Source organism: Duganella sp. SG902 (assembly GCF_013376005.1).
GTDB lineage: Bacteria > Pseudomonadota > Gammaproteobacteria > Burkholderiales > Burkholderiaceae_D > Rugamonas.
In genome coordinates, this window is record NZ_JABMJK010000001.1 from 345,148 (window position 1) to 401,789 (window position 56,642).

Here is a 56,642-nt window from a genome sequence, read left to right on the forward strand (position 1 = left end):
CGCATCAACTGCTTGCTTTGCACTTGCGTGGCGACGTCGTCGTAATTTTCGCGCTCCATGTCGAGCAGGGTCTTGCCGGCCACGCGCGGCCACGAATCGGAGGCGCGCTCGGGACGCGGGCCGCGCTCGGGGTCGACCACGTACAGCACCTCCGATTGTACGGCGCGGCGCGTTTCCACGCAGCGGGTCAGGTCGGCGGCGACGCCCGTCTCCTTAAGTAAGGCCCGTTCGAACTTTCTCAAGACGATGGGCGCCGGCTCGTTGTGCGCCAGCTGGTTGAGCGTGGAGACGTAGTGGTCGAACAGGGCCGGATGCGCGTCGTCGCGCGCCAGCAGCTTGACCAGCAGTTCGTTCAGATAGAAGCCGCACAGCAGCGCGGTCTTCTCCAGCGGCAGCATGCCGCCCACCCATTCGGCGTCGGTCAGGGTGCGCAGCTCGGATTTGCCGACCCAACTGCTGGACAGGGGCTGGAAGGTCTGCAGCACGCCGCGCAGTTGCGAGTGCGGCCGCTTGGCGCCCTTGGCGATCAAGGCCACGCGGCCGAAGTCGCGCGTGAACAGGTCGATAATCAGGCTGGTTTCTTTGTACGGATAGCTGTGCAGGACGAAGGCCGGCTGGCCGGCGACCTTGGTGCCGATGGTGCGCTCGCGGCTGGGCGCGCGCGGGCGCTTCGGCGCTGCGGGTGCGCCAGCGTCCACCGGCGCCGCTGCGGGCGGCGTGTCCAGGGTGGCGTCTGGCGTGGTGGACATGCTGGTGATGACTGTCCGCTTACTCGTAGCCGTAAGCGCGCAGGCCCGCTTCGTTATCGGCCCAGCCGGATTTGACCTTGACCCAGATCTCCAGGTAGACCGGACCGCCGAACAGTTTTTCCATGTCGAGGCGCGCTTGCGTCGACACTTCCTTCAGGCGCACGCCCTTGTTGCCGATGATCATGGACTTATGCGTGTCGCGCTCGACCAGGATGGCGGCAAACACGCGGCGCAGATCGCCCTCCTGCTCGAACTTCTCGATTAGCACCGTGCTGGTGTACGGCAGCTCGTCGCCGACGAAGCGGAACAGCTTCTCGCGCACGATTTCCGAGGCCATGAATTTTTCGCTGCGGTCGGTGATGTCGTCCGGGCCGAAGATGGCTTCATTCTCGGGCAGGAAGCGCTTCAGTTCCTTCTCCAGGCCGTCGAGCTGGAAGCGCAGCTTGGCCGACACCGGCACGATCGCGGCGAAGTTGAACTTGGACGCCACCTGCTGGGCGAACGGCATCAGCGTGGCCTTGTCCTTGGCGCGGTCCGACTTGTTGATCACCAGGATCACCGGCACCTCGGTCGGCAGCAGGTCCAGCACCTGCTGGTCGGCCGGGCCGAAGGTGCCGGCCTCGATCACGAACAGGATCAGGTCCGACGAGATCAGCGTGTTGGTGACGGTCTTGTTGAGCGTCTTGTTCAGCGCGTTGGCGTGACGGGTTTGGAAGCCCGGCGTGTCGACGTAGATGAACTGGGCGTCGTCATAGGTCTGGATGCCGGTGATGCGGTGGCGCGTGGTCTGCGCCTTGCGCGAGGTGATGCTGACCTTGGCGCCAATCAGCGTGTTCATCAGCGTGGACTTGCCGACGTTGGGGCGGCCCACAATAGCGATGTAGCCGCAACGGTAGTTGCCGGCGGAGGTCTGTTCGGTGGTCATGGTGTTCTCTTGTTATTTGTTGGCTGCTTTGGCCGACGGCGCAGGCTGGTCCTGCACGGTGGCAATGCCGGCCAGCTTGAGCTGGGCCGCGCGCGGCTTGGACTTGCGGGCGGCGGCCGGGGCTTTCTTCAGCGCCTCCTCCGCCACTTCCAGCGCCAGCTTGGCGGCGGCCTGCTCGCCGGCGCGGCGGCTGCCGCCGCGACCGAACACCTGGATGCCGAGCTTGGGCACCAGGCATTCGATTTCAAATTCCTGGCTGTGCGCGGCGCCGTGAGTGGCGATCACGTTGTACTGCGGCAGCGAGATTTTTTTCGATTGCAGGAATTCCTGCAGCAGGGTCTTGGCGTCCTTGCCCAGCGTCTGCGGATCGACCGAATCCAGGATCGGGATGTAGAACGAGCGGATCACGTCGCGCGCCGCGTTGAAGCCGCTGTCGAGGTAGATGGCGCCCAGCAGCGCCTCCAGCGTGTCGGCCAGGATGGACGGCCGGCGGAAGCCGCCCGATTTCAGCTCGCCCTCGCCCAGCCGCAGGAACTGCGACAGCTCCAGCTTTTGCGCGATCTCGAACAGCGACTGCTGCTTGACCAGGTTGGCGCGCAGGCGCGACAGGTCGCCCTCGTCGATCTCCAGGTAGCGGTCGTACAGGATGGAGGCCACCACGCAGTTGAGAATCGAATCGCCAAGGAACTCCAGCCGTTCGTTATGCACACTGCTATGGCTACGGTGCGTCAGGGCCTGCTGCAAAAGACCAGCATCCTGGAACGTGTAACCTAAACGAGTTTGCAATAACTGGAGATTCATTATGTTTCTTTATTCTTTCGCGGGTTTGGCGCCGCCCTTGGCGGTGGTGCCTTCATATTCAAGCAGCAGGCTGGCCGGTCCGACCAGCGGGATTTTCTTTTCGTAGGCGAAGCTGATTTCCGTTTCGTTGTTGACCTTTTCGATGATCAGGTCGCGGCCATTGATGGAGCTGATGTAGCTGGCCGTGGCGCTGGCGTCGAACGACTTCTGGATGTCCGCCACCGAGCCGCCGGCCGCCTTGGCCGTGACGATGGCGTTCTGGATCGCGCGGTACTCGGTGTAGGTGGGGACGATTTTCAATCCCAGCACCAACAGCATGCCCAACAGCGCCAGCACGAACACCAGCCCCACCAGCGAAATCCCATCCTGCCGTGTTTGCATCTTAGTCCCTTTCGAGGCGGCTTACCGGATGCTGCCAATGCGGCGCAGGTTACCCAGGTTCATCCAAACGAAAAATGCTTTTCCAACAATGTTCTTATCCGGAACAAAGCCCCAGTAGCGGCTGTCCAGGCTGTTATCGCGGTTGTCGCCCATCATGAAGTAGTTGCCTGCTGGAACCACGCAAGTGAAGCCTTCATAGCGGTACTGGCAATTCTCGCTGTGCGGGAACGGGAACACGCTCTCGCGGGTGTAGGTCGGCTTGCCCTCGTCGTTCAGGATACGGTGGCTGACGCCGCTCAGGTTTTCCTCGAATTGCTTGTTGTAAACCATGCGCTCGTCGCCCAGGTAATCCTCCAGCGGGGCGTACTTCACTTCCACGCCGTTGACGGTTAAGCGCTTGTTTTCATACGTGATTTTATCACCCGGCACGCCGATCACGCGTTTGATGTAATCCTGGCTCATGTCCATCGGATATTTGAACACCATCACGTCGCCGCGCTGCGGGTCGTTGATCTGGACGATCTTCTTGTTGATCACCGGCAGACGGATGCCGTAGGTGAACTTGTTCACCAGGATCAGGTCGCCCACGAGCAGGGTCGGCACCATCGACGACGACGGGATCTTGAACGGCTCGTACAGGAAGGAGCGCAGGAAGAACACCAGCGCGATCACCGGGAAGAAGCTGCCCGAATATTCGATCCAGGTCGGCTGACGCAGGATGCCGGCCTCGAGCTCGGCGCGCTTGCCTTGGTTGTCCAGCTTGATACCATCGGCGGTGGCCTTGGCGGTGCGCGCGTCGTACTCGGCCAGCGCGCGGTCGGCGGCGGCGCGGCGCTGTTTGGCCAGGTAGAACACGTCGAGGCACCAGATCACGCCGGTGATCACCATCAGCACGAACAGGATTAATGCAAAGTTACCCAGGATGACTTGCAGGCTCATTTCTCGTCCACTTGTAAGATGGCCAGGAACGCTTCTTGTGGAATCTCGACCGAGCCCACTTGCTTCATGCGTTTTTTACCGGCTTTTTGTTTTTCCAGCAGTTTCTTCTTACGGCTGACGTCACCGCCGTAGCACTTGGCCAGCACGTTCTTGCGCAGCGCCTTGACGTTTTCCCGCGAGATCACGTTGACGCCGATCGCGGCCTGGATGGCCACGTCGAACATCTGGCGCGGGATCAGCTCGCGCATCTTGGCCGCCACCTGGCGGCCGCGGTAGGCCGAGTTGGAGCGGTGCACGATGATGGCCAGCGCGTCGACCTTGTCGCCGTTGATCAGCATGTCGACCTTGACCACGTCCGAGGCGCGGTATTCCTTGAACTCGTAGTCCATCGAGGCGTAGCCGCGCGAGGTCGACTTCAGCTTGTCGAAGAAGTCCAGCACGATCTCGCCCATCGGCATTTCGTAGATCAGCTTGACCTGACGGCCGTGGTAGCTCATGTCCATTTGCACGCCGCGCTTGGCGATGCACAGGGTGATCACCGAGCCAACGTACTCCTGCGGCATGTACAGGTTGACGGTGACGATAGGCTCGCGGATCTCGTTGATCTTGGTGGTTTCCGGCATGCGCGACGGGTTGTCCACCTTGATGACGGAACCGTCGCGCATCTCGACCTCGTACACCACGGTCGGCGCGGTGGTGATCAGGTCCTGGTCGAATTCGCGCTCCAGGCGCTCCTGCACGATTTCCATGTGCAGCAGGCCCAGGAAGCCGCAGCGGAAGCCGAAGCCCAGCGCCTGCGACACTTCCGGCTCGTACATCAGGGCGGCGTCGTTCAATTTCAGTTTTTCCAGCGCGTCGCGCAGCGAGTCGTACTGGTTGGCCTCGACCGGGAACAGGCCGGCGAACACCTGCGGCTGCACCTCCTTGAAGCCCGGCAGCGGCGCCGGCGCCGGGGCCGACGCCAGCGTGATGGTGTCGCCCACGCGCGCGGCTTTCAATTCCTTGATGCCGGCGATGACGAAGCCCACCTGGCCGGCGGTCAGCTGCGGCAGAGAGACCGAGCGCGGCGAGAAGATACCGATGTCCTCCACCAGCTGCACCGAGTCGGTGGCCATCAGCTTGATCTTGTCCTTGGGTTTCAGGGTGCCGTTGACCACGCGCACCAGCATCACCACGCCCACGTAGGCGTCGTACCAGGAGTCGATGATCAGCGCCTGCAGCGGCGCGCTCGAGTCGCCCTTCGGCGGCGGCACCTTGGCGATGATGGACTCCAGCACGTCCTCCACGCCCAGGCCGGTCTTGGCCGAGCACTGGACGGCGTCGCCGGCCTCGATGCCGATCACGTCCTCGATTTCCTTGATGGCGCTCGGCGGGTCGGCGTTCGGCAGGTCGATCTTGTTCAGCACCGGCACCACTTCGACGCCGAGGTCGAGCGCGGTGTAGCAGTTGGCCACGGTCTGTGCTTCCACGCCTTGCGACGCGTCGACCACCAGCAGCGCGCCTTCGCAGGCCGACAGCGAGCGCGACACTTCATACGAGAAGTCGACGTGGCCGGGGGTGTCGATCAGGTTCAGGTTGTAGACCACGCCGTCGCGGGCCTTGTATTGCAGGGCGGCGGTTTGCGCTTTGATCGTAATGCCGCGTTCGCGCTCCAGGTCCATCGAATCGAGCACTTGCGCTTCCATCTCGCGGTCCGACAGGCCGCCGCACAGCTGGATGATGCGGTCTGCCAGCGTCGATTTGCCGTGGTCGATGTGGGCGATGATGGAGAAGTTACGTATGTTATTCATTAACAAAAATTCAAAAACGGGTTTGACGCGAGGGCGCACAATACAAAAAAGCGCTCCGAACGGGGCGAAGCCCTGGCGAGCGCCTTGGTGGAAATATGCTTTGCCCCGGCATTTTACCGGATTTCAGAGTGGAAAGCCCGATTTATAGCAGCTGAAGTACTCTGGCTTCGTCCAGAAAGTAGTGGCACAGCTCCGGCTGCGACAGATCGGCGAACAGGACCGGCACCAATTCATCGTATTTGGCCAGCAGTTCGGGGTCGCCGGCCTGGTCGATGTCGATGACGTTGACGGTGAACGGCCGCTCCGGCGTTCGCAGCCGCAGCAGCGCGTCCAGCATGTCGTGGCATAAATGGCAATAGTCGCGCGAGTAGAGTGTAAATTGCATAGCCGTCGCTCCGGCGCAGGCCGGAGCCTATAGAACGCTTGCTCAGCATGGGCCCCGGCTTTCGCCGGGGCGACATCCTTATTTCGCGCTCGGGCGCAGCGAGACGAAGCGGGTGTTGCCGTCACGCAGCACCAGAATCACCGATGGCTTCTTCGGATCCAGCTTGGCCACGACCGCGTTGAACTGCTTGGCATCCTTGATATCGGTGTTATTGATCTGCAACAACACATCGCCCTCGGTCAGCCCGGCGCGCTCGGCCACGCCATCGGCGTCGGCCACCACCACGCCGCCGTTGACCTTGAGCTCGGCCTTCTGCGCCGCCGTCAGGTCCTCGACCTTCAGGCCCAGCGCGTTGGCCTTGGCCGGCTCGGCTGGCTCGGCCTTGCCGCCCTTGCCTTTGGCGCCCTTGGCCGGCTTGTCGCCATCCAGCTCCGCCACCGTCACCGGCAGGTTCAGCTCGGCGCCCTTGCGCCACACGGTGACCGTGGCCTTGCTCTCCAGCGCGGTCTCGCCCACCAGGCGCGGCAGGTCGCTCGAACGGTTCACAGGCTTGCCGTTGAACTTGAGGATGATGTCGCCGGCCTTGATGCCGGCCTTGTCGGCGGGACCACCCGGCTCGACCAGCGACACCTCGGCGCCTTGCGCCGACTTCAGGCCCAGCGACTCCGCCACTTCCTTGCTGACTTCGCCAATCTGCACGCCGATGCGGCCGCGCGTGACCTTGCCGTTTTTCTTCAGCTGGTCCGAGACCCGGATCGCCTCGTTGATCGGCACCGCGAACGAGATGCCGTTGGAGCCGCCCGACAACGTGGCGATCTGCGAGTTGATGCCGATCACCTCGCCGCGCATATTGATCAGCGGGCCGCCCGAGTTGCCGGGGTTGACCGCCACGTCGGACTGGATCAGCGGCAGGTATTCGCCGGTGTCGCGCGCCTTGGCCGAGATGATGCCGGCCGTGACCGTGTTTTCCAGATTGAACGGCGAGCCGATCGCGATCACCCATTCACCTGCGCGGATCTTGTCCGAATCGCCCATCAGCAGGAAGGGCAGCTTGTCGCCCTCGATTTTCAGCAGCGCCACGTCGGTGCGGGTGTCGGCGCCCAGCACCTTGGCCTTGAATTCGCGCTTGTCGGTCAGGGTGACGAACACCTCGTCGGCGCCATCCACCACGTGGGCGTTGGTCAGCACATAGCCGTCGGCCGACAGGATGAAGCCGGAACCGACGCCGCGGTTCACCGGCTCGTCGGACGGCGCCGGGCGGCGCTGGCCCCGGCCCTGCGGGCCCGGCATCTGGCCGCCGAAGAAGCGGCGCAGCAATTCCTGCATGTCATCATCGCCCGGCAGGCCGTTGGCGCGGTTGATTTGTTTGGGACGCTCGGTGGTGCGGATATTCACCACCGCCGGGCCAACGCGGTCGACCAGGTCGGCGAAGTCCGGCAGGCCGATCACGGCGCCGGTGACCGCAGTGGCGGCCGTGGCCGGCGACATGCCCAGAGACATCCATATGCTTGCGCCGAGGACCAGCGCGGACAGAGTTTTACTACCAGCAGAGAAGTTATTTTTCATGGAGTATCGATCTCTATAAAGTTCGGGATGCAAGCGCTCCCCCGTCAACGCGGCAGTGCGCGACGTGAGGCTAGCACATGGTAAGCGAAAAGTCGCCATACCGGATGCGCGTCTTGATGATAAGGGTATGCGCTTAAGGAATTATGATGGCGGTTGGCGCTTCTTCAAGAGGGGCCGGCGCCAGCGGATGGGCCGGTTCCGCCGCCAGCGCGGCCGCCAGCCGGGCGCCGAAGCCCGGCCCCGGCTCGGCGCCGGGCGTGCTGCGCAGCACGTCGCCGGTCAGGTGGTAGGCGCGCCAGGCGGCCTGGCCCTCCGGCGTGGCCAGCGCGGCAAAGGCTAGCTCGCGCTCGCTGTCCGACAATTCACCATCGGCCAGCGCCGAGATGTGTTCGTGCAGTCTTTGTGGGGTATCCATCGCGTGTCCCGCCATGTCAAAACAAGTCCGCTCGCTTGCCGGACGCCAACAACCGTTGCCATCATTCCCGCCTTACCAGCGCTTGTCAACCGGCAGGTCGAGCAAGGGCCGCAATTTTTCAGCGATGACTTCGCGGGCGCGGAATATCCGGCTGCGCACCGTGCCGATGGGACAGGCCATGATGTCGGAGATTTCCTCATAGCTCAAGCCCTCGATCTCGCGCAGGGCAATGGCCGTGCGCAGGTCGACCGGCAAGGCGTCCATGGCCGCGTTCACGGTCTGGGCGATCTGCTTGCTCGCCAGCATGGACTCCGGCGTATTGATGTCGCGCAAATGCTCGCCATCGTTAAACGCTTCGGCTTGTTCGGTATCGGCGTCGGTGGACGTGGGCGTGCGCCGCCCCTGCGTCGCCAGGAAATTCTTGGCGGTGTTGATGCCGATGCGGTACAGCCAGGTGTAGAAGGCCGAGTCGCCACGAAAATGCCGCAACGCCCGGTAAGCCTTGATAAAGGTTTCCTGCACCACGTCCTCCGCCTCGGCCGGGTCGTGCACGATGCGCGACAGCAGGCGCATGAGCCGGCGCTGATACTTCGCCACCAGCAAATCAAACGCCTGCTTGTCGCCGGCACGGACCCGTTCGACCAGCAATTGGTCGCACTCGCGTTCTGTCGTCACTCCTGCATTCCTCGGTGGCCTGCAGCGCAGCCGATTCGTCTAGCCATATGCTATAGAGTTAGCTCGCTGCAAGAAGTTCACACTGCCGGCGTGTTTATTTGCGTGCGCGCGGCCGCGCGGCATGCCAGCGCCAGGCCGCGCCACGCGGGGCGCGCCACGCTGTCCGGCAAGACCGCCAGCACCTGCACGCGGCCGGCCTCGTCGGCCAGGCGCAGCAACAGCAGGCGCGGCCACAAGGTCGAACCGCCCAGCAGCCGCAGCGCCGTGCCGTTGTGCTGGTATACCGCCAGCCGCATCTGGCCGACACCGGATATATCAAGCTGGCGCGCGATAGCCGGCGGACGTCCGCACAGCCAGGCCAGCGCGCCCGCCAGCAAGCACAGCAGCGGCGCCGCGACGCCGGGACAGACGGCGGCGGACGCCATCACGCAGCAACACAGGCCGGCATGCGCAATGCGCAAGCCGAGCGAGGGGCGAACGATGACGGACACCGCGATCGACATGGCGACAGCACCACAAACACATGAATAAAAACGGGGGATACAACGTGGAAGCGCCGGCACGAGGCCGGGCAATTCAGGCGCCAGCGAGCGCCGGCGCCGAATTCTCGCTCACCCTGTTTGGACAGGGCGAGCAGAGAATTGGTTCAAACTTTTTTTAGATGCGGCCGAACACCAGGCTGCCGTTGGTGCCGCCGAAGCCGAACGAGTTTTTCACCGCGTACTCGATCTTCATCTCGCGGGCGACGTTGGCGCAGAAGTCCAGGTCGCAAGCCGGGTCCTGGTTGAACAGGTTGATGGTCGGCGGCGACACCTGATGGTGGACCGCCAGCACCGTGAACACCGACTCCAGGCCGCCCGCGCCACCCAGCAGGTGGCCGGTCATCGACTTGGTCGAGTTGACCACCAGCTTTTTGGCGTGGTCGCCGAAAGTGCGCTTGATGCCCTGCACTTCCGCCACGTCGCCTTGCGGCGTCGAGGTGCCGTGCGCGTTCACATACTGCACCTGGTCCGGATTGACGCCGGCGTTGGCCAGCGCGGCCTGCGCCGACTTGCTGCCGCCGCTGCCATCTTCCAGAGGCGAGGTCATGTGGTAGGCGTCGGCGCTCATGCCGAAGCCGACCACCTCGGCGTAGATCTTGGCGCCGCGCGCCTTGGCGTGTTCGTACTCTTCGAGCACCATCACGCCGGCGCCCTCGCCCAGCACGAAGCCGTCACGGTCCTGGTCCCATGGGCGGGACGCGGTGGCCGGATCGTCGTTGCGGGACGACAGCGCCTTGGCCGAGGCGAAACCGCCCAGGCCCAGCGGCGACACGGTCGATTCCGCGCCACCGGCGATCATCACGTCGGCATCGCCGTACTCGATCAGACGAGCGGCGGCGCCGATGCAGTGCAGGCCGGTCGTGCAAGCGGTGACGATCGACAGGTTAGGACCACGCATGCCGTACTTGATCGACAGGTTGCCCGAGATCATATTGATGATCGAGGCAGGCACGAAGAACGGCGAGATACGGCGCGGACCGCGCTTGTCGTAATCCTCCTTCTGTTCTTCGATCATCGGCAGGCCGCCGATACCGGAACCGACCAGCACGCCGATACGATCGGCGTTCTCTTCGGTGACGACCAGGCCGGAGTCGTTCACAGCTTGAATCCCCGCGGCCATGCCGTAATGGATGAAGGTATCCATGTGGCGGGCTTCCTTGGCCGAGATGTAGTCTTCGATGTTGAAGCCTTTGACTTCGCCGGCGAAGCGGGTGCTGAAAGCTGTTGCGTCAAACTTGGTGATGGTGGCGATACCGGATTTGCCCTCGACGGCGGCGGCCCAGGTGTCGGCAATGTTATTGCCGATCGGGGACACGGCGCCCAGGCCGGTAACGACAACACGACGGTTTTTAGAACCTCTCAAGCGATTCTCCTAAAGTCGATCGGGCAGATATTACGCCTTGACGTGCGCGGTAGCGTAGTCGATCGCTTGCTGCACGGTGGTGATTTTTTCTGCTTGTTCGTCAGGGATTTCCATTTCGAACTCGTCTTCCAGTGCCATCACCAGCTCAACGGTGTCCAGCGAGTCAGCGCCCAGATCATCGACGAACGACGATTCGGTTTTGATGTCTGCTTCGGCGACGCCCAGTTGCTCAGCGACGATTTTCTTAACGCGTTGTTCGATATCCGACATGTTATGGCTCCATTTGTTTGTTACGGAAAGCGCGCATTTTATCAGGTTTGCGCGCTGAAAAACTAATTTCAGTGTTTGCTGCTAAATACCCTGAAATACCTATTAAAAGATTTGAATGCGCTTTATTTTAAGCCCATTCTCCTCAGTTCATATACATACCGCCATTCACGTGGAGGGTGGTGCCGGTAATATAAGCGGCTTGCGGCGACGCCAGGAAGGCGACCGCCGCGGCGATGTCCTCTGGCTTGCCGAGGCGCGCCAGCGGAATCTGGGTCAGCAAGGCGGCGTGCTGTTCCTCGCCCAGCGCCTTGGTCATGTCAGTGTCGATGAAGCCCGGCGCCACGCTGTTGACGGTGATGTTGCGGCTGCCGATCTCGCGCGCCAGCGCGCGCGTCATGCCTTCCACGCCGGCCTTGGCGGCGGCGTAGTTGATCTGGCCCGGATTGCCGGCCGAGGCCACCACCGAGGTGATGTTGATGATGCGGCCGGTCTTGGCCTTCATCATGCCGCGCAGCACGGCGCGCGACAGGCGGCCGACCGAGGTCAGGTTGGTGGCGATGACGTTATCCCACTCCTCATCCTTCATGCGCATGGCCAGCTGGTCCTGGGTGATGCCGGCGTTGTTGACCAGGATGCCGACCGCGCCATAGGTTTTGCTGATGTCGTCGATGATGGCGGCGCAGGCTTCGGCGTTGGTGACGTTCAGCACCATGCCCTTGCCGGCTTCCGCGCCGATCTCGGCCAGGTAGGCGGAAATCGCTTCCGCGCCGGCCTCGGTGGTGGCGGTGCCGATCACTTTCGCGCCCTGGCGCGCCAGTTCCTGGGCAATGGCCTTGCCGATGCCGCGCGATGCGCCCGTTACCAGGGCGACTTGATTTGCTAAAGTCATGTAATTCCTTCTACAGTAAATTCGAAGTGTGCCTGAAATCGCAAACGCTTATTTGAGCTCGCTCAATACGCGTTCCAGCGTAGCCTGATCGTAGATCGCGTCGCCCACCAGATTGCCATCGATGCGCTTGGTCAGTCCCATCAGCACCTTGCCCGGACCGCACTCCACCAGCTTGGTCACGCCGCCGGCGGCCATCTTCTGCAGGGTTTCCACCCAGCGCACCGGCGCGGCGGCCTGGCGCACCAGCGCGTCCTTGATGGCGGCCGGGTCGTTCAGCACGGCCACGTCGACGTTGTTGATCAGCTCGATCTGCGGCGCCGAGAAGCTGATGTCGGCCAGGTAGTCGCGCAGGCGGTCCGAGGCCGGCTTCAGCAGCGACGAGTGGAATGGCGCCGACACCGGCAGGCGCATGGCGCGCTTGGCGCCCTTGCCCTTGGCGATCTCGCAGGCGCGCTCGACGGCGGCGGTTTCGCCAGCGATCACCACCTGGGCTGGCGCGTTGAAGTTGACGGCTTCAACAACGCCACCGGCTGCGCCGGCTTCGGCGCAGGCGGCGCGGACGTCGTCATCCGACAGACCCAGCACCACGGCCATGGTGCCCTGCCCGACCGGCACGGCTTCCTGCATGGCTTGCGCGCGGAAGCGCACCAGCGGCACGGCGTCCTTGAAGGCGATCACGCCGGCGGCGACCAGCGCCGAGTATTCACCCAGGCTGTGGCCGGCCACCACCGACGGCACGGCGCCGCCGGCCGCGATCCACGCGCGGTAGGCGGCCACGCCAGCGGTCAGCATGACCGGCTGGGTGTTGGTGGTCAGGTCCAGGTCTTCTTTCGGACCTTCGGCCATCAGCTTGCCGATGTCGAAGCCCAGCGCGTCGGACGCTTCAGCGATGGTCTGGGCCACCACCGGGTTGCCGGCGAAGCCGTCCATCATCGCAATCGCTTGCGAACCTTGGCCTGGGAATACAAAAGCAAATTTCGTCATGACTTCATCCATCTCGTTTTAGTTATTGGCTGCAAAACTAGCATGCAAACATGACAGCCTTGCTACCGTAGAGCCCGTTAGAACTCTAATTCTAATTTACTTAAAAGCGTGCGAGCACGGCGCCCCAGGTGAAGCCGCCACCAACGCCTTCCATCATGACGTTCTGGCCCGGCTTGATGCGGCCATCGCGCACGGCGGCGTCCAGCGCCAGCGGGATCGACGCGGCCGAGGTGTTGCCGTGCTGGTCGACGGTGACGACCATCTTTTCCATCGGCAGGCCCAGCTTCTTGGCGGTGCCGCTCATGATGCGCAGATTGGCCTGGTGCGGGATCAGCCAGTCGATTTCCGACTGCTGCATGCCGGCTTTTTCCAGCGTTTCGTTGGCCACCTTCTCCAGCACGGAGACGGCCATCTTGAACACCGCAGGGCCATCCATGTACAGGTAGGCCTCGCCAGCGGTGGCGCCGGCGAAGGTGTTGGGCATGCACAGGATGTCGGAGTGGCGGCCGTCGGCGTGCAGCGCGCTGGCCAGGATGCCCGGCTCTTTCGACGCGCTCAGCACCACGGCGCCGGCGCCGTCGCCGAACAGCACGCAGGTGGTGCGGTCGTTGAAATCGAGGATGCGGGAGAACACCTCGGCGCCGATCACCAGCACGTTCTTGTGCAGGCCGGCGCGGATGAAGGCGTCGGCGGTCGACAGCGCGTAGACGAAGCCGCTACACACGGCCTGCACGTCGACGGCGGCGCCGTTGTTGGTGATGCCCAGTTTCTGCTGCACGATGCAGGCGGTGCTGGGGAAGCTGCCGAAGAAGTCCGGGGTCGAGCTGGCCACGATGATCAGGTCGATATCGTTGGGCTGCATGCCGGCCATTTCCAGCGCCTTGGTGGCGGCATGCACCGCCAGGTCCGACGACTTCTGTTCAGGCGCGGCGAAATGGCGCGCGGCGATGCCGCTGCGGGTCGTGATCCATTCGTCCGAGGTCTCGATGCCTTTGGCGGCGAGCTGATCAGCCAGTTCCTGGTTGGTCACGCGCTTTTCCGGCAGGTAGCTGCCGGTGCCGATAATTTTGCTATACAAGGTCATGCCGTTCTACCGTCCACTAAATAGTTGAGCTTGGTACTTCCGGGGTCTCGGTGTTGCGCGGCATCAGCTCGGCGATCAGGGTCGAAATATGCGGCAACACGTCATTTTTTGCAGCATCATACGCCCGCTTGAGCGCCCACTCAAAGGAATATGCATCGGCGCCGCCATGGCTCTTGAACACCAGGCCGCGCAAACCCAGCAGGCTGGCGCCGTTGTAACGCGATGGCGACAGGCGTTTCTTGATGTTGTTCAGGGCGCCGCGGCCGAGCAGCGCGCTCAGCATGGTCAGCAGATTGCGGGTGAATTCGGACTTGACGGTGTCGGCGAAGAAGCGCGCCACGCCCTCCACCGCCTTCAGGGTGACGTTGCCGGTGAAGCCGTCGCACACCACGATGTCGGCCGTGCCTTTGAAGATGTCATTGCCTTCCACGTTGCCGTAGAAGTTGAGCGCGCCGCGCTCGTGGTCGGCCTGCAGCAGCTTGCTGGTGGCCTTGACCACGTCGTTGCCCTTGATATCCTCGGTGCCCACGTTGAGCAGGCCGATGGTCGGGCGCGGGATGTTTTCCATGGCCGACACCAGCACCGAGCCCATGATGGCGAACTGGTGCAGGTGGTGCGGTTCGCAGTCGACGTTGGCGCCCAGGTCCAGCATGTAGGTCGGGCCGCCTTTTTGATTCGGCATGATCGAGCAGATCGCCGGGCGATCGACGCCACTCATGGTTTTCAGGATGTAGCGCGCCACAGCCATCAGCGCGCCGGTGTTGCCGGCGGAGACGGAAGCCTGGGCCTTGCCGTCCTTGACTTGCTCGATGGCGACGCGCATCGACGAATCCTTCTTGCGGCGCAGGGCCACTTCGAGCGGATCGTCCATGGTGACTTGTTCGGAGGCGTGCACGATGGAGAGGCGCGGATGCGCGTCGGCATGGTGCTTCTTCAGCTCGGCGCGGATGACGTCTTCGAGACCGACGAGTATCAGTTCGGCATCAGGTTCGCGTTTGACGAAGGAGACAGCTGCGGGAATAGTGACCGACGGGCCGTGATCGCCACCCATGCAGTCGATAGAAATTTTGATTGTCATTGTTATGGCAAGCGGCGGGACCTTGACTACCGGACTCCGCATGGGAACATGACGGTGTGCAAAACTAAATTGCAGCCGATGAAAAAAGAAAAAGCGATGCTACACAAGTCAGCACCGCCTGTTTCCGGGTCCAGCAAGAGCGTTGATTACTCGTCGTTCTTGGTTTTCAGGACTTTACGACCACGATAGAAGCCGTTAGGGCTGATGTGGTGACGCAGGTGGGTTTCACCGGTGGTTGGCTCGATTGCCAGTTGCGGAGCAACCAGGAAATCGTGCGAACGGTGCATACCGCGCTTCGATGGGGATTTTTTGTTCTGTTGAACTGCCATGTTAATGACTCCTAATACTTAAGTTCTAAAATTCTAACACAATCGACCGGCATATACATGCAAATCGAGCCCTACTACTTTGCTACTGCTAACTTGCCAAGACTCGATTAACACGCGTATTGACACGTCTGGTACTACAACTTATTCGGATTTGAGGCTCTTCAGAGCGTCGAACGGCGAGATCTTCTCGCTTTTTGCCTTGTCCAGCAGGCTGGAATCCGGGCAGACATCGTGACGCGGCGACTGCGGCAAGGCCAGCAACGCTTCGTCTTCCACCAGGTACATCAGCTCCATGCTGCGACTGCCGACGATCACATCGATCGATTCGTCGTCAATTCGTTCTTCAATTTCATCTGCATCTTCATCATCCTTACCCAGCATCAGCACGGTCGACGAATCGAGGTGGTGAGCGTAAGGCTGCAAGCAGCGTTGGCAGACCAGTTGCACGGTGCCGTTGACCGACAGCGTCATCTGCGGGATGCCCAGTTTGTGGGTCTCTCCTACTGCTTCCCAGGTAATCTCGCCGGAGGGATTCGCGCACTCCTTGGCCAGACGGGTCAGTTCAGCAACAGGCGTCGTGCCTGACTGGCTGCTGTTGGTCCGACAGAATTCAAAGGTGTCGATCACAAGAGCATTCATTACAGAGTTTCCCCGGAAAACCTGCGATAATAACAGGGTTTTCGCATTCAAGTCAAAAACTTAGCGATTTTTTCGCTATTTCTACCGCCAGCATTACCGGCGAGAGAGCATATAACAGTTCCCTCATGACATCAAGTTTACTCGTACTGGCCTCCAGTTCGGCCTACCGCAAAGAGTTATTGTCGCGCCTGCAACTACCGTTCGAAGTGGCCGCGCCCGACATCGACGAAACCCCGCTGCCCGGCGAAACACCGAGCGCCACCGCCCTGCGCCTGGCGCGGGAAAAGGCCGCCGCCGTGGCGGCCAAAATGCCCGGCGCCATCGTGATCGGCTCGGACCAGGTGGCCACGCTGGATGATGAACAAATCGGCAAGCCCGGCAACCATGCCAACGCGCTGGCGCAATTGCAGAAAATGCGCGGGCGCGAGGTCATCTTCCACACCGCGCTGTGCGTGTGGGATGGCCGCAACCACACGGCTCAGGTGGAAGACATCCAGACCGTGGTGAAGTTCCGTGATTTGCCCGATGCCGAGCTGGACGCCTATCTGCGCATCGAGCAGCCCTATGACTGCGCCGGCAGCGCCAAGAACGAGGCGCTGGGCATCGCCATCCTCGAGCGCATCGACAGCCGCGACCCGACCGCCCTCACCGGCTTGCCTTTAATCGCCCTGACAGGCATGCTGCGCAACCTTGGCGTCAGCTTCTTCAACAAATAACATGACCGGCACCCTCTTTTTAATCCCGAACACCCTGGGCGACACCGAAGCGCTCAACCACGTGCTGCCCGAGCAGGTGCAGCGCGTCACCTCCCAGCTGGACTACTTCGTGGCCGAAAACGCCAAGACCGCGCGCGCGTTCCTGAAACTGGTTGGCGCCCAGCATCCGCTGTGCAAGCCGATGCAGGAAATCCAGATCGCGGAATTGAACGTGAACACCCCGGCGGCCGCCCTGAACGACCTGCTGGCGCCGCTGCTGGCGGGCCGCGATGGCGGGCTGGTGTCGGAGGCGGGCGTGCCGGCGGTGGCCGATCCGGGCGCGGATCTGGTGCGGCTGGCGCATCAGCACAAGATTCCGGTGCGGCCGCTGGTGGGGCCGTCGTCGCTGCTGCTGGCGGTGATGGCGAGCGGATTGAACGGGCAGAGTTTTGCCTTCAATGGCTATCTACCGACCGATGCGGGCCAGCGCGACAAGCGCATCAAGGAACTGGAACAGCGTTCGCGCAAGGAGAAGCAGACGCAGCTGTTTATCGAAACTCCGTATCGCAACGCCGCCATGCTGGAGGCACTGGTGGCGGCCTGCGCGCCGGGCACGCTGGTGTGCGTGGCGACCGATCTCAGCCTGCCAAGCGAAACTATCCGCACCTTGACGGCGGCGCAGTGGAAGACCGCGCCCGCGCCTGACTTCCACAAAAAGCCGACCGTGTTCCTGCTCCTCGGCCAGTAACATCGTCATTCCGGCGAAGGCGGACGGTCCGACGACGCGGTCCATGCCGGGCATGCGTTCCATGGATTCCGGCCTTCGCCGGAATGACGATTCAGATGCCGCGGGTGTACTCCGTCACCCACTCAATAGCCGCCAGCTGGATCGCGTACAACTCGGCCGGCTTGAGGTCCAGCTGGTGCAGCATATCCGCCAGCACCCGCGTGTCGCGCCCGCGCTCGATGTGCTCGATCAGGCTCAGCATCGCACCATAATCGCCCGAGCGATGCAGCAGCGCCGCCCTCACCTCGTCCAGCACGTTCACGCTTTCCAGCACTTCGCGCATGTGGATCGAGAACAGCGTGTCCATCAGCGACATCACGCCCACCGTGAAGCCGATGTCCGCGCTCACGCGCTGCCCCGGCCTGCGGTGCTCGACCATCAACTCCATGGTCTTGCCGCGCGTGGTGGCCAGCTGCAGCAGCGGCGAGGTGAACTCCTGCGTGCCGCCATTCTTCACATACAGCAGGATCTGCAGCCAGCGCCGCAGCTGACGCCGGCCCAGCACCATCAGCGCGTGCCCGACCGAGTTGATGCGCTGGCGCGCGCCCACCGCCGGCGTGTTCACCAGCCGCAGCAGGTTCAGGGTGATCAGCGCGTCATGCTTGACGCTCTGCTCGATCTCGCTGTTGCTGGCATCGCGATCGAGCAGCTCCAGCAGATGCAGCACACTCATTTGCGATGGCGAGATCTTCTTGCCGCTCAAGATCACCGGCCGCGCAAAATAGTAGCCCTGGAAGTATTCGAAGCCGAGCTCCATGCACTCCTGGAATTCCTCGACCGTCTCCACCTTCTCGGCCAGCAGCTTTTGCCCGGGATTTTTCAGCACCCGCGCCAGCGCCGGCAGGGTGCCAGGCTGCATGTCCTTGATATCGACCTTGATGACATCGCACAGCGGCGTGAATTTCTGCACATCCTCCGACTGCCCGACCACATCGTCCAGCGCGAACTTGAAGCCCGCCTGCTTCAGCTCGCGCACGCGGTTCAGCACTTCCGGCGTGGCTTTCACCGTTTCCAGGATTTCGAGGATGACCTTGTCATTCGGCAGGAAGCGGATGAAATCGCTCATCAGGCCGACCGCATCGACGTTCACGAACGCCATCTGGTCGCCCACCACCTGCCCCATGCCCAGTTCGGCGGCATGGGCGATCACGGTGGCGGTGGCTTCGGTGTCGTCGGTGACCTGCGCGCCGTTGTAGGCGCCGGCGTCGCGGAAGAGTAATTCGTATGCCACCAGCCGCTGTCCCCGGTTGAGGATGGGTTGGCGCGCGAGGAAGAAATTATCAGCTAACTTGGATGATGCCGGTGTCGAGGCTAACATCATGGGGAGCTCCCATTGTCAATCTGCTTGACACCAGCCTATACCCGTTTATGTAGTCTTGACAATATTTTTCTGCCGAACAGGAGGGCGGCGCTCGCCAGTGTTGCGTCCAGCCGTCGCCTGGGTGCCGCTCTCGAGCGTAAAGCGCGCGCCGCTGTCCACGCCCAGCGCCTTCACCAGCCACGGCATCACCTGTTTCAGCATCGGCTCCAGCGTGTAAGGCGGGTTCAGGATGAACATGCCGCTGCTGTGCAGGCCGCCGATCCCGTCCGGCATCGGCTTCTTGATGGTCAGCACCACGTTCAGCCAGGTGGCGGCCGGCAGCTGCTTCAGCTTGTCCGCGAACTGGCGCGATTCCATGCGCTGCAGCAGCGGATACCAGACCGCGTAGGTGCCGGTCGGGAAGCGCCCCAGCGCCTCGGCCAGCGCGTCCTTGGTCTTTTTGTAGTCCTGCTTGTCCTCGTACGGCGGGTCGATCAGCACCAGCGCGCGGCGCGACGGCGGCGGCAGCAGCGCTTTCAGCGAGGCGAAACCGTCGCTGCGGTTGACGATCACGCGCTTGCCGCGCACGGTGGAACGGATGCCCTGGGCCGCCGCGTGCTCCTCCAGCTTGCGGAAGTTATCGGCCAGCAGCTTGGCGTCGGCCGGGTGCATCTCGAACAGGCGCAGGCGGTCCTGCTCGCGCGCCACCCGCTCGGCGATGTACGGCGAGCCGGGGTAGAAGCGCATCTTGCCGCTGGGGTTCATGGCGCGCACCAGGTCGACGTATTCCTGGACCGGCGCCGGCATCTCCGTCAGGTTCCACAGCTTGCCGATGCCGGTGTCGTACTCGGCATTCTTGGAGGCGAACGCGCCATCGAGCTCGTAGACGCCGGCGCCCGAATGCGTGTCGATGTAGCTGTAGGCCACATCTTTCTGGTTCAGGTACTGCAGCAACTGGATGGTGATGAAGTGCTTGAGCACGTCGGCGTGGTTACCCGCGTGGAAGGCGTGGCGGTAAGAGAACATAAGCTGGTGATCCTGATTGATTCAATCCGACATTATCCCTCAGAACGCCCGCGCCACCAAAAAAGCGCTCACCTCGTTTGCATCAAAGCGCGCGCAAGCAAGCTGACTAAGATGGAACTGCCGCGCGCGCATCCGCGAGCGTGGCGTTCTTTCATGGAGGAGATTATGGCTTTTAACAACGTAGGGCCGCTGACCTTCCTGGCGCCCGGTCAAACCGCGTTCTGGAGCTACACCTACGGCGCCGACCACGGCACCCAGTTCGCTTCGGCTGACGTGAAGACGCCCAACCAGGGCGCCGTCCACCTGGCCGACCAGCAACGCAAGCGCAAGGACAACAACGGCAACGCAACGTACTTCGTCGCCATCCACAACCAGGGTGTCGGCGGCTGCTTCCACAATCTGCAAGGCGGAGGAATGTCATGAAAATGACCATCGTAACGGACGTGCACGGCAACGTGCTGGGCGCCGTACAGGGCCACAACCTGTCGGAGAAGAAGGATGGCGTGGAGGCGACGGTGTCGTTCGCGCCCGGTCATGCCACCCACATGATCGACGTTGACGACGACCTCAGCACGGTCGATGACGTCGAGGAATTCCAGCAGCGCCTGCGCCGCCACCTGCAACAGCATCAGCAGCCGTAAACGGCAAAGCGGCAGCGATTGTGTCGCTGCCGCTTCTGGCGCGGGCAAGTGTCGCCCGCCCGCGCCATCTCACTCCCTTTTATCGTTACGCCACTTTCTTGGCCTCGAAGAATTGCTCGTCTTCGGTCGAACCGTGCAGCGCGGTGGTCGACGACTGGCCGTTCTGGATGGTCTGGGTCACGGCGTCGAAGTAGCCGGTGCCGACCTCGCGCTGGTGCTTGACGGCGGTGAAGCCCTTTTCCGCTGCGGCGAATTCCGCTTCCTGCAGTTCCACGAAGGCCGACATCTGGCGGCGCGCATAGCCGTGCGCCAGGTTGAACATGCCGTAGTTCAGCGAGTGGAAGCCGGCCAGCGTGATGAACTGGAACTTGTAGCCCATGGCGCCCAGTTCTTTCTGGAACCTGGCGATGGTGGCGTCGTCCAGGTTTTTCTTCCAGTTGAACGATGGCGAGCAGTTATAGGCCAGCATCTTGCCCGGGAACCTGGCGTGCACGGCTTCCGCGAACTGCTTGGCGAAGGCCAGGTCCGGCTTGCCGGTTTCGCACCACACCAGGTCGGCGTACGGCGCGTAAGCCAGGGCGCGCGAGATCGACTGCTCCAGGCCGTTGCGGACCTTGTAGAAGCCTTCCACGGTGCGCTCGCCGGTGCAGAATGGCTGGTCGTTGGCGTCCACGTCCGAGGTCAGCAGGTCGGCGGCCTCGGCGTCGGTACGGGCGATCACCAGGGTCGAGGTGCCCATCACGTCGGCCGCCAGGCGGGCGGCGGTCAGTTTTTCCACCGCTTCGCGGGTAGGCACCAGCACCTTGCCGCCCATGTGGCCGCATTTCTTGACCGAGGCCAGCTGGTCTTCGAAGTGCACGCCGGCGGCGCCCGCCTCGATCATGGATTTCATCAGCTCGTAGGCGTTCAGCACGCCGCCGAAGCCGGCTTCGGCGTCGGCCACGATCGGGGCGAAGAAGTCGATGTCGTCCTTGCCTTCCGACCACTGGATCTGGTCGGCGCGCTGGAAGGTGTTGTTGATGCGGCGAACCACCATCGGCACCGAGTTGGCCGGGTACAGCGACTGGTCGGGGTACATTTCGCCGGCCAGGTTGGCGTCGCCGGCCACTTGCCAGCCCGACAGGTAGATGGCTTTCAGGCCGGCCTTCACCTGTTGCATGGCCTGATTGCCGGTCAGCGCGCCCAGCGCGTTGACGAAGGGCTCGTTGTTCACCAGGTTCCACAGCTTCTCGGCCCCGCGCTGGGCCAGGGTGTGCTCGATCTTGATCGAACCGCGCAGGCGCACCACGTCTTCAGCGGTGTAGGTGCGGGTGACGCCCTTCCAGCGCGGATTGGTGTCCCAGTCTTTTTGCAGTTCTGCGATTTGCTGTTCACGGGTTGCCATGGGGTTCTCCTATTCATCAAGACGGTCAAAAGCGAAAAGCCGTTAGACAAATAATAGAACCTTTTGTGCCGCGCACCAATGGTCTTCTATAAGACACATAAGCAAATTAATTTTGATAAAAATCAATTAGTTAATTGATGTTTTCCATGATACGGAAAGATATTTCTCAGCATGGAAGATTTTGATGCTGCGTTACCGCATCATTTCTCACGATGTGAAACATATCTCTCGCATGATGAAAAACCGGCGGCGCAACATGCATCAAGCCAGTTTCTGCTGTGCGATCAACACCCCGTCGGCATCGGCGTACACCCAGTCGCCCGGGCTGACCGGCACGCCGGCGATGTGCACGCGCACGTTGCGCTCGCCCACGCCCTTCTTGGCGCTCTTCTGCGGATGCGCGCCCAGCGCGCGCACGCCGATGTCGCAGGCGTTGATCTCATCGGTGTCGCGGATGCAGCCGTCCACGATGATGCCGGCCCAGCCGTTGTCCTGAGCCAGCAAGCCCAGCTGGCCGCCGACCAGCGCGCGGCGCAGGCTGCCGCCGCCATCGACCACCAGCACGTTGCCGTCGCCGGGCGTTTCCAGCGTGGCGCGCACCAGCGCGTTATCCTCATGCACCTTCAGCGTCGAGACGCGGCCGGAAAAGCGCACGCGCTGGCCGTAGTGGCGAAACACGGGCGGCAGCACCGCCAGCCGGCCGTCATCCAGCAGGTTGGCGTTGTCGTCGCATAAATCGGTGGTGGCAAAGCTCATCGCGGTCCTCTTGCATAGTTATTAAGATGGACTTTATTCTATGCGGTTTTGGGCATCGCGGCCATGCGGCTGTTGCTGCCGACGCCCAGCGCGGTCAGGATCACCAGCGCCTGGAACAGGCCGATCCCCACGAACACGCCGGCCGGCTGGTGCGCGTCCATCAGCACGCCGAACAGCATGGCGCCCAGCGCCAGGCCGCTGTCCAGGCCGGAATACACGACGCCAAACACGCGGCCGGTGGCGTTGGCCGGCGCCGCGCCGCGTATCATCAGATCGCGTGACGGGCCGGAGATGCCGGTCACCAGGCCGATCAAGCCCATCAGCACCACCGCCATCCAGGCCGGCACCACGGCCGCCGCCAGCACCAGCGCCAGCACGGCAGCCGTGCCGAACGCGATCATGATGATGCGGTCATGGTTGCGGCTGCCCGCGCCCAGGAAACCGCCGTACACCATGCCGGCCGCCGAGGCGAACATGAAGCAGGTGTAGGCCGAGGTGGCGGTCGCCAGCGACATCCCGTACAGGCTGACCAGGCTGGTGGCGGCGAAGGTCTGGATGCCGGCCAGCGCGATGGCGGAAATCAGGAAGAAGGCAAAGCACAGCCACACCACCTTCAGCTTGAGGAAGCCGAAAGCGCTGCCCCCGGCCGCCCCCTGCTTGCCGGCCACCGGCACGGCGACCGGTTCGGGCCGCAAGGCGTAGCGGTTCAGGACCAGCAGCGCCAGCACCGCGAAGGCCACGCCCGAAGCCGCCAGCAAGGCGACGCGCCAGCCGGCGCGGCCGGCCACGAAGGTCAGGAACAGCGGCGACATGGCCCAGCCGATATTGCCGCTGATGCCGTGCACCGAGAACCCGTGCGCCAGCCGCGCCTTGGACACGCGCTGATTGAGCAAGGTGTAGTCGGCCGGGTGGAACACGCTGTTGCCGCAGCCGGCCAGGAAGGCGCCCAGCATCAGCTGCACATAGCTGTGCGCGCTTGACAGCAGCACCGCCGACAGCCCCAGCAGCGCGATCCCGCTGAACAGCACGGTGCGCGCGCCCAGCCGGTCGACCACGAAGCCGGCCATGGCCTGGCCGACGCCGGACACCACGAAAAAGATCGTCATCAGCAAGCCCAGCTGAGAATAGCTGAGGCCGAATTCCGGCTTCAGCCACGGGATCAGCGCCGCCAGGATCACGTGATAAAAGTGCGAAGTACCATGCGCCAGCCCGACCAGCGTAATCACGCGGGCGTCCTGGCGCAGCAAAGTCTTGTCATTCATGCCGCTCTCTCCATGTTGTTTGCTGAAGTCTAAGCAATTTGCCGCCGTCTGATTTAAGATAGAGCGACAACATTTATCGCGTTTACGCCATGTCCATTTCTCAAGCCAGCCAGAAGCGCCCCGACCGCAAGCTGCCCGCCCCGACGGCCGCACTGCCCATCACCCTGGCCGGCTGCGACCTGCGGGCCACGGTAATGCTCGAGCCGCACCACCACGAATGGGGACAGCTCACCTACGCCGTGCATGGCGTCATCCGAGTGGAAGCCAATAACAGCAGCTGGATCGTGCCGCCACAGCGCGCGGTGTGGATACCGGGCGGCGTGGTGCACAGTGTGACGGTGCTGGAAGACAGCCTCTTGCGGCCAATGCGGGTGTACGCCGGGCGCGCGCCCTTCCCCGGCCCGGAATGCAAGGTGCTGGAGCTGTCCGGCCTGCTGCGCGAACTGCTGGCGGCGCTGGAAAAGCTCGACCGCCAGCAACGGTCGCGGCGCGAGCTGCTGTTGATCGAGATGATCCTGGACGAAATTCCCCGCTGTGCCGAGCACCCCATGCATGTGCCCCTGCCCAGCGACAAACGTCTGAAAGCCCTGTGCGATGCTTTGATGGCCGCTCCCGGCGCCGAATTCACACTGGCCGATTGGGCCGCGCAGGTGGGCGCCTCGGAGCGCACCCTCAGCCGCCTGTTCGAACGCGAGCTGGGCATGGGCTTCGGCCACTGGCGCCAGCAGGTGCGGCTGGCGCACGCGGCGCCCCTGATCGCGCGCGGCGTGCCGCTGTCGCAGGTGGCGGCCGAACTGGGCTACGCCAGCCAGTCGGCGTTCTCGGCCATGTTCCGCAAGAGCTTCGGCTGCTCGCCGTCGAGCTTCTTTAAATAACAACAATAATTCTTCGTCAAGTTTTCATTTTTTGTGCCGATAACGTTTGCTTGGAGAAAAGTACGGTACATTAGTGGACACTTATCAATTACAAAAAAGATATCGAATGGCGGATCTGTCTCTGTTCTCGGGCGAGCAAATCGCGGCGCTGCTGTCGGCGCTGCCGGACCCTGCATTCATTCTGACGCGCAGCGGCCGCTATGCCGCCCTGTTTGGCGGCGCCGACAGCCGCTATTACCACGACGGCAGCAGCCTGGTGGGCAAATACATCTCGGACGTGCTGAGCGCGGAAAAAGCCGCGTGGTTCGAATCGCAGATCGCCATGGCGCTGGCCTCGCGCGGCTTGCATGTGGTGGAATATCCGCTGGCGGCGGACGACGTCAAGGGCGTGGGCGGCCCCGGGCCGCTGGACCCGATCTGGTTTGAGGGCCGGGTGCAGCCGCTGGAATACCAGGTGATGGGCGAGGACGCGGTGCTGTGGGTGGCTAGTAACATCACCGCCAGCAAGAAGCTGGAAGCGCTGCTGCGCATGCAGAGCGAAACCGACGCGCTGACCGGCCTGCCCAACCGGCGCAAGCTGATGAGCGGCCTGACCGAGCATTTCGAGCTGTTCGCGCGCTACAAGACGCCCACCTCGGTGCTGATCTTCGACATCGACCACTTCAAGGGCATCAACGACGAGTACGGCCACCTGGTGGGCGACAAGGCGATCACGGTCACGGCCGAAGTGTGCCGGCGCGAATTGCGCGCGGCCGACTTCCCGGCCCGCCTGGGCGGCGATGAATTCGTGGTGCTGATGCCGCACACCGGCGCCGGCCACGCGTTGACGATTTCGGAGCGGCTACGGCTGAAGATCGCGGAAGGCTTGCTGGACCTGGGCACGCTGGGGAAAGGCGCCACCATCAGCGGCGGCCTGAGCGAGATGACCGTGGGCGACACCTCGTATGAGGAAGTGCTGAAACGGGCGGACGATGCCCTGTACCGCGCCAAGCGCGACGGTCGCAACCGCATCGTCCTCCACTGACGTCATTCCCGCGCAGGCGGGAATCCATGCTGAGCATGGACTCCCGCCGACGCGGGAGTGACGCCGGCTCAGGCAAACACCAGTTCGCCGTTGGCCACATCCACGTGGACGGTGTCCTTCGGCCCGAACTTCCCTTGCAACATCAGCTTGGACAGCGGATTCTCGATCTGCTGCTGGATCGCGCGCTTCAGTGGCCGCGCGCCATACACCGGATCGTAGCCCGCCTCGGCGATCTTGTGCAGCGCCGCGTCGGTCACGCTCAGGCCGATTTCCAGCTTGCCCAGGCGTTGCTCCAGCGTCGCCAGCTGGATGCGGGCGATCGCGCCGATGTTCTTCTCATCCAGGCCGTGGAACACCACAATCTCGTCGATCCGGTTGATGAATTCCGGACGGAAGTGCGTGCGCACCTCGGCCATCACCGCCAGCTTGACCACGCCCGGATCCGAATCCTCCATCGACTGGATCTTATGCGAACCGAGGTTCGAGGTCATGATGATGACGGTGTTCTTGAAATCCACCGTGCGGCCCTGGCCATCGGTCATGCGGCCGTCGTCCAGCGCCTGCAGCAGCACGTTGAACACGTCCGGGTGGGCCTTTTCCACCTCGTCCAGCAGGATCACGCTGTACGGCTTGCGGCGCACGGCCTCGGTCAGGTAGCCGCCCTCGTCATAGCCGACGTAGCCCGGCGGCGCGCCGATCAGGCGGGCCACCGAATGCTTCTCCATGAACTCGCTCATGTCGATACGGATCAGCGATTCCTCCGTGTCGAACAGGAAGCCGGCCAGCGCCTTGGTCAGCTCGGTCTTGCCCACCCCGGTCGGCCCCAGGAACAGGAAGGAGCCGTAAGGGCGATTCGGATCGGCCAGACCGGCGCGCGAACGGCGGATGGCGTCGGCCACGGCGTTGATCGCCTCGTCCTGGCCCACCACGCGTTCGTGCAGCTTGTCCTCGATGTGGAGCAGCTTCTCGCGCTCGCCCTGCATCATGCGGGAAACCGGGATGCCGGTCGCGCGCGACACCACCTCGGCGATTTCCTCGGCGCCGACTTCGGTGCGCAGCAGCTTGGGCTTGGAGGCGTCGCCGCCGCCGGCCGCGGCCGTGGCCTTCTCGGCCTGCTTGAGCTGGGCCTCGAGTTCGGGCAGACGGCCGTACTGCAGTTCCGACACGCGCTGCCAGTTGCTCTCGCGCGTGGCCTGCTCCATCTGCTGCTTGATGCGGTCGATCTCTTCCTTGATGTGGGAACTGCCCTGCACCACCGATTTTTCGGCCTTGAGGATTTCCTCGAAGTCGTTGAGCTCGCGCGTCAGGCGCGTGATTTCCTCGTCGATCAGATCCAGGCGCTTGCGCGAGCCCTCGTCCTTCTCCTTCTTGACGGCTTCCTTCTCAATCTTCAGCTGGATCAGGCGGCGCTCCAGCTTGTCCATGACTTCCGGCTTGGAATCGATCTCGATCTTGATCTTGGCGGCAGCCTCGTCGATCAGGTCGATCGCCTTGTCGGGCAGGAAGCGGTCGGTTATGTAGCGGTGCGACAATTCCGCCGCCGCGATGATGGCGGCGTCCGAGATGGCCACCTGGTGGTGCAGCTCGTATTTATCCTGCAAGCCGCGCAGGATGGCGATGGTGGCCTCCACGGTCGGCTCGTCGACCAGGATCTTCTGGAAGCGGCGCTCCAGCGCGGCATCCTTCTCGATGTACTTGCGGTACTCGTCCAGCGTGGTGGCGCCAACGCAATGCAGCTCGCCGCGCGCCAGCGCCGGCTTCAGCATGTTGCCGGCGTCCATGGCGCCATCGGCCTTGCCGGCGCCCACCATGGTGTGCATCTCGTCGATGAAGACGATGGTCTGGCCCTCGTCCATGGCCAGTTCCTTCAGCACGGCTTTCAGGCGTTCCTCGAACTCGCCGCGATACTTGGCGCCGGCGATCAGCGCGGCCATGTCCAGCGCCAACACGCGCTTGCCCTTGAGCGAATCCGGCACCTCGTTGTTGACGATGCGCTGCGCCAGGCCTTCCACGATGGCGGTCTTGCCCACGCCCGGTTCACCGATCAGCACCGGATTGTTCTTGGAACGGCGCTGCAGCACCTGAATCGCGCGGCGGATTTCATCGTCGCGGCCGATCACCGGGTCCAGCTTGCCCTGGCGGGCGCGCTCGGTCAGGTCGAGGGTGTATTTTTTCAGGGCTTCGCGTTGGCCTTCGGCCTCCTGCGAATCCACCTTGGCGCCGCCGCGCACGGCGTCGATGGCCGCTTCCAGCGACTTGCGGGTCAGGCCGTTTTCGCGCGCCAGCGTGCCGGCGTCCGACTTGTCCTCGGTCAGCGCCAGCAGCACCATTTCGCTGGAAATGAACTGGTCGACGCGCTTCTGCGCCTCCTTGTCGGCAAGATTGAGCACTGCCACCAGCTCGCGGCCGGCTTGCACGTTGCCACCGGTACCGGAGACTTTCGGCAGACGCTCGATGGCGCCGGTCAGCGCCTTGCTGAGGCCGCCGACGTTGACGCCTGCGCGTTGCAGCAGGGAACGCGCGCTGCCGTCGTCCTGGTTCAACAGGGCCGTCAGCAGGTGCACGGGCTCGATGTAGGGGTTGTCGTTGCCCACGGCCAGACTCTGCGAGTCCGACAGGGCTTCCTGGAGTTTGGTGGTGAGTTTGTCCTGACGCATGGTGTTGCTCCGATAGATTTAACTTATCGTTTACATAGGAGCTACTTCCACTTATTCAAGGCCGCGTCATCGCTAACGCGGGCGTCGACCCAGCGCGCGCCGGCGGGCGTCTGCTCCTTCTTCCAGAACGGGGCTTCCGTTTTCAAATAGTCAATAATGAACTCGCTGGCGGCGAACGCCTCGCCCCGGTGCGCCGAGGTGACCGCCACCAGCACGATCTGATCCTTGGGCTTGAGCGGGCCGACGCGGTGGATCACCAGCGCGCTGAAAATCGGCCAGCGCTGTTTCGCCTTGTCAATAATGTCACTGATGGACTGCTCGGTCATGCCGGGGTAGTGCTCCAGCTCCATTTCCGACACCGTCGCGCCCTCGTTCAGGTCGCGCACCGTGCCGACGAAGGTGACCACGCCGCCAACCTTGGGGTGGCCGGCGCGCAGCTGGGCCACTTCCGCGGACAGATCGAAATCCTCGGTCTGTATCCGCACTTCATTCAAGCTCATGCACGCTCCGAGGCGCCGATGCGGCGGAACAACTGCTCGATGCGGCTGGCGGTACGGGCGTCGGCCAGGGCCGGCATGGCGCACAGCTGCAAATAGGCGGCGGTGGCCGATTGCGGCTTCTGGCCGGATTTCAGCGACGATTGCAGTACCTCCACCTGCATCTTGAGACGATCGCGCGCGAACTCGGCGCCGCTGTCGACGCCGGCCACGATCTCCAGCCGCAGCACCTCATCCAGCAGCTTGGCGCGGTTGCGCTCCAGCTCCTGTGCGTAGGCGCCGCGCTTGCCGTCGAGCGCGCCCAGCGCGGCGTTGAAGCGGCCTTGCAGCGTGCGTTCGTAATCATTTCCCAGCGACGGCAACGCGGCCCATTTGGCTTGCCATTCGGCGGCGTCGATGCTCTCGTCCTGCTTGCCGATGGCGTTTTCCAGCCCCTGGCACAGGCGCAGCTTGTCGCGCAGCGCGTTGGCCTGGGCGGCGCCGGCGCGGCGCTTGATGGCGTCCGCCTGCGCCTGCACCTTACCCACCGCGTTGTGATAACGCTGGTTGATGCGCGCCTCGGCCGCGCGCGGCACGGTGCCGCTGGCGTGCCAGGCCGCAGCCGCGTCCTTAAGCGCCTTGGCGATGGCGGCCAGCTGGGCCTTGTCGTCGCCGCTGAAGGTGGCTTCCTCCAGTTCCTTGCAGATGGCTTCGCGCGCGTGCAAATGGGCCTTGCGCTCGTGGTCGGCGGCGTGGGCGCTTTCCTTGCGCTTGGCGAAGATGACGTCGCAGGCGGCGCGGAAACGCAGCCACAGCGCCTGCTCGGTCTTGCGCTCCAGCGGCAGGGCCTTGGCCTGCTCCTGCCAGCGTTCCTGCAGGCGGCGCAGCTTGTCCAGCGTGTGACGGTCGGACGGGTCCAGCGCCTCGGCCTCGGTGATCAGTTCCTCGCGCTTGGCGGCCTCGACCTTGCGCTGCTCGGACAGCGGCGCCAGCATGGTGGCCAGCACCTTGTCGAAGGTCTGGTCGAGCTTGCGCTTCTCCTTGCGGTCGATGGTGCCGAGACGGCCCCACATCTGGCGCAGACGCTGGCCGGCGGCGGCCACGTTCTTGAGGTCGGCGCCGCCCGCCGCGACCGATTCGGCCAGCGCCTGCGTTTCCGCGATCAGCGCTTGCGCCTTGGCGGCGTTGGCGTGGCGCTCGTCGGCCAGATGCTTGAAGTGGGCGGCGGCCGGCGCGTAGGCGCTGGTGCAGGCGGCGTCGAAGCGTTCCCACAGCGACTTGGGGGCATGGCCGGAGACCGCGTCCAGCTGTTTCCAGCGGTCGCGCATGCTGCCGACCTTCTTGGCCAGCTCGCTCATGGCCAGCTTCTGGCCGGGCAGTTCCTCCACCGCCTTGACCAGTTCCTCGCGCGAGACGTTGCCGCCCCAGCGCGCCCAGTCGCCCAGGCGCTTGAGTTCGGCGCGGACGTGGTTCAGGTGCTCGGTTTGCGCCGGGCTCAGGCGGGTTTTGTGTTCGCGCAGCCACTTGTCGTGCTCGGCGGCGACGTGCAGCTGGCCATGTTCGAGCGCGGCTTCCAGCGCTTCCAGCGTTTCCAGGAATTTCTTGTCGACCTCTTTTGGCGCCGGCTTGGGCTGCTTGCGCTCGGCGGGCTTGGCTGGCTTGGACGCGGCGGCCTCGCCCGCCACCACCGCTCCGCCCGCCTCCGCCGCGCTGCCGGGCTCGCCGGCGCGCGGGGCCGCATCGGCCGCCGGCTCGGCCGCCGCCGGCTTCGGCGGCGCCGTCAGTGCCGCGCGCGTTTGCTCGATCGCCTGGGCGAAATCGCTCAGCAAGTGGCGCGGCAAGGCGTTATGTTCCGGCGCTTCCTGATAGACGTTTTGTTGCGCCGCGTGGCGCTCCAGCGCCTGCAGGGCCTCCTCGGCCGGCAGGCCCGCCTGCGGCAGCTTGCGCACCGCCGCCATGGCGTCGATGATGGTGCGCTGCAAATTGACCTGCGCCTCCAGCCGCGCGGCCAGCGACGCGCGGGCGCTGGCATATTGTTCCGCCAGGGATGGCACCTCGGAGACGATCTGCCATTGGCGGTCCAGCTCGGCGACCTGGTTGGGGGTCAGCTTCTCATCCTGCAACAAGCGTTGCGCCAGATCCAGGCACGCCTGTGCTTTTTGCTGCTCGGCTTGCTGGTAGCGGATGGCGTCCAGGCGGCCCTGCATCAGCTTGGCGACGCGACGGTCGGTGTTGCGCACCGCCTGCAGCACCTGCTCCAGCGCGGCTTGCGAGTGCACGTGTTCAGCGGCGGCCTGGCGCACGCCGGCGAATTCACTCTCCAGTATCAGTGCGACCGCAGCCGCCTCGTTGCCATTCAGGGCGGCGGCGCGGCGCGCCTGCTCGTCCCGGCGGCTGGCGGCCGCGTCCTGCTGCGGCTCGGCCGCGGGCGACGGCGGAACGGCCGAAGTTTCGGTTGCACGCTTAAAGAGGAAATCAAACATGGTGCGCTATGGTGATGGCTAAAACCACCATCATAGCAAAGCAGGAGGAATTTGCCCTGCGAGTGCGCTACGGGGTGGTTATTTCATAATGACATCGTCCCGCGACGACTGCCGCGTGGACCGGGGAACCGGCGGCGCCGGCACGTCGTCCAGCCCGACCACGGGCAGCACCTGCAAGCCGGGAATGGAGATCTGGCCGTCATCGACCGTGCCGCCCGGCAGCGCGCGGCGGCGCGCGGTCACTTGCGCCGCTTCGGCGGGCGGCAGGCCGGAGCGCTTCATTTCATCGAGGTGCTTGTCGTGCATCATCAACTGATTGGCGATCGAGAACCAGGTTTCGCCGGCGATGGAATTGCGCGCCAGCGCGAACAGTTCCTGCTCCTCCTTTTCCAGCCGCTTGAGCAACGCCGAGCAGAAGGTGTCGATGCTTTCGCACACCTCGCTCACCTGTTCGTCACGCACATCGGCCAGCGCGCCCAGCTTGTCCTGCAGCAGGCGGATCGACATCAGCGCGGACTGGTTCAAACGGTTGAGCTCATCCAGCAGCTGGTCGGCGCGCTCGGTGGCGTCGCGCAGCGCCGGGATCAGGTACATCTCGGTCTTGCGCCAATGGCAGGCCTGGTACAGGGTATTGAGGTTCTCGCAGGCGTATTCCAGCTGCGACAGGGTCATGCGGTTCTGCTGCATGAGCGTGCTGCGCATATACTTCTGAAACGATAGCAAACTCAAACGAACGCTGGATTGTTCGACAGACAGTGCTACCAAAGTATATGTGGCGGTCAACATTCTTCTGACTCCCAAGGCTTGTAGGGTGGAAGTAAAAGTGTAAAGATTCCCGACAGCGACGCTTTGACTTAGCACAAACCCGCCCCCGCGCCGTTAATAAGAATATATAACAAGCGTTCCGCGAATGCTATCGCAAAGGCAGTTGTAAACGCACCATTCCCGCTTCCGGATGCGGCAATACCACGCCGCCGAATTGGCGTATCAGTTTTTGCACGCCGCCGTTTTCCGACAAGGCGTCGCCAACGATCTCGCGCGTGCCGCGCGCGCGGAAATAATCGACCAGTTTCTGGAACAGGATGTAGCCCAGTCCCCGCCCTTTCAAATCGGAACGCACGATGATGGCAAATTCAGCGGACTGATTGTCGGGATCGGTCACCGCGCGCACCACGCCCAGCGTTTCCGCCTGTCCATTGGCGTTGGGACGCGTGGCGATGAAGGCCATGGCGCGGTCGTAATCGATCTGCGTCAGGCGCGCCAGCTGGGCCGGCGGCAGTTCGCGCATGGCGGTGAAAAACCGCAGGCGGACGTCGTCCGCGTTGAGTGCACTGAAGAAGGCCTGATGCTGGGCGCCATCCTCCGGCCGGATCGGACGCAGCAGGATTTGCCCACCGCCCCAGTCCACGCGCTCCTCCAGTTCCTGCGGATATGGGCGGATCGCCAGCTCGGCGCGGCGCGCGCGGGCCTTGGCCAGCTGCATGCGCGCGCCCAGCGCCACCACGCCGCCGCCGATCGCCAGCAACGGATTGAGATCGAGTTCGACCAGCTCCGGCAGGTCGGCCACCATGTCGGCCACCTGCACCAGCGTGCGGATCAGCGCCTCGGCGTCGGCCGGGGTCTGGCTTTGCGCCAGCAGGCGCGAGACGCGCGTGCGGCTCACCATGTCACGCGCCAGCGCCATGTTCAGCGGCGGCAGGCCGGCGGCGCGGTCGGCCGCGACATCGGCGGCGATGCCGCCCTGGCCGAAAAACACCACCGGCCCGAACACAGGATCGTGACCGATCTGGATGCGCGCGGCCGCCAGCGTGGCGCCGGTCAGCGCGGCCTGCTGCGGCGTAGCGAGCGCCAGGCCGTACGCCGCCATCAGCGCGCGCGCATCGGTGTCGGACAGATCGCCGCGGCCGGCGTTAAGCGCCGCCTGCACCAGCGCGCGCGCCGCTGAACGCTCGCCGGCGCTGGTGGCGGGCACCCCGGCCGGCACTTCCATCAGCAGTTCCTGATTGCGGCGGTACTGGGCGATTTGCAGGAAGCCGTTGACGGCTTTCTCCGGCGTGTCGTAGGTCGGCAGGCCGGCGTCGGCGAACACGCGGCGCGCCTGCGCCACCGAACCACCGCCCAGCCAGCAGGACAGCACATTCTTGTTCGCCGCCCGCATTAAGGGCGCGACGGCGGTGGCGATCAAATCGCTGGCCACCATGGCGGTGGGCGCGTGCAGGAACAGCAAGGCGTCGGCCTGCGGTTCGCGCAGCAGCGCCTCGACAGCGATGGCGTAGTGCTCGACCGGCGCGTCGGCCAGGAAGTCGAGCGGGTTGGCTTGCGGCGCGCCGGCTTGCGCCAGCCGTTTCAGGGTTTCGGGCGACAGCGGCGCCAGTTGCGCGCCGCTGCAGGCCAGCGCGTCGGCGGCGATCAGCCCCAGGCCGCCGCCATTGGTCAGCACCGCCAGCCGCTCGCCGCGCTGCGGACGCTGGCGCGCCAGCGTTTCCACCGCGTCGAACAAATCCTCGGTCGAGTACACGCGCAGCATGCCAGCGCGGCGGATCGCCGCATCGAACACCAGGTCCGCGCCGGGCGCCGCGTCGCGCCCGACTTTCAGCACGATGACCGGCTTGCCGCGCGCCGCCAGCCGGCCGGCCGACATGAACTTGCGGGCGCCGCTGACGTGCTCTATGCAGAGCAGGATGGCCTCGGTCTCGGCGTCGGCCGCCAGATAGTCGAGCAGGTCGCCAAAGTCGACGTCCACGCCATCGCCCATGGCGACAAAGCGTGAGAAGCCGATGCCGCGCTGCCCGGCCCAGTCCAGCACCGCCGTCGCCAGCGCGCCGGATTGCGAGACGAAAGCCAGTCGTCCGCCGCCCGCCGCCATTTGCGTGAAGCTGGCGTTCAATCCCAGCGACGGCGATTGCAGCCCGACGCTGCCGGCGCCGAGGATGCGCAGCAGGTGCGGCTTGGCCGCGTCCAGCATCGCCTGGCGCAGGCCGCGGCCGCCGCCGGGTCCGGGATCGGCGGTCATGACGATGGCGGCTTTGGTGCCGTTCTGTCCCAGTTCACTGATCAACCCCGCCACGGTGGCGGGCGGTGTGCAAATGACGGCCAGGTCGGCCGGAGCCGGCAACGCGCTCACGCGCGCGTGGCACGGCAGGCCGCGCAAGGTGTCGTGCTTGGGATTGACCGGCCAGACCTTGCCGCCATCCCGCGTGAATTCGCCGTCCAGCAGGTTGGCCAGCACGCGCGTGCCGATGCGCTGCGGATTGTCCGACGCGCCGATCACGGCCACCGAGCGTGGTTGGAACAAACGGTCAAGATGACGAATACTCATGGAGAGTCACCAGCGCGATGAATGGTCTTCAGTCACGCCCATCAACTGCGTGACCATGCGTTTGGGCTGATCCGGCGCCGCGCGCACCCAGCCGCTGAAGGTGCCGATCGGTTGCAGGTAGCGGCTGGCCGCCACCACCATTTTTTTGTTGTCGCGGCGCGCGCCTTCCGGCGTGAAGATCAGGTCGAGCATATCGTCCTCGGTAAAAATATGCCACTGCGAGAGCGCATCCTTTTTATCGTACAGGAAGTGGGCCGGCGCCAGCGCAATCAGGTCGCCGTCCAGCCACAGCGCGTTTTCATGAGCGCCGAAGTAGCCGGCTTGCAGGTTGAAGCCCAGCTCCATGTTGTGCGCCGAGGCCCAGCGCCACGCCGTGTTGCGCGCCAACAGCCCGTTGGAATAATCGAAGCTGGCGATGCCGCCATCGAGCTTGTATTCCTCGCGCCAGGTGCGCACTTCGCCGCGCAGCGGCATGGCGGACGACTTCTGGGTCGCATGCACCGAGCCTTGTTCGATCGGCCCGGTGGCCAGCAGCAGCGGCGACGGGCTGGGGCCGAAGCTGGCGTCGATCTCCAGATAGTCGCATCGCAGCGTCAGGCGATAGCTGCCGTCGCCGCTGGCATCGACCGCGATATGGCAGGTCTTCGCCTTGAAGCTGCTCGACTCGCCGGCGTGGTTGGCCAGCCTGGCCGACACCAGCGGCAAGCCGTCCTGGGAAAAATTGGCCAGCATGTCGCCATCCTGGCGATCGAAGGCGTAGGCAAAGGCGGTGCTGATCCAGCCCAGATCGACGATGGCCACGGCACAGAATACCTGCTCCGTGCACAAGGCCACGTAATGCCAGCGCTTGTGGTGAAAGCGCCGCCACAACGGGCCGCGCGCGAATGGCTTGGCCAGCTGGCTCCAGTCGATATTGCCGACCTGGCCGGCGTAGCGTCCAAACAGCGGTTGTCCGTCAGCGGCCAGCAGGCTGGCGGGGGCGGCGGGCAGGGTCATGCGGCTTCCTTTTGTTGATACGCGTCCAGCGCGGCTTGCAGCATCGGACCGACACTGGCGGGCGACGCTTGTGTCAGGCGTACACGCGGGCATTCGTGCCAGTCGGCCAGCCGTTGCAGGGCGCCGGCCACGTCGCGCGTGAAGCGGTCGCTGATCCGTACTCCCGGCTCCAGTGCCAGCGACTTCAGTTCGAACACGCCCTCGCGCCGGTGCGCCTTGGCGTCCACGCGGCCGACCAGCAGGCCACGCCGCAAGATGGGCAGCGTGAAGTAGCCATACTTGCGCTTTTCGGCCGGCGTGTAGCATTCCAGCCGGTAGTCGAAGTTGAACAGCTCCTGCGCGCGGCGGCGGTCCCACACCACCGGATCGAACGGCGAGAGGACGGTGGTCAGGGTCGGAGCAAGCGTGCCGGCGGCGGCATCGGCCAGCAAGCGCGCATGATCGGGGTGGACGTAGACCGGATCGTCCCAGTCATCCACCCACGCGCGCAGCAAGGCGCCCTGCTCCACCAGCGTTTCGGGATCGAGACGCGGCGGCCGGGTACGGAAATAGTCGCCGATCCAGTGCGCCCGCGCGCAGCCCATGGCCTTCACGGCTTTCAGCAGCAGCGCGCGCTGTACCGCTTCCTTGCTTTGCAGCTGGCTGTCGTCCCAATGCGGCAGCACCCGCTCCGCCAGGTCGTAGATGCGCTGGAAGTTGTGGCGGGCGGAGATCATCAGCGCGCCGGTGGTGAACAGCACCTCCAGCGACCGCTTCTCCGGCTTCCAGCTCCACCAGCCGCCGCCCTGGCCATCGGTGCGCTCGAAATCCGAGGATCGCGTCGGACCGTTGACGCGGATATGCTCCAGCACCTTTTCCACGTCGGCGCGGCGCTCCCTCATCCAGTTGGCGGAATACTTCCAGCCCATCGCCTCCGGCTCCAGCATGCGATGGCGATACAGGCCGTAGTCCTCCACCGGCACGAAGCAGGCCTCGTGCGCCCAGTATTCGAACAACTCGCCGGCCGCCAGCGCCTGTTCCAGCCAGGCTTGCGGATAGTCGCCCAGGCGGCTCCACAGCACCAGGTACGGACTGCGCGCCACCACGTGGATGGTATCGATCTGCAGCACGCCCATCTGGCGGATCGCTTCCAGCAAGTCTGGCTGGCGCGCCTTGCGGCGGCGCGGCTGCAGCAGCCCCTGCGCCGCCAAGTGCAGTGCCCGCGCGGCGGACAGGCTCAATATCGGTTCGGTCATCACGCTATTCTAATAAAGAAATCAACATTGCCTGTGAACGGAATGCGACTTTTTTCACGCCATTCACGCCAAAACCCACATTTCCGGGCAGAATAAACGCAGAGACTTCCGACTCCCGAAGAGGACCATCCACCGATGCGCGATTTCCTACGTCGCTTGTACCGTGCGATCCTGCTGCCCGCCTTTGGGGCGCTGCTGCTGGTCCTGATGTGGGCGGCGGTGGCCTACCAGGTGCGGCAGGAGAAGATCACCGCCCGTCACGAGGCGGTGCTGCACAGTCAGTCGCTGGCGCGCACGCTGGCCGAGCATACCAACCATCTGCTGCGCCAGACCGACCACGCCACCCAGCTGTTCAGGCTCAAATACGAGGAAACCGAGGGTCGCCTGCGGCTGGCCGAATTCGCCCGCAAGAACGGCCTGCTGGACTCCCTGCTGCCCACCAAGCTCGATCTGCCGATGGCCATCCTGAATCAGGAGGGCCATGTGATCGACAGCATGAACGGCTACTTCGATCCGGACATGGCGCACACGGCCTTCTTCCAGAGCCACGCGTCGAATCCGGCGGACGCCTCGCTGGTGTCCACGCCGGTGGTGGACAGCCGCACCAAGAAATGGCAGATCCAGATTTCGCGCCGCCTCAATCACGCCAACGGCGGCTTCGCCGGCGTGATCCTGGTGATGATGGACCCGGCCTACTTCGTCGAGGACTACGACCGCCTGAACGTCGATCCCGGCGGCGCGGTGATGCTGATCAGCCGCGAGAACGGCATGTCCTCGGCCCGCATCGACGACCAGGTTATCATCAGCGACAGCATTGATTTCAGCGTGGCCCCGGCCGGCGAGGAGCTGCTGCTCAAGCGCCCGTTCGACGCCACCGAGCGCATTTACGGCTACACCGAGATGCCGCGCTTCCTGCTGATGGCGGTGGTCGGCAACCCGGCCGACAGCGCGCTGGCCCGCTTTGAGCGCCGCCGCGGCATGTACTACGGCGCCGCCATCATCGCCTCAGCCCTGGTGCTGCTGTTCATCTACCTGCTGGTGCGGCAGGCGCGCCGCCTGCGCCGCAGCGCCAGCATGATCATCGAGGCGCAGTCGATGCTGCGCGCGGCGGCCGACGCCAGCCTCGACGCGGTGTACATGTTCAAGGCCTGCCGCATGCGCGGCGCGCAGCGCGAGATCCTCGACTTCACCATCGCCGACCTGAATGAGCGCGGCGCCCAGCTGATGGGCTTCCGCAGCGCCGACATCAAGGGCAAGCGCCTGATAGAAGTGCTGCCCGAGCTGCACTCCAAGGGCTTCGTTGAAAAATACCGCCACGTGCTGGAGTCGCGCCAGCCGGTGGAGGAGGAATTCGCGGTCGACTTCCTGCCCAACCGGGAGGTGCACTGGCTGCACCACCAGATCGTGCCGATCACCGACGGCGTGGCCGTGACGGTGCGCGACATCACCTCGCGCAAGGAGACCGAACTGGCGGTGCGGCAGAATCAGGCGGAACTGGCGGCGGTCAACGACGCCTCGCCGCTAGGGCTGCTGCGCGCCGACGCCGCCGGCCACTGCACCTATGTCAACCGCACCTTTGAACTGATCACCGGCCTGACGCGCGAGGAAGCGCTGGGCGACGCCTGGCTGCGCGCGGTCCATCCGCACGACCGCGCCGTGCTCAAGGCCGCGCTCACCCACCTGGGCGTGACGCGCGCGCCTTACCAGGACACGCTGCGCTGCGTGCACCCGGACGGCATGATCGTCTGGGTCTCGTTCAAGATCGCCGCCATGGTGGTGGACGGCAAAATCTACGGCTATGTCGGCACGGTGGACGACATCACCCATGTCCGCAAATCCGTGATGGCGCTGCGCGAAAGCGAAGCGCGCCTGCGCACCATCGCCGACACCCTGCCGGCCATGGTGGCGTACATCGACGCCCAGCAGGTCTACCGCTTCCACAACGTGGCCTACGAGCGTGAATTCAACCGCAGCGGCACCACGGTGCTCGGCCGCACCATCCGCGAAACCATGGGCGACGAGCGCTACGCCTTCCTCGAACCCTATGTGCTGCGCGCGCTGGCCGGCGAAACGCTGACCTTCGAGGAGGACGACAACAGCGACGCCACCGAGCGCACCTACGAGGTGGTCTACATCCCGCAAATGGACGAGGAAGGCGCCAGCGTGATCGGCTTCCACGTCATGCGGCAGGACATCACGGTGCAAAAGCGCGAGAAGCAGCGGCTGCTGCGGCTGTCGCAGGTGGACGCGCTGACCGGCCTGACCAACCGCGCCGGCTTTCTGCAAAAACTGCACGACGCCATGATCGCCGCCCGCGCCAACGGCAGCCTGATGGCGGTGATGTACATGGACATCGACCGCTTCAAACCGGTGAACGACACCTACGGCCATGCCGTGGGCGACGCTCTGCTGAAGGCCTTCTCGGCGCGCCTGACCCACACCATGCGTGCCAGCGACACCATCGCGCGGCTGGGCGGCGACGAGTTCACCATCGTCATGGAGCGCATCCACCGCATCGACGACGCGGCCGCGCTGGCGGCCAAGATCGTGGCCGCCATGCAGGCGGACTTTGACCTCGACGGCAAGGTGGTGTCGATATCGACCAGCATCGGCCTGACCTACTACCGCGACGAGGACCTGAGCCCCGCCGAGCTGCTGAACCGCGCCGATACCCTGCTGTACGAGGCCAAACAGGCCGGCCGCAACACCTTCCGCGCCGGACCGGCGATCCCGCAACCGGCAAGCAACGCGGCATAAATCAAACCGGGGATGGCCGGCTTGCGCTATATTGAGCGCTTTCCGGCTGTTTCGACTGTTTTTTCCATGCGTTTGCTGCACACTTCCGACTGGCATCTCGGCCAATCCCTGCATAATTTCGAGCGTCATTATGAGCACCAGCGCTTCCTCGACTGGCTGCTGGACACGCTCGTGGCCGAACAGGCCGACGCGCTGCTGATCGCGGGGGATATCTACGACAATGCCAATCCGTCGGCGGCCTCGCAGAAGCAGTTGTACCGTTTCCTGCGGCAGGCCAGGGAACGCGTGCCGCACCTGAACCTGATCATCATCGCCGGCAACCACGATTCGCCGGGCCGGCTTGACGCGCCGGGCCCCTTGCTGGAGGCGCACGGCACGCGCGTGATCGGCGCGGTGCAGCGCGATGCCGACGGCGAGATCGATGTCGAGTCGCTGGTGCAGCCGCTCACCGGCCGCGATGGCGCGGTCGCCGCCTGGTGCCTGGCGGTGCCCTTCCTGCGTCCCGGCGACGTGCCGCGCATGCCGCCCCGCCCCGCGCCGGCGGACGGCGGCGATGCAAGCGCCGATGCGGCCCCGGACGCCGCCGATCCCGCGCCCGATCCCTACCTGGCCGGCATCGCTCTGCTCTACCGGCAGGCGTTTGAACTGGCGCGGAGCAAGCGCGCCGACGGCCAGGCCATCATCGCCATGGGCCATTGCCACATGGTGGACGGCCAGATGTCCAGCGATTCCGAGCGCCGCATCGTCATCGGCGGCACCGAGATGCTGCCGGCCGGGATCTTCGATCCGGCCATCGCCTACGCGGCGCTGGGCCATTTGCACCTGGCGCAGAACGTCGGCAAGCAGGAACACATACGCTATAGCGGCAGCCCGATGCCGCTGTCGTTCGCGGAAGTGCACTATCCGCACCAGATCCTGCGCATCGACCTCGAAGGCGCGGCCGTGCGCGAGATCGCGCCAGTGCCGGTGCCGCGCGCGGTGGAGCTGCTGCGCGTACCCGCCAAGCCGGCGCCGTTGACGCAGGTGCTGGAAGAACTGAACGCCCTGGCGCCGCCGGAGGTCCCGGACGAGCAGCAGCCCTACCTGGAAGTGCGCGTGCTGCTGGAGCAGCCGGAGCCCGGCCTGCGCGCGCGCATTGAGGCGGCGCTGGAGGGCAAGGCGGTGCGCCTCGCCAAGATCGAAACCTCGACCGCCGCGCGCGGCTCCTCCATCGACAAGGAGGTGATGACGCTGGACCAGCTGGAAAAGCTCAAGCCCGACGACATCTTCAAGCAGCTCTACCAGCAGCGCTTCGGCAATGAAGCGCCGGCCGATCAACTGAGCGCCTTCGCGGAGTTGATGCTGCCATGAGAATCCTGAAAATCAGCGGCAAGAACCTGGCCTCGCTGGCCGAGGAATTCAGCGTCGATTTTGAATCGGAGCCGTTGGCGTCCACCGGCCTGTTCGCCATCAGCGGCCCGACCGGCGCCGGCAAGAGCACCTTGCTGGACGCCCTGTGCCTGGCCTTGTACGACGCCACCCCGCGCCTGCTGCGCGTGGCCGGCCGCAACTACCTGGCCGACGTCGGCAACGAGACCGTCTCCACGCAGGATCCCCGCACGCTGCTGCGCCGTGGCACGGCCGAGGGTTACGCCGAAGTGGATTTCGTCGGCAGCGACGGCGCCAGCTACCGGGCGCGCTGGAACGTGCGGCGCGCCCGCACCAAGGCGGAAGGCGCGCTGCAGTCGACCATCATGCAGCTGCACCTGCTGCCGGCGCTGCAGCCCATCGGCGCCACCAAGACCGAAGTCAAGGCCGAAATCGAGAAGCGCATCGGCCTGTCGTTCGAACAGTTCACGCGCGCGGTGCTGCTGGCGCAGAACGAGTTCTCGGCCTTCCTCAAGGCCGAGGACAACGAACGCGGCGAGCTGCTGGAGACGCTGACCGGCAGCACCATCTATTCCGAGATTTCCGTGCGCGCCTTTGAACGCAACAAGCTGGAGCAGGCCGCGCTGCAAAAGCTTAACCTGCGCCTGGCCGACCAGAAGCCGCTGACCGCCGAGCAGCGCGCCGGCATCGAGGCGCAAAGCGCCGACGCCGCCGTCGCTTTGCAAGCGCTGGATCAGCGGAAGGAGGCGCTGGAGCAGGAGCTGCGCTGGCACCAGCAAGCGGAAAAGCTGCGGCAGGAAGAACAAGCGGCACAACAAGCCGCGACGGCCGCGCAGGCCGCCGTGGTCGACGCCGCCCCACGCCACGCCGCACTGGCGCTGATCGACGCCGTACAACCCGCACGGCCGCTGGCCGAGGATATCCGCCGCATCGACGCCGACATCGCCGACACGCAAGCGGCCATTGTCGCCAGCACGCAAAACCTGCAGCACGCCGCACAAGCGCTGGAACAGGCCAATGCCGCGCTGACGCAAGCCACGGTCAGCCAACAGCAGGCCGAGGCGGCCCAACGTGCCGCCGCGCCGCAGCTGGATCAGGCCAAGGCGCTGGACGCGCGCATCGAAGCTATGCTGCCGGCCTATCGCCAGGCCGCCGCCGCGCTTGAAAAGGCAGTGCAGGCCGACACCGCCGCCAAGGCCGCGCTGCAATCCCGACAAAGCGAACAAGCCCGCCTGGCCGCGCAGCAGCAAGCCGGGGTGGCGTGGCTGCAGCAGCACAAGCACTGGAAAGCGCTGGCGTTGCAATGGGATCGCTGGGATGTGCTGTTCGTGCAGGCAGGCCAGCAAGCCGCGCAAGCGGAGCGGCTTGCATCCGGCCTGTCGCGCGTGCAGCGCAACGCGCAGATGCATCGCGACGAGGAGGCCGACGCCAGCGCAAAGCTGGCCGCCGCCGTTGAAGCGTTGAAAACACTGGACGCCCAGCGCCAGCAAGCGGCGCAAGCCATGGCGGCGTACCCGGTCGACCAACTGCAAGCCGTCCGCAGCCGCCACGAGCAACAACGCGGCCTGCTGACCGGCGCCGAAAAAATCTGGCTGGAGCTGGCGTCACGCCAGGCCCGCCACGCCGAGATCGAGGCGCAAGCCGCGCAGCAGCGCCAGGCCATGGCGGCGGCCGAGGCGCAACTGGCGGCGTCCACGCAGGAAGGCGTCGCCATCATGGCGGCTTTCTCGCAAGCCGAGCGCGCGCTCAGACTGGCGGAAGCCGCCTGCGCCGCCAGCGTGGAGTCGTTGCGCAAGTCGCTGGAGGACGACACCCCCTGCCCTGTCTGCGGCGCGCTGGAACACCCATACCGCCACAACGACGACAGCCTGCAAACCATGCTGCGCGAGTTCCAGGCCGACGTGACGAAGTGCCGCCAGCGGATGGAGGCCAACGTCAACCAGCAGGCCGCGCAGCGCGCCAGCGCACAAGCCAGCGCCGAGCAGTTGAATGTCTTGGCCGCCGAGCAGCGCTCGGTGCAGCAGGCGCTGGAGCGTGTGTCCGCCGCCTGGTCGGCCCACGCGCTGGCGTCCGTCGAAGGGCTGCCGCCCGAAGCTGAACGCACCGAATGGTTTGTGGCGCAACTGGCGCAGACCCACAAGGCGCTGCAGGCGGTGGAGCAGCAGGAACGCGCGCTGCACGCCGCCCGCGTGGCGCGCGATCAGGCGCAAGCGGCCTACGAGCGTGCCGCCGCCGAGCACACACGCTTGCAGAACGTGGCCGCCGCCGCGCGCACCGCGCTGGCGCAATCGAACACGGAATACAAGGCGCTGGAAGATCAGCGCATCGAGGTTGCGCTCACGCTGAGCGGTTTGCTGTCCGACCTCGACGCGGCCTTCAGCGGCGGCGACATCCCCAGCGAGGAGTGGAAGGAAGACTGGAAGTCCGGCCCGGCGCGGTTCTACGAGGCGCGTCAGGCGGAAAGCAAGCAGTGGCTGGCGCAGCGCGCGGCTTACGATGAGCGCGCGGCCGCCTTGGCCGGTTTCGAGGTGGAGCTCAACGCCCTGGCGGAAGCGCTCGCGCGGACCGGCCAGGACGCCGCCGCCGCCCGCGAGGCCTTTGCCGCCGCCGAGGCGACGCTGAAGGCAAGCCAGGACCAGCGCATGTCCATGTGGGGCGGCAAGGAGGTGCGCGAGGTGGAAGCCGCGCTGCAGGCGGCCATCGACAGCGCGAAAGCCCGCCACGCGGCGGCGCAAGACGCCGCCCAGCAGGCGGCGCAGGCCAAGGTCCGCAACGACGAGGCGCTGGCGCAAGCGGGCCAGCGCCTCGCGACGCTCCAGGCCAACGCCAGCGCCGCCGCCGCGCGCCTCGACGACTGGCTGGCCGCGTTCCAGCGGCGTCAACCCGAGGCCGGCCTGCGGGATCTGGCACATCTGCACGCGTTGCTGGCGCGCCCGGCCGACGAGATCCATGCCGAACGCGGCGCCCTGCAAGCCCTGTCCCGCGCGGCCGACCAGGCCGTGACGGTATTGCAAGAACGCCAGCGCCAGCGCGCGCAGCACCAGCTCACCGCGCCACCGTCGCGCATCGCCGCCGGCCGCGACGCAGGCCCGGACAGCATCGATGGCGCGACCGCCGACCTGTGGACGCCCAGCGAACCGGCCGTCGACGACCAGCCGTCCGACCTTGAGGCCGGCGTTGCGCCGGCCGAGTCGCCGATCGCCGCCGTCAGCGCGGCGCTCAACGCCCTGCTGGCCGAACGCAAGACCGCCAACGACCACGCCACCGCCCTGCACCTGGCGCTGGCGCAGGACGACGACAAGCGCCGCCGCTCGCACGCCATGCTGGCCGAAATCGAGCAGCAGGAGGCCATCGCCCAGCGCTGGGCGCGCATGGATGAGCTGATCGGCTCCGCCGACGGCAAACGCTTCCGGAACTACGCCCAGCAATTCACGCTGGACGTCCTGCTGGGCTACGCCAACGCCCACCTCAACCACCTGTCGCGCCGCTATCAACTGGAGCGCATCCCCAACGCCGCCGCGCCGTCGCTGGCCCTGCTGGTGCGCGACCAGGACATGGGCGGCGAAATGCGCTCGGTGCACTCGCTGTCCGGTGGCGAATCGTTCCTGGTGTCGCTGGCGCTGGCGCTGGGACTGGCCTCGCTGTCCTCCAACCGCGTACGGGTCGAGTCGCTGTTCATCGACGAAGGCTTCGGCAGCCTGGACGCCGACACCCTGCGTGTCGCCATGGACGCGCTGGATGGCCTGCAGGCCATGGGCCGCAAGGTCGGCGTCATCTCCCACGTGCAGGAAATGACCGAGCGGATCTCGGCCAAGATCCTGGTGCAGCCATCGGCCGGGGGCCGGAGCACGATTAGCGTCATGTAAGCCGCGCCGGTGCTATCATGAACGGCATGAGCATCGGCGCCCTTTCACCGAGTTCCATCACCGCCACGCCGGCGCGCGACGTGCCGCCGGTGCAGGTCGCGTCGTCCCCCGCGGCGGCCGGCCAGGCCACCGCATCCGCCTCCGCCGCCAGCACCACCCAGCTATCGCAGGAAGCGCTGGCCCTGATCGACCAGCTCAAGTCGCGCGACCTTGAGGTGCGCCAGCACGAACAAGCCCACATGGCCGCCGCTGGCGGACTGGCCACCTCGGGCGCCTCCTACACCTACCAGCGCGGCCCGAACGGCGTCAGTTACGCCATTGGCGGCGAGGTGAATATCGACACCTCGCCCGGCGCCACGCCGGAGGAAACCATCCAGCGGGCACGCACCATCCAGGCGGCGGCGCTGGCGCCGGCCGAACCATCCGGCGCGGACCGCGCGGTCGCCGCCCAGGCGCAGCAGATGGAAGCCCAGGCCCGCGCCGAGCTGGCGCAGCGCGCCTACCAGAACGAACCGGCAGCGGCGCCCACACTGAATACCTATGCCTGAGTGATAAAATCCCGCCTTTGCCTTTTTAGCCAACACGGAATCATGTTAAAAGCACCACGCACCCTGACCTTCAAATGCGCCAAGTGCGCCAAAGCCGTTCAAGTCCGCCTGCAGAAGGTATCGGCCTGCTCGCACATCCAGCCTTACGTGGGCGTGTGCGCATGCGGCGAGGTCCGGCACCACGCGATCGGCCAGAAAGACGCGGTCGAGTCCTACCTGGCCGCCCCGGAAGGCTGGACCCACCACCACTAATTCGCGCCGCGCCCTCAAGTAATCCGATACGATACCGTTAAAGAGTTGTAGAAGTTTCATTAAAACGGAATCCATCATGTCTACCATCTCGAACCTGGGCGGCCGCTGGCCTTCGCTTTACACCGGCAATCAGCAGCCTTCGGGCCTGCAAAAAACGCAAGGCGCCGCGCCGGCCATCAAATCCGGCGGCCCGCTGGACCTGGAAAGCCGCGTCGCCTCGGTCGGCAACGCGACGGTGGATTTCGCGCAGGATTTCGTCAGCAGCTTCACGCAGGCGCTGTTCGGCGACGCCGCCAAGGGCGCGGTGATCGACTTCGACTCGGCCAGCCTGGAAACCTCGTCCAGCTACGCGGTCGGCTACCAGCACACCGAGGGCGCCAACGGCGTCACCGACGCCGCCGCCTTCAGCCTGACCGACAGCTCGCACTTCATCGGCAAGGGCACCATCACCACCGCCGACGGCCGCAAGTTCGATTTTGAGGTGGAAGTCCAGTACAACTACGAGCTGAATGCCGCCGCCAGCCAGACCAGCGGCGCGCCCGAGCAGGACGACGCGCAGCCGTCGACCAAGGACCTGCCAACCGTGCAGCTGCCGAACATCGACTTCCCGGGCACGCTGGCGGACCTGTTCAAGTTGATCGGCCGCGACCTGCACACCGCGCTGGCCAGCAACAACGACAAAGACAGCAAAGCCACCGACGGCATCGACCGCAACACCTTGCGCAGCCTGTCGCTGCGCCTGCTCAACCTGGTCGACAGCAAGGACACCAACACCTACGCGCCGCCGAGCGCCGCGGATAAAGCCAAGACCGCGGCCAACGCGGACGCCGGCGCGGCAACGCCGGCGCAGCCTGACGCCACCGCCACCCAGGCGGGGGCCGAGGATGCCGCCGCCACACCGGTGGCGGACGACGCCAAGCCGGCCGATAACGCCGCAGCCTAATGCCCAGCCGGCGCGCCGCCGACGGCCCGGTATAATAGCGACACTTTCCGCCGCGCGGCCTCGCGCGGCGCGTCCTATTTTCCGTAGATTGCCTGAACATGTCCGTACAAACCTCCTCCCCTTCCGTTCCACCGCAGATTCAATGGGAGGAGAACGGCGAGCAGCGTTCCGCGCGCTGGCGCTCGGAGGCCGGCATGCCGCCCCCCAAGCGGGTGGTCATCGCGGACGACCGCACCAATGCGGACGTGGCTTACCGCCTGGCTTGCGAAGGCACCGCCCTGCTGTGGCGCGGCGACTTCCAGAACGCACGCCAGTTGCTGCAGGCGCTGGCGCGCCGCGCGGATCACAAGGGCAAATCGGCCAAGAAGAAGCCAGCCAAGGTTCCGGCCACGCCCACCGAAGCGTTCCACCTGCACCGCCAGGCCCAATCGCAGCGCGCCCGCACGCTGGCCATGCTGCTGATTCCCTTCGACGAAGGCTACACCATCCCCCTGCGCCGCGCGCCGGACGTCAAGCTGGCTTGCAACGAGGCTTATGGCCGTTACGAGGAGCCCTTCATCGCCTCGATGCGCGAGCTGCTTGGCCTGATCGGCGCGCATGAATGGCGCCGCACCGGCGTCGAGATTCCGGCGCTGGGCGCGCGCATCCATCCGCACTACGGCGTGTTCTCGCCGGTGCGCGGGGAATATGTGCGGATGGTGGCCGATGCGGCGCTGCCGAAAGGGGCCACGCTGGCCTTCGATATCGGCGTCGGCACCGGCGTGCTGTCGGCGGTGCTGGCCAAGCGCGGCGTACAGCGCGTGATCGCCACCGACCAGGACCAGCGCGCGCTGAGCTGCGCACGCGAGAATCTGGCGCTGCTGGGCCTCGACTCGCAGGTCGAGCTGCAAGTGGCCGACCTGTTCCCGGAAGGCCGCGCGCCGCTGGTGGTATGCAATCCGCCTTGGGTGCCGGCGCGTCCCAGCTCGCCGATTGAATACGCCGTCTACGATCCGGACAGCCGCATGCTGCGCGGCTTCCTCGGCGGCTTGTCGGCGCACCTGACGCCGGGCGGCGAAGGTTGGCTGATCCTGTCCGACCTGGCCGAGCACCTGGGCCTGCGCCCGCGCGAACAGCTGCTGGAATGGATCGCCGCCGCCGCCCTGAAAGTGGTCGACCGCATCGACGTCCGCCCCATCCACCCGCGCGCCTCGGACGCCAGCGACCCGCTGCACGCCGCGCGCGCGGCCGAGGTCACGTCGCTGTGGAAACTGGCCGTCGCGTAAATCGACTTGCGCAACACGGCGCACTTGTATATAATTATGGCCTCAGACGCGGGGTGGAGCAGTCTGGCAGCTCGTCGGGCTCATAACCCGAAGGTCACAGGTTCAAATCCTGTCCCCGCAACCAGATTCGATAAGCCGTTGATTTTCATCAGAAAATCAACGGCTTTTTCAATTTCGGCCTTTGGATGCGGCTGTGGTGCCGGCGCACGGCAGAACTGCTTTTACCTTGGGCGCTACAGCGATACCCAATCGGCTGCAAAGCTGTCACAATTGTCCTTTTAGCTCAGCCAGGGAGGCGCGCGTGAAGGATCAGGTACCAGCAGCAGAACAACAAGAGCAAGACGCTCCGCTTAATCCTTCCCGCCGACGTATCTTCCAGGCGGCCGGCGCCGCCGGTCTGGCGACCACCCTGCCCGCGCTGGCCGAGGCGGCGCCCGCCAAGCCTGCGGCCAAGGGCTCGCTCGATGAAAAGCTCAAGGCCCACATCAAGAACGTGGTGGTGATCTACCTTGAGAACCGCAGCTTCAACAACCTGTTCGCCAATTTCCCCGGCACCGCCCAGCCGCTGTCCGCCGTGCCGGCCGCCGCCTGCGTGCAGCGCGACCGCGATGGCTCGGTGCTGCCGTCGCTGCCCAAGATCTGGGGCGGCATGGTGCCGAACACGCAGGACATCGGCGGCAAGAAATACGCGATCAAGGAAGACGACATCAAGGGCTTGCCCAACGCGCCCTTCAAACTGGTGGACACCGAAGGCAAGCCGCTGCCGGAAGCCGTCATCACGCGCGACCTGTGGCACCTGTTCTATCAGAACCAGATGCAGATCAACGACGGCAAGAACGACGGCTTCGCCGCATGGGGCAACACCGGCGGCATGGTGATGGGCTACTACGGCGAGACCAATAAGAATCTCGGTCTGTGGAAGATCGCGGAACAATACACCCTGTGCGATAACTTCTTCATGGCGGCCTTCGGCGGCTCGTACCTGAATCACCAGTTCCTGATCAGCGGCCGCGTGCCGGAATACTTCAACGCCAAGGACACCGCCGCCAAGAAGAAGATCGCGGTGCTGGACGACGGCCCGACCGGCTTCCGCCTGTCCGTCACCAAGGACAGCCCGGCGTCGGCGATGAACGGCCATCCGCACTTCGTCAACAACGGCGCCATCACGCCGGACGGCTATGCGGTCAACACCATGGCGCCGCCGTACCAACCAAGCTACATCCGCCCCGCCTTCGACGGCGATCCGCTGCACGCCGATCCAAACGACGCCGGCACCCTGCCGCCGCAAAGCTACGACACCATCGGCGACCTGCTGTCGCGCAAGGGCGTGAGCTGGGCGTGGTATGGCGGCGCGTGGCAGGCGGCGCTGGATGCGCGCGGCGGCGGCGAGAGGCCGAACTTCCAATACCATCACCAGCCGTTCAACTACTTCAAGCAGTTCGCGCCGGGCACCAAGGCGCGCGAGGAACACCTGCGCGACGGCGGCCTTGGCGACAGCCCGATCTCCAACAAATTCATCGCCGACGCGGTGGCGGGCAAACTGCCGGCCGTCACCTTCTACAAGCCGCAAGGGAACCTGAACCTGCACGCGGGCTACTCGGACATCGAATCGGGCGACGCCCACATCGCCAACGTGATCGAGCACTTGAAGAAGTCCCCGCAGTTCAAGAACATGCTGGTGGTGATCACCTTCGACGAGAACGGCGGCTGGTGGGATCACGTGGCGCCGCCGAAGGGCGACCGCTGGGGCCCGGGTTCGCGCGTCCCGGCCATCATCGTCTCGCCGTACGCGAAAAAAGGCCACGTCGACCACAACTTCTACGACACCACCTCGATCATGCGCTTCATCACCCGCCTGCACGGCCTGCCGCTGCTGGAAGGCCTGAAGACGCGCAACGAGGCCTTCGCCGCGCGCCACGCCACGCCGCCGGGCGACCTGACGGGAGCCCTGAGCTTCCGTTGAGTTTGCGCTTTGTGTTAAACTGCGCGCTATTCTGTAAGCTAACGAAGCCCGACTAAACCAGCCGGGCTTTTGTTTTTTCCCCGATGAGAGATAAAAAAGATAACGCTACGTTCGACCTGCCGGGCTTTGCCCCCGCCGCGCCGCTCGAACCGGAAGCAAAGCGTGCGCCGCCGCCGCGCGCGCGTCGTCCCGCACTCAAGCAAGAGCAATTGGAACTGCTGGAGCCGACCGACACCACCGGCCTGCCGATCTGGGTGCGCGACGAAAATCTCGACCTGACCGGCTTGCCGGTATGGAAACGGGACTGATACGGTACGGTTACCGTACAGCTGCAACACACCTTCCGCACAGTGGGCCAGGCCAGCGTTAGCCTGTTAGACTGTGCCCACATCCTTTTTGAACAGGGTCCGCCACCATGACTTCCACCTCCTTTGCCAGCCTGCCGCTGAGCCCCGCCTTCCTCGACAACCTCGACTCGCTCGGCTACAAGGAAATGACGGACATCCAGGCCCAAAGCCTGCCGTCGGTGCTGGAGGGCCGCGACCTGATCGCCCAGGCCAAGACCGGCAGCGGCAAGACCGCCGCCTTCGGCATCGGCATCCTGCACAAGCTCAATCCCGCGTGGTTCGCGGTGCAGGCGCTGGTGCTGTGCCCGACCCGCGAACTGGCCGACCAGGTGGCCGGCGAGTTGCGCCGGCTGGCGCGTTCCACCGGCAACGTCAAGGTGCTGGTGCTGACCGGCGGCTCCCCGATGCGGCCGCAGATCGCCTCGCTGGAACACGGCGCCCACATCATCGTCGGCACGCCGGGCCGCGTGCGCGACCACCTGGGCCGCGAGACGCTGGACCTGTCGAAAGTCGGCACGCTGGTGCTGGATGAAGCCGACCGCATGACCGACATGGGCTTCTACGACGAAATCGCCGGCATCGTCAGCGCCTGCCCGAAGCGCCGTCAAACCCTGCTGTTCTCGGCCACCTACCCGGACGACATCCGCCGCGCCACCGACGACTTCCTGGTCGATCCGGTGGAGGTGACGGTGGAAGCGCAGCACGACAACAGCCAGATCGAACAGCTGTTCTTCGAGATCGGCTTCGACCAGCGCAACGAGGCCGTGGCGCGCCTGCTGGGCCACTACAAGCCGGTATCGGCGATCGCCTTCTGCAACACCAAGGTGCAGTGCCGCGAGCTGGTGGAATCGCTGCAGCAGAAAGGCTTCTCGGCACTGGCGCTGTACGGCGAACTGGAACAGCGCGAGCGCGACGAGATCCTGATCCTGTTCGCCAACCGCAGCTGCTCCGTACTGGTGGCGACCGACGTCGCCGCGCGCGGCCTGGACATCCCCAACCTGGAAGCGGTGATCAACGTCGACGTCTCGAAGGACACGGAGGTGCACATCCACCGCGTCGGCCGTACCGGCCGTGGCGGCGAACAAGGCCTGGCGCTGTCGCTGTGCGCGCCGAACGAGAAGAAGTGGGTCAAGCTGATCGAGGAATATCAGGGCCAGCCGGTCGAGTGGTTCGACCTCGATAGCCTGGACGAAAACGACTACGGCGTCGATCCGGCGCCGATGATGACGCTGGTGATCTCGGGCGGCAAGAAGGACAAGCTGCGTCCGGGCGACGTGCTGGGCGCCCTGACCGGCGACGCGGGCCTGAGCAAGGAACAAGTCGGCAAGATCAACGTGACCGAGTTCCAGACCTACGTGGCGATCGACCGCCGTGTCGCGTATGACGCCTTCGCGCGCCTTAACAAAGGCAATCCACTGGGCGGCGACTTCGGCGCCATCAAGGGCCGCAACTTCAAGATGCGCTTTATCGAAGCGTAAATAACTCTTTCGTGGAGGGCGCGCCACGCGCCCTGCTCCTATGATGGACACAACATAGGAGGAAGCCATGAAATACCTGCATTTCGGCCGCCGCACCGGCCTGCGCGTTTCGGAACTGGCACTGGGAACCGGGAACTTCGGTACCAGCTGGGGCTACGGCTCCGAGCGCGACGAAGCGAAGGAGGTCTTCGACGGCTACGTCGCCGCCGGCGGCAATTTGGTCGCCGTTGGGCGGCGGCCTCCTGACCGGCAAGTACCGCGACGGCGGCAAGGAAGGCCGCATGACGGGCCTGGGCGGGGTGCTGCTGCGCACCGAAAAAAGCGACCGCGAAACCGCCACGCTGGACGCGCTGCTGGCCATCGCGCGGGAGCTGGGCGCCACGCCGGGGCACGTCGCCATCGCCTGGCTGCTGCACAAGGCGCGTCGTTCCAGCACGGCGCTGGTGCCCATCCTCGGCTCGCGCAGGCAGCTTATCCCACCGAAGTAGTCAGCGCTTCGGTTGCTCGATATGCGGCAGCAGCACCGTCAGGACACCGAGCAGCGGCAAGTAGGAGCACAGCTTGTAGACATAGGCGATGCCGTTGACGTCCGCGATATGCCCCATGGCCGCCGCGCCGATGCCGCTCACGCCGAACATCAGCCCGAAGAAGATCCCGGCCACCATGCCGACCTTGCCCGGCATGAGTTCCTGCGCGAACACCACGATGGCCGAGAAGGCCGACGAGATCACGAAACCGATGATCACCGTCAGCGCCGCCGTCCAGAACAGGTTCACATATGGCAGCGCCAGCGTGAATGGCGCCGCGCCCAGGATGGAGATCCAGATCACGCGTTTACGGCCGATGCGGTCGCCAATCGGGCCGCCCATGAAGGTGCCTGCGGCCACCGCCGCGAGGAACAGGAACAGGTACATCTGCGCCGACGACACCGACACGCCGAATTTATCGATCAGGTAGAAGGTGTAGTAGCTGGTCAGGCTGGACATGTAGATGTACTTGGAGAAGACCAGCAGCGCCAGCACGGCGAGCGCGCCATATACCCGCGCCTTGGGCAGAGGCGAAACCGCGGCCGCGGCGGCCTTGCGCGGCTGCGCCAGATGATGGCTATGCCAGCGGCTCACGTACACCAGCACCGCGATGGCGGCGGCAACCAGCAGCGCGAACCACGCGATGTTGGCCTGGCCACGGCCGATGATGACGGCGGCCGCCAGCACCGGGCCAAGCGCGGAACCGGCGTTGCCGCCCACCTGGAACAGCGACTGCGCAAAGCCGAAACGCCCGCCCGACGCGGCACGCGCCACGCGCGACGCCTCCGGGTGGAAGGTCGAGGAACCGACGCCGATCAGCGCGGCCGACAGCAGCAACGCATGGAATGACGATGCGAAGGACATCATCAACACGCCAATCAATGTGGCCACCATCCCCATCGGCAGCAGGAACGGCATGGGACGGCGGTCGGTGTAAAGGCCGATCCACGGTTGCAGCAGCGAGGCGGTGCACTGGAAGGTCAGCGTAATTAGGCCGACCTGCGTGAAGCTCAGGCCAAATTCCGCCTTGAGCATGGGGTAGATCGAAGGCAGCATGGCCTGCGTCAAGTCGTTCAGCAGGTGGACCAGGGCGACAGCGCCCAGTATCTGCATGACGGTTTCGCCGTGAGGACGGCTCATGGAGGTGGTGGTGGTAGTCATGCGGCGAGTGTAATATAGCGCACAAAGCCTGATATTCCAACTATCGTCGAATAAATGACAAACAATACCCGCAGCAGCGATCACCGCGATTACCAGCGCGTGCCGCGCGTCGTCACCGCCATGGCGCGCGACGCTGTGCATGGCGTCTCGGTGGAACCGCACAGTCACGAACGCGCGCAGCTGCTGTACGCCACCGAAGGACTGATGCGGGTGCGCACCGACGCCGGCGTGTGGATCCTGCCGCCACGCCGCGCACTGTGGATACCGCCCGGCGTAGTGCACCACTGGACTTCGCTGAGCAAGGTCACCATGCGCACCATCTACGTCGAGGCGGCGACCGCGCGCGCGTTCGGCGACAGCTGCCGCGTGATCGAGGTCAGTGCCCTGTTGCGTGAGCTGATCCTCTCGTTGCTGGACGAGCCGATCGAATATCCGCTGCCGGGACGCGGCGAACACCTCGCTATGCTGATCCTGTCCGAGCTCGCGAGGGCCGAGACGGTGCCGATCGCGATCCCCTGGCCGCGCGACCGGCGGTTGGTGGCGGTGTGCTCGGCCATCATGGCCGATCCGGGCAGCAGCCGCAATATCGAGCAGTGGGCGGACGAAGTGGGCGCCAGCGCACGCACGCTGATACGGCTGTTCCCCAAGGAGACCGGCCTGCATTATCGTCAGTGGGTGCAACAGGTGCATCTGGCCGAGGCCTTCAGCCGGCTGGCGCAAGGCCAGAGCGTGGGGGAGATGGCGGCGGCGCTGGGCTATGCGAGTCCGAGCGCGTTCAGCGCCATGTTCCGCCGCATCCTCGGCAAGACGCCGCAACACTATCTGAGCGAGTGGCGCACTCCCCTGCCGCAGCCTATGCCGCGTCCAGCGTAAAGCGGAACACGGCGCCGGATGGCGGTTCGCTGACCAGTTCTATCTTGCTGCGATGGAGCTGCAGGATGCGGCTGACGGTCAGCAGGCCAAGGCCGCCGACGCGGTATTCGCCCTGCAGCGCGATTGGACGGCGGAACAGGTTGTCGCGCAGGGCGGCTGGCACACCAGGCCCGTTGTCGGCCACCGAGACCTCCACCTTGCCATCGGCCGGCGGCCTGACCGTGATCTCCACCTCGCCGCCGGACGGCGTATGGCGGATGGCGTTGTCGAACAGGTTGGTCAGCACGCGTTCTATCATGCCCAGGTCCGCGCGCACCATCGGCGCCGGATGCGGCAAGGTCGCCATCAGGCGGATATCGCGCTCCCGCGCTTGCAGTTCGAACTTCTGGAACACGTCCTGGATCAGGTCCGACAGCGAGAACGGCTCCAGCTCCGGTTGCACCGAGCCGTGCTCCAGGCGGGCCAGTTCAAACAAGGCTTGCGCGAGGCGCCCTACTTTCTGGCTCTGCGACAGGGCGATGCCGAGGTAGCGCTGGCGCTCTTCCGCGCTCAGCGTTTCGTCCTTCAGCGACAGCGTTTCAAGATAGCCCTGGATGGAGCCCAGCGGCGTGCGCAGGTCGTGCGAGATGTTGGCCACCACTTCGCGGCGCTCGTGATCCAGCTGGCGCATGGTCTGCCACTGTTGGTTGATGCGCGCGCCCATGTCGGAGAAGGATTGTTCGAGAATCGCGATTTCGTCGCGCGGGCCGCCGCGCTGTGGCGCGGGCAGTGCCAGTTGATCGGCCTTGGTGTCCAGCTGCCGCATGGTGGCGGTCAGGCGATGCAACGGTCGCGTGATCAGGCGGAAGGCGATCAGGCCCGCCACCAGCACCAGCGCGGCCACCACCGCCATCGACCACAAGGTGGTGCGCAGCACGGAGCTGGCCGTGGCGCGCGCCGCCAGCCGGTCGTGCTCCTCGCTTTGCAGGATGACGTAGATGTAGCCGATCTTCTGTTCGCCGGCGCGCAGCACGGCGGCGCTGAAGACTTTGCGTCCCCGCTCGCTGCGTGGATCGTCGCCCTGGATCGGCAGCGGCTCGTTGTTCAGCAGGCGGCGGACCGGCGCCAGGTCGACGCGGTCGCGTTTCAAATGACCGGCCGGCGCCGCATGGCCGACGATGCGGCCGTCGTTGTCCAGCAGGTAGACCTCCACGCTGGGATTCACCGACATCAGTTTGTTGAACAGGCGGCGCACGGCCGCCGGGCCGAGGCCATCGCCGGGCGCCGTCGTGTCATCGTCGGCCTGCATCAACTGCGCGTCCAGCGCGATGCTGCGCGCAAGTCCGCGCGACAGGCCTTGCACCACTTCCTTCTCATGCATGATGTTGGCGCGGATTTGCAGCCACGCGGACGCGCCGCAGCACACCAGCAGCAGGAAGCAGAAGACCAGCGACAGGCGCTGCGACAGCGTCAGGTTCATGATGCCGCGCCGCCGGCGTAGCGGTAGCCTTTGCCCCACACGGTGAGGATGCGCATCGGCTCGGCGGGATCGGCTTCGATCTTGGCGCGCAGACGGTTGATGTGGGTGTTGACGGTGTGTTCGTAGCCGTCGTGCTGGTAGCCCCACACCTGGTTCAACAGATCCAGCCGCGAGAAGACCTTTTCCGGGTTCTTGATGAAGTGGTACAGCAGGTCGAATTCACGCGGCGTCAGGTCCAGCGCGGCGCCATTCAGGTACGCCTGGCGCGTCAGCGGATCGACGCGCACACCGTTCAGCTCCAGCAGGCCGGCGGCGGCGGACTGGTTGCGCGACATGGCGGCGGCGCGGCGCAACAGCGCTTTCACGCGCGCCACCAGTTCCAGCACGGAGAACGGTTTCGGCAGATAGTCGTCGGCGCCCAGCTCCAGCCCGAGGATGCGATGCACCTCGCTGGAGCGCGCGCTGGTGATGATGATGGGCGTGTAGGTGGTCATGGCGCGCGCCTGGCGGCAGATTTCCAGCCCGTCCACGCCGGGAAGCATGATGTCGAGGATGAGCGCATCCCAGCCGCCGGCACGCACTTGCGCCAGCCCCTGGGCGCCGTCCGCACAATGGGTGACCTGATATCCCTCGTCCTGGAGGTGGATACGCAGGAGGTCTGCGATATGTATGTCGTCTTCGACGATGAGTACACGTTTAGCTGGTTCCATGACCATCATTGTGCCGGATTCCGGCGCTGAAAGTATCACAAATCGTTTAAGTTTACGTGAGGATTTTGTCAGCACTGCCGGCGCAGAATGGCTCCATCGTTATTCCACTTATGGAGCACACCATGACATCCCGACGTTCTTTCATGCTGACCAGCGGCGCGGCTTTGCTGGCCGGCCTCACTTATCGCGCCACGATGGCTGCCCCCGCCGCCGCGTGGGAGGTCACCCGCACCGACGCCGAATGGCGCGCCAAGCTCACGGCCGCGCAATACGAGGTGCTGCGCAAGCACGGCACCGAGCGGCCTTTCAGCAGCCCTTTGTACAAGGAACACCGCGCGGGCAAGTTCTTCTGCGCCGGCTGCCAGAATCCGTTGTTCTCGTCGAAGAACAAGTTCGACAGCGGCA

At 65.0% G+C, this 56,642-nt stretch carries 53 protein-coding genes and 1 tRNA gene (2 of these 54 only partly in view); 20 read left to right on the plus strand and 34 right to left on the minus strand.

Annotated features, from left to right (window positions below; all coding sequences use genetic code 11):
* The 19 genes from recO to FHW83_RS01500 form a co-directional block, all read right to left on the minus strand.
* On the minus strand, window positions 1–749 hold the 5' portion of the coding sequence (gene recO, locus FHW83_RS01410) for a DNA repair protein RecO (protein ID WP_176644582.1). The gene continues 76 nt to the left of window position 1, outside the view; only the first 749 of its 825 coding nucleotides appear in the window; its start codon is at window positions 747–749; its stop codon lies off the left edge, out of view.
* 19 nt (window positions 750–768) lie between these two features.
* Window positions 769–1,674: a GTPase Era gene (era, locus tag FHW83_RS01415; protein WP_176644583.1), complete on the minus strand. Its 906-nt coding sequence runs from the start codon at window positions 1,672–1,674 to the stop codon at window positions 769–771.
* Between the two features lie 12 nt (window positions 1,675–1,686).
* Window positions 1,687–2,475, minus strand: coding sequence for a ribonuclease III (gene rnc, locus FHW83_RS01420; RefSeq protein ID WP_176644584.1), 789 nt, complete (start codon window positions 2,473–2,475; stop codon window positions 1,687–1,689).
* Window positions 2,476–2,484: 9 nt separating this feature from the next.
* Window positions 2,485–2,856 (minus strand): DUF4845 domain-containing protein, encoded by a 372-nt coding sequence (locus tag FHW83_RS01425; protein WP_176644585.1) that lies wholly within the window; start codon window positions 2,854–2,856, stop codon window positions 2,485–2,487.
* A 21-nt stretch (window positions 2,857–2,877) separates the two neighbouring features.
* Window positions 2,878–3,795: a signal peptidase I gene (lepB, locus tag FHW83_RS01430; RefSeq protein WP_176644586.1), complete on the minus strand. Its 918-nt coding sequence runs from the start codon at window positions 3,793–3,795 to the stop codon at window positions 2,878–2,880.
* Window positions 3,792–5,585 (minus strand): translation elongation factor 4, encoded by a 1,794-nt coding sequence (gene lepA / locus FHW83_RS01435; protein WP_176644587.1) that lies wholly within the window; start codon window positions 5,583–5,585, stop codon window positions 3,792–3,794. Before lepA ends, lepB begins: the two co-directional genes overlap by 4 nt.
* A 142-nt stretch (window positions 5,586–5,727) precedes the next feature.
* A complete protein-coding gene (locus FHW83_RS01440; protein WP_176644588.1) occupies window positions 5,728–5,970 on the minus strand; it encodes a glutaredoxin family protein in 243 nt (80 codons plus the stop codon).
* Window positions 5,971–6,048: 78 nt separating this feature from the next.
* On the minus strand, window positions 6,049–7,470 hold the full coding sequence (locus FHW83_RS01445) for a DegQ family serine endoprotease (RefSeq protein WP_176644589.1): 1,422 nt from the start codon (window positions 7,468–7,470) through the stop codon (window positions 6,049–6,051).
* 199 nt (window positions 7,471–7,669) lie between these two features.
* On the minus strand, window positions 7,670–7,951 hold the full coding sequence (locus FHW83_RS01450) for a sigma-E factor negative regulatory protein (protein WP_176644590.1): 282 nt from the start codon (window positions 7,949–7,951) through the stop codon (window positions 7,670–7,672).
* 72 nt (window positions 7,952–8,023) lie between these two features.
* The gene (rpoE, locus tag FHW83_RS01455) at window positions 8,024–8,626 is read right to left on the minus strand and encodes an RNA polymerase sigma factor RpoE (RefSeq protein ID WP_176644591.1); all 603 of its coding nucleotides are present in this window, start codon (window positions 8,624–8,626) and stop codon (window positions 8,024–8,026) included.
* 77 nt (window positions 8,627–8,703) lie between these two features.
* Complete coding sequence (locus FHW83_RS01460) at window positions 8,704–9,129, minus strand: protein YgfX (protein ID WP_176644592.1); 426 nt, start codon at window positions 9,127–9,129, stop codon at window positions 8,704–8,706.
* A gap of 154 nt (window positions 9,130–9,283) precedes the next feature.
* Window positions 9,284–10,531 (minus strand): beta-ketoacyl-ACP synthase II, encoded by a 1,248-nt coding sequence (fabF, locus tag FHW83_RS01465; protein ID WP_176644593.1) that lies wholly within the window; start codon window positions 10,529–10,531, stop codon window positions 9,284–9,286.
* Between the two features lie 30 nt (window positions 10,532–10,561).
* Window positions 10,562–10,801: an acyl carrier protein gene (gene acpP / locus FHW83_RS01470; protein ID WP_055936274.1), complete on the minus strand. Its 240-nt coding sequence runs from the start codon at window positions 10,799–10,801 to the stop codon at window positions 10,562–10,564.
* A gap of 142 nt (window positions 10,802–10,943) precedes the next feature.
* Window positions 10,944–11,690, minus strand: a complete 747-nt coding sequence (gene fabG / locus FHW83_RS01475) for a 3-oxoacyl-ACP reductase FabG (RefSeq protein ID WP_176644594.1) — start codon at window positions 11,688–11,690, stop codon at window positions 10,944–10,946.
* A gap of 48 nt (window positions 11,691–11,738) precedes the next feature.
* On the minus strand, window positions 11,739–12,674 hold the full coding sequence (gene fabD / locus FHW83_RS01480; protein WP_176644595.1) for an ACP S-malonyltransferase: 936 nt from the start codon (window positions 12,672–12,674) through the stop codon (window positions 11,739–11,741).
* 100 nt (window positions 12,675–12,774) lie between these two features.
* The gene (locus tag FHW83_RS01485; RefSeq protein WP_304506216.1) at window positions 12,775–13,758 is read right to left on the minus strand and encodes a beta-ketoacyl-ACP synthase III; all 984 of its coding nucleotides are present in this window, start codon (window positions 13,756–13,758) and stop codon (window positions 12,775–12,777) included.
* 16 nt (window positions 13,759–13,774) lie between these two features.
* Window positions 13,775–14,836 (minus strand): phosphate acyltransferase PlsX, encoded by a 1,062-nt coding sequence (gene plsX / locus FHW83_RS01490; RefSeq protein WP_176644596.1) that lies wholly within the window; start codon window positions 14,834–14,836, stop codon window positions 13,775–13,777.
* Between the two features lie 146 nt (window positions 14,837–14,982).
* A complete protein-coding gene (gene rpmF, locus FHW83_RS01495; RefSeq protein WP_072783806.1) occupies window positions 14,983–15,165 on the minus strand; it encodes a 50S ribosomal protein L32 in 183 nt (60 codons plus the stop codon).
* A 141-nt stretch (window positions 15,166–15,306) separates the two neighbouring features.
* Window positions 15,307–15,804, minus strand: coding sequence for a DUF177 domain-containing protein (locus tag FHW83_RS01500; RefSeq protein ID WP_155463244.1), 498 nt, complete (start codon window positions 15,802–15,804; stop codon window positions 15,307–15,309).
* Between the two features lie 125 nt (window positions 15,805–15,929).
* Here FHW83_RS01500 and FHW83_RS01505 point away from each other — a divergent pair, with 125 nt between their 5' ends.
* Both FHW83_RS01505 and FHW83_RS01510 read left to right on the plus strand, forming a co-directional pair.
* Window positions 15,930–16,520, plus strand: a complete 591-nt coding sequence (locus FHW83_RS01505; RefSeq protein ID WP_176644597.1) for a Maf-like protein — start codon at window positions 15,930–15,932, stop codon at window positions 16,518–16,520.
* Between the two features lies 1 nt (window position 16,521).
* Entirely contained in the window at window positions 16,522–17,247 is a 726-nt protein-coding gene (locus tag FHW83_RS01510) for an SAM-dependent methyltransferase (RefSeq protein WP_176644598.1), read from the plus strand.
* A 91-nt stretch (window positions 17,248–17,338) separates the two neighbouring features.
* On the opposite strand, the gene FHW83_RS01515 is transcribed toward FHW83_RS01510, so the two are convergent.
* Both FHW83_RS01515 and FHW83_RS01520 read right to left on the minus strand, forming a co-directional pair.
* On the minus strand, window positions 17,339–18,607 hold the full coding sequence (locus FHW83_RS01515) for an EAL and HDOD domain-containing protein (RefSeq protein WP_176644599.1): 1,269 nt from the start codon (window positions 18,605–18,607) through the stop codon (window positions 17,339–17,341).
* 45 nt (window positions 18,608–18,652) lie between these two features.
* Window positions 18,653–19,612 (minus strand): 23S rRNA (adenine(2030)-N(6))-methyltransferase RlmJ, encoded by a 960-nt coding sequence (locus tag FHW83_RS01520; protein ID WP_176644600.1) that lies wholly within the window; start codon window positions 19,610–19,612, stop codon window positions 18,653–18,655.
* A 165-nt stretch (window positions 19,613–19,777) separates the two neighbouring features.
* Here FHW83_RS01520 and FHW83_RS01525 point away from each other — a divergent pair, with 165 nt between their 5' ends.
* Complete coding sequence (locus FHW83_RS01525; RefSeq protein WP_135202499.1) at window positions 19,778–20,035, plus strand: hypothetical protein; 258 nt, start codon at window positions 19,778–19,780, stop codon at window positions 20,033–20,035.
* Entirely contained in the window at window positions 20,032–20,253 is a 222-nt protein-coding gene (locus FHW83_RS01530) for a hypothetical protein (protein WP_176644601.1), read from the plus strand. Before FHW83_RS01525 ends, FHW83_RS01530 begins: the two co-directional genes overlap by 4 nt.
* Before the next feature lie 85 nt (window positions 20,254–20,338).
* Here FHW83_RS01530 and aceA read toward each other — a convergent pair whose 3' ends face one another.
* The 3 genes from aceA to FHW83_RS01545 all read right to left on the minus strand — a co-directional run bounded on the left by aceA (window position 20,339) and on the right by FHW83_RS01545 (window position 23,655).
* The gene (aceA, locus tag FHW83_RS01535) at window positions 20,339–21,637 is read right to left on the minus strand and encodes an isocitrate lyase (RefSeq protein ID WP_176644602.1); all 1,299 of its coding nucleotides are present in this window, start codon (window positions 21,635–21,637) and stop codon (window positions 20,339–20,341) included.
* A 261-nt stretch (window positions 21,638–21,898) separates the two neighbouring features.
* The gene (gene rraA / locus FHW83_RS01540; RefSeq protein ID WP_176644603.1) at window positions 21,899–22,393 is read right to left on the minus strand and encodes a ribonuclease E activity regulator RraA; all 495 of its coding nucleotides are present in this window, start codon (window positions 22,391–22,393) and stop codon (window positions 21,899–21,901) included.
* Between the two features lie 38 nt (window positions 22,394–22,431).
* Window positions 22,432–23,655, minus strand: coding sequence for an MFS transporter (locus FHW83_RS01545; protein WP_176644604.1), 1,224 nt, complete (start codon window positions 23,653–23,655; stop codon window positions 22,432–22,434).
* Window positions 23,656–23,744: 89 nt separating this feature from the next.
* Here FHW83_RS01545 and FHW83_RS01550 point away from each other — a divergent pair, with 89 nt between their 5' ends.
* Entirely contained in the window at window positions 23,745–24,530 is a 786-nt protein-coding gene (locus tag FHW83_RS01550) for a helix-turn-helix domain-containing protein (protein WP_176644605.1), read from the plus strand.
* A gap of 106 nt (window positions 24,531–24,636) precedes the next feature.
* On the plus strand, window positions 24,637–25,554 hold the full coding sequence (locus tag FHW83_RS01555; protein WP_176644606.1) for a sensor domain-containing diguanylate cyclase: 918 nt from the start codon (window positions 24,637–24,639) through the stop codon (window positions 25,552–25,554).
* 68 nt (window positions 25,555–25,622) lie between these two features.
* On the opposite strand, the gene clpB is transcribed toward FHW83_RS01555, so the two are convergent.
* From clpB to FHW83_RS01590, 7 genes are all read right to left on the minus strand, one after another.
* Complete coding sequence (gene clpB, locus FHW83_RS01560) at window positions 25,623–28,211, minus strand: ATP-dependent chaperone ClpB (protein ID WP_176644607.1); 2,589 nt, start codon at window positions 28,209–28,211, stop codon at window positions 25,623–25,625.
* A 41-nt stretch (window positions 28,212–28,252) separates the two neighbouring features.
* A complete protein-coding gene (gene moaE, locus FHW83_RS01565; RefSeq protein ID WP_176644608.1) occupies window positions 28,253–28,711 on the minus strand; it encodes a molybdopterin synthase catalytic subunit MoaE in 459 nt (152 codons plus the stop codon).
* Window positions 28,708–31,170, minus strand: coding sequence for a DUF349 domain-containing protein (locus tag FHW83_RS01570; protein WP_176644609.1), 2,463 nt, complete (start codon window positions 31,168–31,170; stop codon window positions 28,708–28,710). Before FHW83_RS01570 ends, moaE begins: the two co-directional genes overlap by 4 nt.
* 78 nt (window positions 31,171–31,248) lie before the next feature.
* Entirely contained in the window at window positions 31,249–31,872 is a 624-nt protein-coding gene (locus tag FHW83_RS01575) for a hypothetical protein (protein ID WP_229223972.1), read from the minus strand.
* 211 nt (window positions 31,873–32,083) lie between these two features.
* Window positions 32,084–34,489, minus strand: a complete 2,406-nt coding sequence (locus FHW83_RS01580; protein ID WP_176644611.1) for a bifunctional acetate--CoA ligase family protein/GNAT family N-acetyltransferase — start codon at window positions 34,487–34,489, stop codon at window positions 32,084–32,086.
* 6 nt (window positions 34,490–34,495) lie between these two features.
* Window positions 34,496–35,485, minus strand: coding sequence for a DUF2804 domain-containing protein (locus tag FHW83_RS01585; RefSeq protein WP_176644612.1), 990 nt, complete (start codon window positions 35,483–35,485; stop codon window positions 34,496–34,498).
* Complete coding sequence (locus FHW83_RS01590) at window positions 35,482–36,720, minus strand: winged helix-turn-helix domain-containing protein (protein ID WP_176644613.1); 1,239 nt, start codon at window positions 36,718–36,720, stop codon at window positions 35,482–35,484. The genes FHW83_RS01585 and FHW83_RS01590 overlap by 4 nt, the downstream gene beginning before the upstream one ends.
* A 135-nt stretch (window positions 36,721–36,855) precedes the next feature.
* Between FHW83_RS01590 and FHW83_RS01595 the strand changes: the two genes are divergently transcribed.
* From FHW83_RS01595 to FHW83_RS30555, 12 genes are all read left to right on the plus strand, one after another.
* Window positions 36,856–39,477 carry a diguanylate cyclase domain-containing protein gene (locus FHW83_RS01595; protein ID WP_176644614.1) on the plus strand — a complete coding sequence of 874 codons (2,622 nt, stop codon included), beginning with the start codon at window positions 36,856–36,858 and terminating at the stop codon, window positions 39,475–39,477.
* 66 nt (window positions 39,478–39,543) lie between these two features.
* On the plus strand, window positions 39,544–40,827 hold the full coding sequence (locus FHW83_RS01600; protein ID WP_176644615.1) for an exonuclease SbcCD subunit D C-terminal domain-containing protein: 1,284 nt from the start codon (window positions 39,544–39,546) through the stop codon (window positions 40,825–40,827).
* Window positions 40,824–44,711 carry an AAA family ATPase gene (locus FHW83_RS01605; RefSeq protein WP_176644616.1) on the plus strand — a complete coding sequence of 1,296 codons (3,888 nt, stop codon included), beginning with the start codon at window positions 40,824–40,826 and terminating at the stop codon, window positions 44,709–44,711. The genes FHW83_RS01600 and FHW83_RS01605 overlap by 4 nt, the downstream gene beginning before the upstream one ends.
* A gap of 17 nt (window positions 44,712–44,728) precedes the next feature.
* Entirely contained in the window at window positions 44,729–45,259 is a 531-nt protein-coding gene (locus FHW83_RS01610; RefSeq protein WP_229223973.1) for a putative metalloprotease CJM1_0395 family protein, read from the plus strand.
* A gap of 42 nt (window positions 45,260–45,301) precedes the next feature.
* On the plus strand, window positions 45,302–45,511 hold the full coding sequence (locus FHW83_RS01615; RefSeq protein WP_155463266.1) for a hypothetical protein: 210 nt from the start codon (window positions 45,302–45,304) through the stop codon (window positions 45,509–45,511).
* A 76-nt stretch (window positions 45,512–45,587) separates the two neighbouring features.
* Window positions 45,588–46,454, plus strand: a complete 867-nt coding sequence (locus tag FHW83_RS01620) for a hypothetical protein (RefSeq protein ID WP_229223974.1) — start codon at window positions 45,588–45,590, stop codon at window positions 46,452–46,454.
* A 98-nt stretch (window positions 46,455–46,552) separates the two neighbouring features.
* Window positions 46,553–47,719, plus strand: coding sequence for a class I SAM-dependent methyltransferase (locus FHW83_RS01625; RefSeq protein WP_176644617.1), 1,167 nt, complete (start codon window positions 46,553–46,555; stop codon window positions 47,717–47,719).
* Window positions 47,720–47,766: 47 nt separating this feature from the next.
* A tRNA-Met gene (locus tag FHW83_RS01630) sits at window positions 47,767–47,843 on the plus strand.
* Window positions 47,844–48,020: 177 nt separating this feature from the next.
* Complete coding sequence (locus FHW83_RS01635) at window positions 48,021–49,682, plus strand: acid phosphatase (RefSeq protein ID WP_176644618.1); 1,662 nt, start codon at window positions 48,021–48,023, stop codon at window positions 49,680–49,682.
* Between the two features lie 83 nt (window positions 49,683–49,765).
* A complete protein-coding gene (locus FHW83_RS01640; RefSeq protein WP_176644619.1) occupies window positions 49,766–49,990 on the plus strand; it encodes a hypothetical protein in 225 nt (74 codons plus the stop codon).
* Window positions 49,991–50,097: 107 nt separating this feature from the next.
* Window positions 50,098–51,507, plus strand: coding sequence for an ATP-dependent RNA helicase DbpA (gene dbpA, locus FHW83_RS01645; RefSeq protein ID WP_176644620.1), 1,410 nt, complete (start codon window positions 50,098–50,100; stop codon window positions 51,505–51,507).
* A gap of 227 nt (window positions 51,508–51,734) precedes the next feature.
* Window positions 51,735–51,995 (plus strand): aldo/keto reductase, encoded by a 261-nt coding sequence (locus tag FHW83_RS30555; RefSeq protein WP_229223975.1) that lies wholly within the window; start codon window positions 51,735–51,737, stop codon window positions 51,993–51,995.
* Here FHW83_RS30555 and FHW83_RS01655 read toward each other — a convergent pair whose 3' ends face one another.
* Window positions 51,996–53,147 carry an MFS transporter gene (locus FHW83_RS01655; protein WP_218105997.1) on the minus strand — a complete coding sequence of 384 codons (1,152 nt, stop codon included), beginning with the start codon at window positions 53,145–53,147 and terminating at the stop codon, window positions 51,996–51,998.
* A gap of 102 nt (window positions 53,148–53,249) precedes the next feature.
* On the opposite strand from FHW83_RS01655, the gene FHW83_RS01660 reads away from it, so the two are divergent.
* A complete protein-coding gene (locus FHW83_RS01660) occupies window positions 53,250–54,068 on the plus strand; it encodes a helix-turn-helix domain-containing protein (RefSeq protein WP_176644622.1) in 819 nt (272 codons plus the stop codon).
* Here the strand turns inward: FHW83_RS01660 and FHW83_RS01665 are convergent.
* Together FHW83_RS01665 and FHW83_RS01670 are read right to left on the minus strand one after the other, a co-directional pair.
* Complete coding sequence (locus FHW83_RS01665; RefSeq protein WP_176644623.1) at window positions 54,049–55,527, minus strand: HAMP domain-containing sensor histidine kinase; 1,479 nt, start codon at window positions 55,525–55,527, stop codon at window positions 54,049–54,051. The two genes, FHW83_RS01660 and FHW83_RS01665, sit on opposite strands and share 20 nt — an antisense overlap.
* A complete protein-coding gene (locus FHW83_RS01670) occupies window positions 55,524–56,237 on the minus strand; it encodes a response regulator transcription factor (RefSeq protein WP_176644624.1) in 714 nt (237 codons plus the stop codon). The genes FHW83_RS01665 and FHW83_RS01670 overlap by 4 nt, the downstream gene beginning before the upstream one ends.
* A 122-nt stretch (window positions 56,238–56,359) precedes the next feature.
* Between FHW83_RS01670 and msrB the strand changes: the two genes are divergently transcribed.
* A protein-coding gene (gene msrB, locus FHW83_RS01675; protein ID WP_176644625.1) for a peptide-methionine (R)-S-oxide reductase MsrB crosses the window boundary here: on the plus strand, window positions 56,360–56,642 show its 5' portion. 203 nt of this gene lie beyond the right edge of the window; the window shows 283 of its 486 coding nt (coding positions 1–283); its start codon is at window positions 56,360–56,362; the stop codon falls past the right edge of the window.

Excerpts from the sequence above, each read along its gene's own strand:
- era (WP_176644583.1), bottom strand. The coding sequence starts at position 1,674 with ATGACCACCGAACAGACCTCCGCCGGCAACTACCGTTGCGGCTACATC.
- rnc (WP_176644584.1), bottom strand. The coding sequence starts at position 2,475 with ATGAATCTCCAGTTATTGCAAACTCGTTTAGGTTACACGTTCCAGGAT.
- FHW83_RS01425 (WP_176644585.1), bottom strand. The coding sequence starts at position 2,856 with ATGCAAACACGGCAGGATGGGATTTCGCTGGTGGGGCTGGTGTTCGTG.
- lepB (WP_176644586.1), bottom strand. The coding sequence starts at position 3,795 with ATGAGCCTGCAAGTCATCCTGGGTAACTTTGCATTAATCCTGTTCGTG.
- lepA (WP_176644587.1), bottom strand. The coding sequence starts at position 5,585 with ATGAATAACATACGTAACTTCTCCATCATCGCCCACATCGACCACGGC.
- FHW83_RS01440 (WP_176644588.1), bottom strand. The coding sequence starts at position 5,970 with ATGCAATTTACACTCTACTCGCGCGACTATTGCCATTTATGCCACGAC.
- FHW83_RS01445 (WP_176644589.1), bottom strand. The coding sequence starts at position 7,470 with ATGTCTCTGGGCATGTCGCCGGCCACGGCCGCCACTGCGGTCACCGGC.
- FHW83_RS01450 (WP_176644590.1), bottom strand. The coding sequence starts at position 7,951 with ATGGATACCCCACAAAGACTGCACGAACACATCTCGGCGCTGGCCGAT.
- FHW83_RS01460 (WP_176644592.1), bottom strand. The coding sequence starts at position 9,129 with ATGTCGATCGCGGTGTCCGTCATCGTTCGCCCCTCGCTCGGCTTGCGC.
- acpP (WP_055936274.1), bottom strand. The coding sequence starts at position 10,801 with ATGTCGGATATCGAACAACGCGTTAAGAAAATCGTCGCTGAGCAACTG.
- fabG (WP_176644594.1), bottom strand. The coding sequence starts at position 11,690 with ATGACTTTAGCAAATCAAGTCGCCCTGGTAACGGGCGCATCGCGCGGC.
- fabD (WP_176644595.1), bottom strand. The coding sequence starts at position 12,674 with ATGACGAAATTTGCTTTTGTATTCCCAGGCCAAGGTTCGCAAGCGATT.
- FHW83_RS01485 (WP_304506216.1), bottom strand. The coding sequence starts at position 13,758 with ATGACCTTGTATAGCAAAATTATCGGCACCGGCAGCTACCTGCCGGAA.
- plsX (WP_176644596.1), bottom strand. The coding sequence starts at position 14,836 with ATGACAATCAAAATTTCTATCGACTGCATGGGTGGCGATCACGGCCCG.
- rpmF (WP_072783806.1), bottom strand. The coding sequence starts at position 15,165 with ATGGCAGTTCAACAGAACAAAAAATCCCCATCGAAGCGCGGTATGCAC.
- FHW83_RS01500 (WP_155463244.1), bottom strand. The coding sequence starts at position 15,804 with ATGAATGCTCTTGTGATCGACACCTTTGAATTCTGTCGGACCAACAGC.
- FHW83_RS01505 (WP_176644597.1), top strand. The coding sequence starts at position 15,930 with ATGACATCAAGTTTACTCGTACTGGCCTCCAGTTCGGCCTACCGCAAA.
- FHW83_RS01510 (WP_176644598.1), top strand. The coding sequence starts at position 16,522 with ATGACCGGCACCCTCTTTTTAATCCCGAACACCCTGGGCGACACCGAA.
- FHW83_RS01515 (WP_176644599.1), bottom strand. The coding sequence starts at position 18,607 with ATGATGTTAGCCTCGACACCGGCATCATCCAAGTTAGCTGATAATTTC.
- FHW83_RS01520 (WP_176644600.1), bottom strand. The coding sequence starts at position 19,612 with ATGTTCTCTTACCGCCACGCCTTCCACGCGGGTAACCACGCCGACGTG.
- FHW83_RS01525 (WP_135202499.1), top strand. The coding sequence starts at position 19,778 with ATGGCTTTTAACAACGTAGGGCCGCTGACCTTCCTGGCGCCCGGTCAA.
- FHW83_RS01530 (WP_176644601.1), top strand. The coding sequence starts at position 20,032 with ATGAAAATGACCATCGTAACGGACGTGCACGGCAACGTGCTGGGCGCC.
- aceA (WP_176644602.1), bottom strand. The coding sequence starts at position 21,637 with ATGGCAACCCGTGAACAGCAAATCGCAGAACTGCAAAAAGACTGGGAC.
- rraA (WP_176644603.1), bottom strand. The coding sequence starts at position 22,393 with ATGAGCTTTGCCACCACCGATTTATGCGACGACAACGCCAACCTGCTG.
- FHW83_RS01545 (WP_176644604.1), bottom strand. The coding sequence starts at position 23,655 with ATGAATGACAAGACTTTGCTGCGCCAGGACGCCCGCGTGATTACGCTG.
- FHW83_RS01550 (WP_176644605.1), top strand. The coding sequence starts at position 23,745 with ATGTCCATTTCTCAAGCCAGCCAGAAGCGCCCCGACCGCAAGCTGCCC.
- FHW83_RS01555 (WP_176644606.1), top strand. The coding sequence starts at position 24,637 with ATGGCGGATCTGTCTCTGTTCTCGGGCGAGCAAATCGCGGCGCTGCTG.
- clpB (WP_176644607.1), bottom strand. The coding sequence starts at position 28,211 with ATGCGTCAGGACAAACTCACCACCAAACTCCAGGAAGCCCTGTCGGAC.
- moaE (WP_176644608.1), bottom strand. The coding sequence starts at position 28,711 with ATGAGCTTGAATGAAGTGCGGATACAGACCGAGGATTTCGATCTGTCC.
- FHW83_RS01570 (WP_176644609.1), bottom strand. The coding sequence starts at position 31,170 with ATGTTTGATTTCCTCTTTAAGCGTGCAACCGAAACTTCGGCCGTTCCG.
- FHW83_RS01575 (WP_229223972.1), bottom strand. The coding sequence starts at position 31,872 with ATGCGCAGCACGCTCATGCAGCAGAACCGCATGACCCTGTCGCAGCTG.
- FHW83_RS01580 (WP_176644611.1), bottom strand. The coding sequence starts at position 34,489 with ATGAGTATTCGTCATCTTGACCGTTTGTTCCAACCACGCTCGGTGGCC.
- FHW83_RS01585 (WP_176644612.1), bottom strand. The coding sequence starts at position 35,485 with ATGACCCTGCCCGCCGCCCCCGCCAGCCTGCTGGCCGCTGACGGACAA.
- FHW83_RS01590 (WP_176644613.1), bottom strand. The coding sequence starts at position 36,720 with ATGACCGAACCGATATTGAGCCTGTCCGCCGCGCGGGCACTGCACTTG.
- FHW83_RS01595 (WP_176644614.1), top strand. The coding sequence starts at position 36,856 with ATGCGCGATTTCCTACGTCGCTTGTACCGTGCGATCCTGCTGCCCGCC.
- FHW83_RS01600 (WP_176644615.1), top strand. The coding sequence starts at position 39,544 with ATGCGTTTGCTGCACACTTCCGACTGGCATCTCGGCCAATCCCTGCAT.
- FHW83_RS01605 (WP_176644616.1), top strand. The coding sequence starts at position 40,824 with ATGAGAATCCTGAAAATCAGCGGCAAGAACCTGGCCTCGCTGGCCGAG.
- FHW83_RS01610 (WP_229223973.1), top strand. The coding sequence starts at position 44,729 with ATGAACGGCATGAGCATCGGCGCCCTTTCACCGAGTTCCATCACCGCC.
- FHW83_RS01615 (WP_155463266.1), top strand. The coding sequence starts at position 45,302 with ATGTTAAAAGCACCACGCACCCTGACCTTCAAATGCGCCAAGTGCGCC.
- FHW83_RS01620 (WP_229223974.1), top strand. The coding sequence starts at position 45,588 with ATGTCTACCATCTCGAACCTGGGCGGCCGCTGGCCTTCGCTTTACACC.
- FHW83_RS01625 (WP_176644617.1), top strand. The coding sequence starts at position 46,553 with ATGTCCGTACAAACCTCCTCCCCTTCCGTTCCACCGCAGATTCAATGG.
- FHW83_RS01640 (WP_176644619.1), top strand. The coding sequence starts at position 49,766 with ATGAGAGATAAAAAAGATAACGCTACGTTCGACCTGCCGGGCTTTGCC.
- dbpA (WP_176644620.1), top strand. The coding sequence starts at position 50,098 with ATGACTTCCACCTCCTTTGCCAGCCTGCCGCTGAGCCCCGCCTTCCTC.
- FHW83_RS01655 (WP_218105997.1), bottom strand. The coding sequence starts at position 53,147 with ATGCAGATACTGGGCGCTGTCGCCCTGGTCCACCTGCTGAACGACTTG.
- FHW83_RS01660 (WP_176644622.1), top strand. The coding sequence starts at position 53,250 with ATGACAAACAATACCCGCAGCAGCGATCACCGCGATTACCAGCGCGTG.
- FHW83_RS01665 (WP_176644623.1), bottom strand. The coding sequence starts at position 55,527 with ATGAACCTGACGCTGTCGCAGCGCCTGTCGCTGGTCTTCTGCTTCCTG.
- FHW83_RS01670 (WP_176644624.1), bottom strand. The coding sequence starts at position 56,237 with ATGGAACCAGCTAAACGTGTACTCATCGTCGAAGACGACATACATATC.